This window comes from Streptomyces polygonati (assembly GCF_042650325.1).
GTDB lineage: Bacteria > Actinomycetota > Actinomycetes > Streptomycetales > Streptomycetaceae > Actinacidiphila > Actinacidiphila polygonati.
This window is the reverse complement of sequence record NZ_JBHSBB010000013.1, coordinates 360091-417761: the sequence shown is the minus strand read 5'-3', so window position 1 is coordinate 417761 and position 57671 is coordinate 360091. Positions and strand designations below refer to the sequence as shown.

45 protein-coding genes, 1 tRNA gene and 4 pseudogenes (1 of these 50 running past the window's edge) are annotated in these 57671 nt (G+C 70.0%); 21 read left to right on the top strand and 29 right to left on the bottom strand.

The window, feature by feature from the left end; translation table 11 throughout:
• The 7 genes from ACFO3J_RS20045 to rsmI form a co-directional block, all read right to left on the bottom strand.
• A protein-coding gene (locus tag ACFO3J_RS20045; protein ID WP_386430834.1) for a helix-turn-helix transcriptional regulator crosses the window boundary here: on the bottom strand, positions 1-3 show its beginning. The gene continues 681 nt to the left of window position 1, outside the view; 3 of the gene's 684 nt are visible here — the first part of the coding sequence; the start codon lies at positions 1-3; the stop codon falls past the left edge of the window.
• Positions 4-288: 285 nt separating this feature from the next.
• Entirely contained in the window at positions 289-2079 is a 1791-nt protein-coding gene (locus ACFO3J_RS20040; protein WP_386430832.1) for an ABC-F family ATP-binding cassette domain-containing protein, read from the bottom strand.
• A gap of 102 nt (positions 2080-2181) precedes the next feature.
• Entirely contained in the window at positions 2182-3087 is a 906-nt protein-coding gene (locus tag ACFO3J_RS20035) for a 4-(cytidine 5'-diphospho)-2-C-methyl-D-erythritol kinase (RefSeq protein WP_386430830.1), read from the bottom strand.
• Between the two features lie 197 nt (positions 3088-3284).
• On the bottom strand, positions 3285-4148 hold the full coding sequence (gene rsmA / locus ACFO3J_RS20030) for a 16S rRNA (adenine(1518)-N(6)/adenine(1519)-N(6))-dimethyltransferase RsmA (protein ID WP_386430828.1): 864 nt from the start codon (positions 4146-4148) through the stop codon (positions 3285-3287).
• Between the two features lie 84 nt (positions 4149-4232).
• Positions 4233-5213, bottom strand: coding sequence for a TatD family hydrolase (locus ACFO3J_RS20025; protein ID WP_386430826.1), 981 nt, complete (start codon positions 5211-5213; stop codon positions 4233-4235).
• Positions 5214-5285: 72 nt separating this feature from the next.
• Entirely contained in the window at positions 5286-5627 is a 342-nt protein-coding gene (locus ACFO3J_RS20020) for a hypothetical protein (RefSeq protein WP_386430824.1), read from the bottom strand.
• Between the two features lie 190 nt (positions 5628-5817).
• The gene (gene rsmI, locus ACFO3J_RS20015; RefSeq protein WP_386430822.1) at positions 5818-6729 is read right to left on the bottom strand and encodes a 16S rRNA (cytidine(1402)-2'-O)-methyltransferase; all 912 of its coding nucleotides are present in this window, start codon (positions 6727-6729) and stop codon (positions 5818-5820) included.
• Positions 6730-6892: 163 nt separating this feature from the next.
• Between rsmI and ACFO3J_RS20010 the strand changes: the two genes are divergently transcribed.
• The 4 genes from ACFO3J_RS20010 (at position 6893) to ACFO3J_RS19995 (ending at position 11119) form a co-directional block, all read left to right on the top strand.
• A complete protein-coding gene (locus ACFO3J_RS20010; protein ID WP_386430820.1) occupies positions 6893-8617 on the top strand; it encodes a dolichyl-phosphate-mannose--protein mannosyltransferase in 1725 nt (574 codons plus the stop codon).
• 252 nt (positions 8618-8869) lie between these two features.
• Complete coding sequence (locus tag ACFO3J_RS20005) at positions 8870-9862, top strand: hypothetical protein (protein ID WP_386430819.1); 993 nt, start codon at positions 8870-8872, stop codon at positions 9860-9862.
• A 33-nt stretch (positions 9863-9895) separates the two neighbouring features.
• Entirely contained in the window at positions 9896-10249 is a 354-nt protein-coding gene (locus ACFO3J_RS20000) for a mCpol domain-containing protein (protein ID WP_386430818.1), read from the top strand.
• Positions 10250-10330: 81 nt separating this feature from the next.
• Complete coding sequence (locus ACFO3J_RS19995) at positions 10331-11119, top strand: GntR family transcriptional regulator (RefSeq protein WP_386430817.1); 789 nt, start codon at positions 10331-10333, stop codon at positions 11117-11119.
• Here ACFO3J_RS19995 and ACFO3J_RS19990 read toward each other — a convergent pair.
• Positions 11103-12144: pseudogene (locus tag ACFO3J_RS19990) on the bottom strand (XRE family transcriptional regulator). The gene ACFO3J_RS19995 and the pseudogene ACFO3J_RS19990 sit on opposite strands and share 17 nt — an antisense overlap.
• 526 nt (positions 12145-12670) lie before the next feature.
• Between ACFO3J_RS19990 and ACFO3J_RS19985 the strand changes: the two are divergent.
• The 5 genes and pseudogenes from ACFO3J_RS19985 (at position 12671) to ACFO3J_RS19965 (ending at position 16931) form a co-directional block, all read left to right on the top strand.
• Positions 12671-13551: pseudogene (locus ACFO3J_RS19985) on the top strand (bifunctional DNA primase/polymerase).
• Positions 13548-14216, top strand: coding sequence for a DUF3987 domain-containing protein (locus ACFO3J_RS19980; protein WP_386430816.1), 669 nt, complete (start codon positions 13548-13550; stop codon positions 14214-14216). The pseudogene ACFO3J_RS19985 and the gene ACFO3J_RS19980 overlap by 4 nt, the downstream one beginning before the upstream one ends.
• Positions 14201-15251 (top strand): annotated as a pseudogene (locus ACFO3J_RS19975) (DUF3987 domain-containing protein); the annotation flags it as partial. The gene ACFO3J_RS19980 and the pseudogene ACFO3J_RS19975, both read left to right, overlap by 16 nt.
• Before the next feature lie 109 nt (positions 15252-15360).
• The gene (locus ACFO3J_RS19970; RefSeq protein WP_386431053.1) at positions 15361-15624 is read left to right on the top strand and encodes a helix-turn-helix domain-containing protein; all 264 of its coding nucleotides are present in this window, start codon (positions 15361-15363) and stop codon (positions 15622-15624) included.
• A 79-nt stretch (positions 15625-15703) separates the two neighbouring features.
• Positions 15704-16931 (top strand): annotated as a pseudogene (locus tag ACFO3J_RS19965) (tyrosine-type recombinase/integrase).
• Between the two features lie 13 nt (positions 16932-16944).
• Here the strand turns inward: ACFO3J_RS19965 and ACFO3J_RS19960 are convergent.
• Positions 16945-18108: a DUF4238 domain-containing protein gene (locus ACFO3J_RS19960; RefSeq protein ID WP_386430815.1), complete on the bottom strand. Its 1164-nt coding sequence runs from the start codon at positions 18106-18108 to the stop codon at positions 16945-16947.
• A gap of 388 nt (positions 18109-18496) precedes the next feature.
• Between ACFO3J_RS19960 and ACFO3J_RS19955 the strand changes: the two genes are divergently transcribed.
• Both ACFO3J_RS19955 and ACFO3J_RS19950 read left to right on the top strand, forming a co-directional pair.
• Positions 18497-19039 carry a DinB family protein gene (locus ACFO3J_RS19955; RefSeq protein ID WP_386430814.1) on the top strand — a complete coding sequence of 181 codons (543 nt, stop codon included), beginning with the start codon at positions 18497-18499 and terminating at the stop codon, positions 19037-19039.
• 185 nt (positions 19040-19224) lie between these two features.
• Positions 19225-20862 carry a penicillin-binding transpeptidase domain-containing protein gene (locus ACFO3J_RS19950; protein WP_386430813.1) on the top strand — a complete coding sequence of 546 codons (1638 nt, stop codon included), beginning with the start codon at positions 19225-19227 and terminating at the stop codon, positions 20860-20862.
• An 85-nt stretch (positions 20863-20947) separates the two neighbouring features.
• Here ACFO3J_RS19950 and ACFO3J_RS19945 read toward each other — a convergent pair whose 3' ends face one another.
• The 4 genes from ACFO3J_RS19945 to ACFO3J_RS19930 all read right to left on the bottom strand — a co-directional run bounded on the left by ACFO3J_RS19945 (position 20948) and on the right by ACFO3J_RS19930 (position 26982).
• Positions 20948-21736 carry an SDR family NAD(P)-dependent oxidoreductase gene (locus tag ACFO3J_RS19945; RefSeq protein ID WP_386430812.1) on the bottom strand — a complete coding sequence of 263 codons (789 nt, stop codon included), beginning with the start codon at positions 21734-21736 and terminating at the stop codon, positions 20948-20950.
• 4 nt (positions 21737-21740) lie between these two features.
• Positions 21741-22961: a serine hydrolase domain-containing protein gene (locus ACFO3J_RS19940; protein WP_386430811.1), complete on the bottom strand. Its 1221-nt coding sequence runs from the start codon at positions 22959-22961 to the stop codon at positions 21741-21743.
• A 270-nt stretch (positions 22962-23231) separates the two neighbouring features.
• Positions 23232-25046, bottom strand: a complete 1815-nt coding sequence (locus ACFO3J_RS19935) for a glycoside hydrolase family 6 protein (protein WP_386430810.1) — start codon at positions 25044-25046, stop codon at positions 23232-23234.
• A 262-nt stretch (positions 25047-25308) separates the two neighbouring features.
• On the bottom strand, positions 25309-26982 hold the full coding sequence (locus tag ACFO3J_RS19930) for an FAD-binding dehydrogenase (RefSeq protein WP_386430809.1): 1674 nt from the start codon (positions 26980-26982) through the stop codon (positions 25309-25311).
• 384 nt (positions 26983-27366) lie between these two features.
• Between ACFO3J_RS19930 and ACFO3J_RS19925 the strand changes: the two genes are divergently transcribed.
• The gene (locus tag ACFO3J_RS19925) at positions 27367-31107 is read left to right on the top strand and encodes a S41 family peptidase (RefSeq protein WP_386430808.1); all 3741 of its coding nucleotides are present in this window, start codon (positions 27367-27369) and stop codon (positions 31105-31107) included.
• 121 nt (positions 31108-31228) lie between these two features.
• On the opposite strand, the gene ACFO3J_RS19920 is transcribed toward ACFO3J_RS19925, so the two are convergent.
• The 4 genes from ACFO3J_RS19920 to ACFO3J_RS19905 all read right to left on the bottom strand — a co-directional run bounded on the left by ACFO3J_RS19920 (position 31229) and on the right by ACFO3J_RS19905 (position 34942).
• Complete coding sequence (locus ACFO3J_RS19920; RefSeq protein WP_386430807.1) at positions 31229-31447, bottom strand: hypothetical protein; 219 nt, start codon at positions 31445-31447, stop codon at positions 31229-31231.
• A 104-nt stretch (positions 31448-31551) separates the two neighbouring features.
• Complete coding sequence (locus ACFO3J_RS19915) at positions 31552-32460, bottom strand: SDR family oxidoreductase (RefSeq protein ID WP_386430806.1); 909 nt, start codon at positions 32458-32460, stop codon at positions 31552-31554.
• A complete protein-coding gene (locus ACFO3J_RS19910; RefSeq protein WP_386430805.1) occupies positions 32457-33440 on the bottom strand; it encodes an alpha/beta fold hydrolase in 984 nt (327 codons plus the stop codon). Before ACFO3J_RS19910 ends, ACFO3J_RS19915 begins: the two co-directional genes overlap by 4 nt.
• On the bottom strand, positions 33437-34942 hold the full coding sequence (locus ACFO3J_RS19905) for a flavin-containing monooxygenase (protein ID WP_386430804.1): 1506 nt from the start codon (positions 34940-34942) through the stop codon (positions 33437-33439). The genes ACFO3J_RS19910 and ACFO3J_RS19905 overlap by 4 nt, the downstream gene beginning before the upstream one ends.
• A gap of 480 nt (positions 34943-35422) precedes the next feature.
• Here ACFO3J_RS19905 and ACFO3J_RS19900 point away from each other — a divergent pair, with 480 nt between their 5' ends.
• The 5 genes from ACFO3J_RS19900 to ACFO3J_RS19880 all read left to right on the top strand — a co-directional run bounded on the left by ACFO3J_RS19900 (position 35423) and on the right by ACFO3J_RS19880 (position 39171).
• A complete protein-coding gene (locus tag ACFO3J_RS19900; protein ID WP_386431051.1) occupies positions 35423-36289 on the top strand; it encodes a MerR family transcriptional regulator in 867 nt (288 codons plus the stop codon).
• A gap of 96 nt (positions 36290-36385) precedes the next feature.
• Positions 36386-36652 (top strand): DUF2630 family protein, encoded by a 267-nt coding sequence (locus tag ACFO3J_RS19895; RefSeq protein WP_386430803.1) that lies wholly within the window; start codon positions 36386-36388, stop codon positions 36650-36652.
• Positions 36653-36705: 53 nt separating this feature from the next.
• Positions 36706-37011, top strand: coding sequence for a GNAT family N-acetyltransferase (locus ACFO3J_RS19890; protein WP_386431049.1), 306 nt, complete (start codon positions 36706-36708; stop codon positions 37009-37011).
• Between the two features lie 127 nt (positions 37012-37138).
• Positions 37139-38665, top strand: a complete 1527-nt coding sequence (locus ACFO3J_RS19885) for an AlkA N-terminal domain-containing protein (protein ID WP_386430802.1) — start codon at positions 37139-37141, stop codon at positions 38663-38665.
• Positions 38662-39171, top strand: coding sequence for a methylated-DNA--[protein]-cysteine S-methyltransferase (locus ACFO3J_RS19880; protein WP_386430801.1), 510 nt, complete (start codon positions 38662-38664; stop codon positions 39169-39171). The genes ACFO3J_RS19885 and ACFO3J_RS19880 overlap by 4 nt, the downstream gene beginning before the upstream one ends.
• 53 nt (positions 39172-39224) lie before the next feature.
• Here ACFO3J_RS19880 and ACFO3J_RS19875 read toward each other — a convergent pair whose 3' ends face one another.
• The 10 genes from ACFO3J_RS19875 to galU all read right to left on the bottom strand — a co-directional run bounded on the left by ACFO3J_RS19875 (position 39225) and on the right by galU (position 49749).
• The gene (locus ACFO3J_RS19875) at positions 39225-41891 is read right to left on the bottom strand and encodes a YfhO family protein (RefSeq protein WP_386430800.1); all 2667 of its coding nucleotides are present in this window, start codon (positions 41889-41891) and stop codon (positions 39225-39227) included.
• Positions 41892-42120: 229 nt separating this feature from the next.
• A complete protein-coding gene (locus ACFO3J_RS19870) occupies positions 42121-42717 on the bottom strand; it encodes a TetR/AcrR family transcriptional regulator (protein WP_386430799.1) in 597 nt (198 codons plus the stop codon).
• Between the two features lie 229 nt (positions 42718-42946).
• Complete coding sequence (locus ACFO3J_RS19865) at positions 42947-43579, bottom strand: GTP cyclohydrolase II (protein WP_386430798.1); 633 nt, start codon at positions 43577-43579, stop codon at positions 42947-42949.
• An 810-nt stretch (positions 43580-44389) separates the two neighbouring features.
• Positions 44390-44463 (bottom strand) — tRNA-Ala (locus tag ACFO3J_RS19860).
• A gap of 88 nt (positions 44464-44551) precedes the next feature.
• On the bottom strand, positions 44552-45607 hold the full coding sequence (gene sepX, locus ACFO3J_RS19855) for a divisome protein SepX/GlpR (RefSeq protein ID WP_386430797.1): 1056 nt from the start codon (positions 45605-45607) through the stop codon (positions 44552-44554).
• Positions 45608-45724: 117 nt separating this feature from the next.
• Positions 45725-46345 (bottom strand): GNAT family N-acetyltransferase, encoded by a 621-nt coding sequence (locus ACFO3J_RS19850; protein WP_386431047.1) that lies wholly within the window; start codon positions 46343-46345, stop codon positions 45725-45727.
• Positions 46342-46965, bottom strand: coding sequence for a MogA/MoaB family molybdenum cofactor biosynthesis protein (locus tag ACFO3J_RS19845; protein ID WP_386431045.1), 624 nt, complete (start codon positions 46963-46965; stop codon positions 46342-46344). Before ACFO3J_RS19845 ends, ACFO3J_RS19850 begins: the two co-directional genes overlap by 4 nt.
• Positions 46950-47432: a cyclic pyranopterin monophosphate synthase MoaC gene (moaC, locus tag ACFO3J_RS19840; RefSeq protein ID WP_386430796.1), complete on the bottom strand. Its 483-nt coding sequence runs from the start codon at positions 47430-47432 to the stop codon at positions 46950-46952. Before moaC ends, ACFO3J_RS19845 begins: the two co-directional genes overlap by 16 nt.
• Positions 47433-47521: 89 nt before the next feature.
• Positions 47522-48844 (bottom strand): molybdotransferase-like divisome protein Glp, encoded by a 1323-nt coding sequence (gene glp, locus ACFO3J_RS19835; RefSeq protein WP_386430795.1) that lies wholly within the window; start codon positions 48842-48844, stop codon positions 47522-47524.
• Positions 48841-49749: a UTP--glucose-1-phosphate uridylyltransferase GalU gene (galU, locus tag ACFO3J_RS19830; protein ID WP_386430794.1), complete on the bottom strand. Its 909-nt coding sequence runs from the start codon at positions 49747-49749 to the stop codon at positions 48841-48843. Before galU ends, glp begins: the two co-directional genes overlap by 4 nt.
• An 81-nt stretch (positions 49750-49830) precedes the next feature.
• On the opposite strand from galU, the gene ACFO3J_RS19825 reads away from it, so the two are divergent.
• Positions 49831-50424 carry a 5-formyltetrahydrofolate cyclo-ligase gene (locus ACFO3J_RS19825; protein WP_386431043.1) on the top strand — a complete coding sequence of 198 codons (594 nt, stop codon included), beginning with the start codon at positions 49831-49833 and terminating at the stop codon, positions 50422-50424.
• Positions 50425-50476: 52 nt separating this feature from the next.
• On the opposite strand, the gene ACFO3J_RS19820 is transcribed toward ACFO3J_RS19825, so the two are convergent.
• Complete coding sequence (locus tag ACFO3J_RS19820; protein ID WP_386430793.1) at positions 50477-53197, bottom strand: penicillin acylase family protein; 2721 nt, start codon at positions 53195-53197, stop codon at positions 50477-50479.
• A 169-nt stretch (positions 53198-53366) separates the two neighbouring features.
• Between ACFO3J_RS19820 and ACFO3J_RS19815 the strand changes: the two genes are divergently transcribed.
• The 3 genes from ACFO3J_RS19815 to ACFO3J_RS19805 all read left to right on the top strand — a co-directional run bounded on the left by ACFO3J_RS19815 (position 53367) and on the right by ACFO3J_RS19805 (position 56338).
• Positions 53367-54893: a potassium/proton antiporter gene (locus ACFO3J_RS19815; protein ID WP_386431041.1), complete on the top strand. Its 1527-nt coding sequence runs from the start codon at positions 53367-53369 to the stop codon at positions 54891-54893.
• Positions 54894-55030: 137 nt separating this feature from the next.
• A complete protein-coding gene (locus ACFO3J_RS19810; RefSeq protein WP_386430792.1) occupies positions 55031-55375 on the top strand; it encodes an FmdB family zinc ribbon protein in 345 nt (114 codons plus the stop codon).
• Positions 55376-55480: 105 nt separating this feature from the next.
• Positions 55481-56338, top strand: a complete 858-nt coding sequence (locus ACFO3J_RS19805; protein WP_386430791.1) for an S-methyl-5'-thioadenosine phosphorylase — start codon at positions 55481-55483, stop codon at positions 56336-56338.
• 1096 nt (positions 56339-57434) lie between these two features.
• Here the strand turns inward: ACFO3J_RS19805 and ACFO3J_RS19800 are convergent.
• On the bottom strand, positions 57435-57614 hold the full coding sequence (locus ACFO3J_RS19800; protein WP_386430790.1) for a hypothetical protein: 180 nt from the start codon (positions 57612-57614) through the stop codon (positions 57435-57437).
• Positions 57615-57671: the final 57 nt, after the last annotated feature.

The window sequence follows — 57671 nt, the reverse complement described above, 5'->3', positions numbered from 1 at the left end:
CATGTCGGGTATCCCCAATCCCCCCAGGGGCCAGGACCGCCGCCGGTCCCCGTGCCCGTGCATACCGCCAACAGGAAGGTCCCGACCCCGCCCCGTTCTGCGGGGACCTGTCCTATTGGCCGCGAAGCTACACGCTCACCGGACCGCGTGCGCCCTCATCGGGACAGAAGCTTCCGGCAATTGCGTTCGGCCCGTCAGCAGGTCGGGGACGGGCCGCGGCGGCCGGCGGGGATCCGGAACCGGCGGCCGACCGGGTGGCCGGGCCGGCGGCCCGCCCGGTGGAGACGATCACGCGTCCTCGGCCAGCTCCAGCCAGCGCATCTCCAGCTCGTCGCGCTCCTCGCGCAGCGACCGCAGCTCGGCGTCGAGCTCGGCGACCTTCTCGAAGTTCGTCGCCTGCTCGGCGATCTGGCTGTGCAGCCTGCTCTCGCGGTCGCCCATCTTGCTCAGCTGCCGCTCGATGCGCTGCAGTTCCTTCTTGGCGGCGCGGGTGTCGCCGGCCGGCTTCTCCTTGACCGGCGGCGGCGGGGGCGCGGCGGCCTCCACCATCCGGCGGCGGCGCTCCAGATACTCCTCGACCCCGCGCGGCAGCATCCGCAGCGAGGCGTCGCCGAGCAGCGCGAACACCTGGTCGGTGGTGCGCTCCAGGAAGAAGCGGTCGTGGCTGATCACCAGCATCGAGCCGGGCCAGCCGTCGAGCAGGTCCTCCAGCTGGGTCAGGGTCTCGATGTCCAGGTCGTTGGTCGGCTCGTCCAGGAACAGCACGTTCGGCTCGTCCATCAGCAGCCGCAGCAGCTGGAGCCGGCGCCGCTCACCACCGGACAGGTCGCCGACCGGCGTCCACTGCTTCTCCTTGGTGAAGCCGAACTTCTCGCAGAGCTGACCGGCCGTCATCTCCCGGCCCTTGCCGAGGTCCACCCGCTGGCGAACCGACTCCACCGCCTGGAGCACGCGCTGGGTCGGCTCCAACTCGCTGACCTCCTGGGAGAGATACGCGAGCTTCACGGTCCTGCCCACCACGACCCGGCCGCGGGCCGGCTGCTGATCGCCGTCGGTCTTCCAGGCGTTGGCCAGCGCCCGCAGGAACGACGTCTTGCCCGAGCCGTTCACCCCGACCAGACCGATCCGGTCGCCGGGACCGAGCTGCCAGGTGATGTGCTGGAGCAACTCCCGCGGCCCCGCCGCGACCGTCACGTCCTCCAGCTCGAACACGGTCTTGCCCAGGCGGGAGTTGGCGAACTTCATCAGTTCGGCGGTGTCCCGCGGCGGCGGTACGTCCTCGATCAGCGCGTTGGCCGCCTCGATCCGGTAGCGCGGCTTCGACGTACGCGCCGGCGCGCCGCGCCGCAGCCAGGCCAGCTCCTTGCGCATCAGGTTCTGCCGCTTGCCCTCCTCGGTGGCCGCGATCCGCTCCCGCTCGGCGCGGGCGAAGACGTAGTCGCTGTAGCCGCCCTCGTACTCGTAGACGGTGCCGCGCTGCACGTCCCACATCTGGGTGCACACCTGGTCCAGGAACCAGCGGTCGTGGGTGACGCACACCAGCGCGGAGCGGCGCGTGCGCAGATGCCCGGCGAGCCAGGCGATGCCCTCCACGTCGAGGTGGTTGGTCGGCTCGTCCAGCACCAGCAGGTCCTGCTCGTCGATCAGCAGCTTCGCCAGCGCGATACGGCGGCGCTCGCCGCCGGACAGCGGGCCGATCACGGTGTCCAGTCCCAGGGCGAAGCCCGGCATGTCCAGCGCGCCGAACAGCCCGGTCAGCACGTCCCGGATCCTGGCGTCCCCGGCCCAGTCGTGGTCGGGCCGGTCGCCGATGATCTCGTGCCGGATGGTGGCCGCCGGGTCCAGCGCGTCGTGCTGCGTCAGCACGCCCAGCCGCAGACCGCTCTGGTGCGTGACCCGGCCGGTGTCCGGCTCCTCCAGCTTGGCCAGCATCCGGATCAGTGTCGTCTTCCCGTCACCGTTCCGCCCGACGACGCCGATCCGGTCGCCCTCGGAGACCCCGAGGCTCAGCGCCTCCAGCAGGGTGCGCGTGCCGTATGTCTTGCCGACGGCTTCGACGTTGACGAGGTTCACGGCCACGTGCGTGTTTCTCCAGGGTCAGCTAGGGGGTGCGGCCCTCCAGCCTAGTCGGCCCTCCGGCGGTCCTCGGCGCCGCGGCCGTACGGGCCCCGGGGGCGGGGCTCACGGCAGGACGGTCGCTCCCGGGGCCGGGGAGGCGGCGACCCTGGCCGCGGGGCCCAGTTCCGCCGCGATCCGGGTGGCCGCGGCGGCGTCCGGGGCAAGGAAGGCGCAGGTGGGCCCGGAGCCGGAGACCAGGGCGGCCAGCGCGCCGGCCGCGGTGCCGGCCGCGAGGGTGTCGCGCAGCTCGGGTCGCAGGGACAGGGCGGCGGGCTGCAGATCGTTGGCCAGCGCGGCGCCCAGCGCCACCGCGGCGCCCTCTCGCAGGGCCGCCAGCAGCGCGGGGTCGGCGGCCGGCGCCGGTACCTCGGCGACGGTGTCCCCGGCCCCCTCCTCCCGGCGCAGCCGGTCGCACTCCCGGTAGACGGCCGGCGTGGACAGGCCGCCCGGCGCCGCCGCGAACACCCAGTGGAAGGTCCCGCCCACCGCGAGCGGCGTCAGCAGCTCGCCCCGCCCCACGCCGAGCGCGGCCCCGCCGACGAAGGAGAACGGCACGTCGCTGCCCAGCTCGGCGCACAGCGACAGCAGCTCGTCGTGCGGCGTCCCGAGCCCCCACAGCGTGTCGCACGCCAGCAGCGCGCCCGCCGCGTCCGCGCTGCCGCCGGCCATGCCGCCGGCCACCGGGATGTCCTTGTCGATGTGCAGCCGCACCCGGGGCTCGACGCCGTGCAGCTTGGCCAGCGCGATCGCCGCCCTGGCGGCCAGATTGGTCGCGTCGAGCGGCACCGAGGCCACATCCCGCCCGGCCGCGGTGATCAGCAGCTCGTCGGCGGGCTCGGCGGTGACCAGGTCGTGGAGCCCGACGGCGAGGAAGACGTTGGCCAGGTCGTGGAACCCGTCCGGCCGGCGCCCGCCCACGGCGAGCTGGACATTGACCTTGGCGGGCACGCGTACGGTGACGGCGGTCACGAGCGGGGGCTCCTCGGAAGTGGGTGCGGGGGGTGGGTCCGGCCCGGCGGCTCGACGGGGCCGGACGGGGGCTGGACGGGGCTGGACGGGGCTGGACGGGGCTGGACGGGGCTGGACGGATCGAAACTACCTGGCCCGTACGGCCGGCCGTGCCGGGGGACGGGACCGTGTCATGGGCCGGGCCCGGTGCCCTGCCGCTACGGGCCGGGCTTGTGCTCGGCGATCGCCGCGAACTCCTCCACGGTCAGCGCCTCGCCGCGTGCCTGCGGCGACACCCCGGCGGCGAGCAGTGCGGCCTCCGCGGCGGCGGCGGACCCGGCCCAGCCCGCCAGCGCGGCCCGCAGCGTCTTGCGGCGCTGGGCGAAGGCCGCGTCCACGGCGGCGAACACCTCGCCGCGCGACGCCGAGGTGCGCGGCGGGTCGCGGCGTATCAGCGAGACCAGCCCGGAGTCCACATTGGGCGCGGGCCAGAAGACATTGCGGCCGATGGACCCGGCCCGCTTCACCTCCGCGTACCAGTTCGCCTTCACCGACGGCACTCCGTAGACCTTGCTGCCGGGCCCGGCGGCGAGCCGGTCGGCGACCTCGGCCTGCACCATCACCAGGGTCCGCTCGATGCCCGGAAAGGTCGCGAGCATGTGCAGCAGCACCGGCACGGCCACGTTGTACGGCAGGTTCGCCACCAGCGCGGTCGGCGGCGGCCCGGGCAGCTCCGTGACCCGCATCGCGTCGTCGTGCACCAGCGCGAAGCGCCCGGCCCGCTCCGGCAGCCGGGCCGCCACGGTCGCGGGCAGCGCCCCGGCCAGGACGTCGTCGATCTCGATCGCGGTGACCCGGTCCGCCACCTCCAGCAGCGCCAGGGTGAGCGATCCGAGCCCCGGCCCGACCTCGACCACCGTGTCCCGCGGTCCCACCCCGGCGGCGCGCACGATCCGCCGTACGGTGTTCGCGTCGATGACGAAGTTCTGGCCGCGCTGCTTGGTCGGCCGCACGCCCAGCGCGGCGGCCAGCTCGCGGATGTCGGCCGGTCCCAGCAGGGCGCCGGGGTCTGTCGTACTCACACCCGCAAGGCTATCGGCCGGAGCGGCCCGCCCTTCCCGGCCGTCGCGGGACCGCCGGCACCTCCGGCTCGGCGCGTCCGGGGATCAGTAACCGAAGGCCCGCGCCGTATTGGCCGCGACCGCCGCCGCCAGCGTGTCCTCGTCGTCGCCGCGGGCCGCCGCCATCGCGCGCAGGGTGAGCGGGATGAGATAGGGCGCGTTGGGGCGGCCCCGGTGCGGGACGGGGGTCAGGAAGGGCGCGTCGGTCTCCACCAGCAGCCGGTCCAGCGGGGTGACGGCCACCGCGTCCCGCAGGTTCTGCGCGTTCTTGTAGGTGACGGTGCCGGCGAAGGAGAGGTAGTAGCCGCGCTCGGCGCACAGCCTGGCCATCGCGGCGTCGCCGGAGTAGCAGTGGAAGACCACGGTCTGCGGGGCGCCCTCCTCCAGCAGGATGCGCAGCACGTCGTCGTGCGCCTCGCGGTCGTGGATGACCAGCGCCTTCCCCTCCCGGTTGGCGATGGCGATGTGCCGGCGGAAGGAGTGCTGCTGGGCGGCCACCCCGTCGGCCCCGGTGCGGAAGTAGTCGAGGCCGGTCTCGCCGACGCCGCGCACCTGGGGCAGTGCGGCGAGTTCGGCGACGGCGTCGATCTGGGCGTCCAGCTCGGCCATCCCGCCCGCCGGGCGATCGCCCTGCCGGGACCAGCCGTCGGGGTCGCCGTTGACGATCCGGGGTGCCTCATTGGGGTGCAGAGCCACGGTGGCCCAGATGTTGTCGTGCCGGGCGGCCGTCTCGGCGGCCCAGCGGGAGCCCTTCAGATCGCAGCCGACCTGGATGAGGGTGTCGACGCCGACTGCGGCGGCCCGGGCGAGCGCGTCGGCGACCGTACCGGACTGCATGTCCAGGTGGGTGTGCGAGTCGGCGACCGCGACCCGCAGCGGTTCGGGCGCCGGCGGGGGCGTGTTCCGGTCGGCGTTCTTGCCGGACCCGCGGCCGGCGCTGCTGGCGGCGCTCCCGGCGCCGTCGCCTCCCGCGCGGGGCTCGGCGTTCTCGTCGGCGGCGCGGTCCTGGTCCTTCTTCGTCGGCATGGTCCGATCCTAGGGACGGGGACTGGTCCCTGGACCTCCGGACCCTTCCTTACGGGTCTGTCACCGCTGTCGTTACGCCGTTTCGGCCCCTCCTTGCCCGAGGTGGAGGAAGGCCAGGACCGAGCGGTGCCAGGGCCGCCGGGCGGCGGGCCGTTCCCCGCGGTGGCCGGCCCGCCGGGCTATCCCGGACACCTGGCCGGCCCGCATGATGCGCACCAGGTGGCCGTCGCAGTTCTGGCAGGTGGGGCGGGTCAGGGGCGACGGCACCTTGCGGCCGTCCACCAGGTACCTGACGAAGGGGTGCCCATGGGTGTCGGTGTGGTGCTCGATCTCGTAACTCTGCTCCCAGCCGTGACCGCAGTTGAGGCACGCGAAGGCGTACGCCTCGATGACGTTGGGTTCCCCTGTGCTCATGGCAGCTCCTGCGTGCCCTCCGGACGCCTTGCCCGGAGCGGGACTTCGCACCTTCAGCGAACGCCACCCGGCCCGGCCGCGCAGGAGGGGCGCCCGACTCTTGGGCAGGATTTGGGGCGTATGGGGAAGTTGGCCGCAATTGCTTTGCCAGGCCCCGGGTTTACCCTGGTCACCCAGCAGAATCGTATCGTCACACTGGGTCGTCGGCCGTCCGGTCACCAGCCGTACGCGTGGCTCTGCCGTCCCCCGCGCCGTGCTTGGCCGCGACCACCGCGTCGAACACCTCGCGCTTGGGCAGCCCGACCTCCACCGCGACCGCCGCGATGGCCTCCTTGCGCCGCTCCCCGGCCGCCTCGCGCACCGCCACCCGCGCCACCAGTTCGGCGGGCGTCAGCTCGGACGGGCCCGGTTCGGGGGCGCCCTGGACGACCACGGTGATCTCGCCGCGCACCCCTTCGGCGGCCCAGGCGGCCAGCTCCTTCAGCGGGCCGCGCCTGACCTCCTCGTACGTCTTGGTCAGCTCCCGGCAGACCGCGGCGCGCCGCTGCCCGCCGAAGACCTCGGCCATCGCGCCCAGCGTGTCGTCGATCCGGTGCGGCGCCTCGAAGTACACCAGCGTCCGCCGGTCCGCGGCCACCTCGCGCAGCCGGGCCAGCCGCTCCCCCGCCTTGCGCGGCAGGAAGCCCTCGAAGCAGAAACGGTCCACCGGCAGCCCCGACACCGCCAGCGCGGTGAGCACCGCGGACGGACCCGGTACGGCCGTCACCGTGATGCCGCGCTCCACGGCGGCGGCCACCAGCCGGTATCCGGGGTCGGACACCGAGGGCATCCCCGCGTCGGTCACCAGCACCACCCGGGCGCCGCCCACCAGCGCCTCGACCAGTTCCGGGGTGCGCCCGGCCTCGTTCCCCTCGAAGTAGGACACCACCCGCGCCGTGACCTCGATCCCGAGCGCCTGGGCCAGCCGCCGGAAGCGCCGGGTGTCCTCGGCGGCCACCAGGTCCGCGCCGGCCAGCTCCACCCCCAGCCGCGGCGGGGCGTCCGAGGGATCGCCGATCGGGGTTCCGGCCAGTACGAGGACGCCTGCGGCTGAGCTGGTCACCCGGCCAGTTTCCCACCCGCGGGCGCGCTCCCCCGCCTGCTCCCCGTGCCACCGGTCCTCCACCGGGCGGCCCACCCGCCCTCCCACCCGCAGAAACGGGACAAAAGCGGGCGGGGATCGACATGCACATCGCATTCTCAGGCCCTTTCCCTACGATGGCCCGGTGACGAGTGAGACCGCGACCCAGGATCGTGCCGACGAGGACGTTCCGGCAGAGGAAGAGCCGAGCGCTTGGGCACGGCGGCTACGCCGGTTCGGCTATGCCGAGCGGGAGGTCACCGACACCCGGGAGCGCCTGGTCCCGCCCTTCCCCGAGCCGGGAACCCGCCTGTGGGAGGTCTTCGGCCTGGGCCCGGCCGCCGCGCACCGGCTGGCGAAGTGGTCCGGCTGGATCGGGCCGGTCCTCGTCGCGACCTTCGCCGGCCTCATCCGCTTCTGGCACCTGGGCAACCCGCACGAGGTGGTCTTCGACGAGACGTACTACGCCAAGGACGCCTGGTCGCTGCTGAAGCTCGGCTACGAGGGCACCTGGCCCGACGGCAAGATCTCCAACCCCGACATCCTGGCCCACCCGCAGGTCATCCCGCTGTCCGACGCCCCCGGCTATGTCGTGCACCCGCCGATGGGCAAGTGGATGATCGCGGCCGGCGAGTGGCTCTTCGGCCTGAACCCGTTCGGCTGGCGCTTCATGATGGCGCTGCTCGGCACCCTGTCGGTGCTGATGCTGTGCCGGATAGGGCGGCGGCTGTTCCGCTCCAACGCGCTGGGCTGCCTGGCCGGGCTGCTGATGTCGGTCGACGGCCTGCACTACGTGATGAGCCGGATCGCGCTGCTCGACCTCGTCATCATGTTCTTCGCGCTGGCCGCGTTCGGCTGCCTGCTGGTGGACCGCGACTGGTCCAGGGCCCGGCTGGCCCGCGCGCTCCCGGTGGACGCGGACGGCTTCGCCGGGCCCGATCCGCACACCGGCGGCCGGGTCGGCATGGGCTGGCGGCCCTGGCGGATCGGGGCCGGCTTCTTCCTCGGGCTGGCGGCGGCGAGCAAGTGGAACGGCCTGTACTTCCTGGCCTTCTTCATGATCCTCACCGTGCTGTGGGACGTCGGCGCCCGACGCCTGGCCGGCGCCCGCCGCCCCCGGCTCGCCGTGCTGCGCAAGGACCTGGTCTGGTCGGTGCTGTCGGTCATCGGCGTGGCCCTGGTGACCTATCTCATCACCTGGTCCGGCTGGTTCGCCTCCAAGAACGCCTACAACCGGCACTGGGCGGACGGCCGCGGCGGCACCTGGTCCTGGATCCCGGCGCCGATCCGCAGCCTGTGGCACTACGAGTACCAGGTCTACCAATTCAACGTGGGCCTCCACACGCCCCACCCGTACCAGTCCAACCCGTGGAGCTGGCTGGTCCTGGGCCGCCCGGTCTCGTACTACTTCCAGTCCCCCAAGCTCGGCCAGGACGGCTGCCACGCCACCGCCGGCTGCTCCCGCGAGATCCTCGCCCTCGGCACCCCGCTCCTGTGGTGGTCCGCCTGCTTCGCCCTGGTCTACCTGCTCTACCGCTGGGCCCTGCGCCGCGACTGGCGCGCCGGCGCCATCCTCTGCGCCGCGGGCGCCGGTTACCTCCCCTGGTTCCACTACCAGGACCGCACCATCTTCTACTTCTACGCCGTCGCCTTCGTCCCCTACCTGGCTCTGGCGGTGACGATGATGATCGGCGCCTTCCTGGGCCCGCCCTCGGCCACCGAAAGCCGCCGCATGTGGGGCGCGGTGGGCGCGGGCACCCTCGTGCTGCTCATCATCTGGAACTTCATCTACTTCTTCCCGATCTACACCGGTATGACGATCCCCTATTCGTCCTGGCAGGCCCGGATGTGGTTCGACTCCTGGATCTGACCTGGTCAGCAGCAGGACGAGGGGCCCCGCGCCGAGAGATCGGGGGCCGGGCCTCTCGGTCGTTGCCGGTCGTCGTTGGTCGCCCTGGGCCGTCCTCGCACGGCCCACAGACGGCCCCAGCCCGCAACGCTCGGACGTGGGAACGGCGCAGGATATAGGTTGGCCTTCCTGGTTTTAGGAGGGAACTTGATGGCGGGGCGCCTGAGGCGGATTTACCGACGAGTCAGCGAAGACAGCGCAGTTCTACCTGCCTTGATCGCAGCGATCGGCACGGCACTCGTGACATCAATCATGCCCGAGTTCCTCGACATGATCCCCGGAGGCAATGGGACGAAAATCGGGATCACCGCCTTCGGAACCATGATGCTTGCGGGAAGCTGGCTCTCCATCTACGGCAAGACAGGCGTTGGAGTGGCAGTATTTCTAAAGCCAAACCCAAATTCCGCATGGCTGGACACCAGACTGCTCGAATACTCACGCGAAGCCAGAAGCCAACACGTTAGTTCCTTCTATGTCAACGTGGACGAGCTAAGCCCCGGGGCAAGTACAGATAGAGTTGGAATCACTCAGCGAGTGATCGAAGCCCGACTCCGCGAAGAGAACCCAAAGAGATCCACTGGAATCTCCTTCTACCTGACGTGCGGACTTGCAAATTCGTACAACCTAGGTAGCCAACTATTCAACAGCACCCAGGGATCTCAGTTGCGCGTGCGCGACTTCAGAGAGATTTCCGTTTTCAATATCCCACCTTCCGGCACCGCAGCTCCATTGCCCCCGCTGCGGCTACTTGGCGCACCTAACGGACCGCAGACTCTACAAGGCAATTATTCGCTCACTTCACTAATTCAAATCACCACTCAACAACTGAACGGCCCCGCGTCAGCAGATAATAGGCATGCACTTATCATCCATATCGCCAGCGGTTCGCCCAATATGGTCACCGACGCCATGGACGCGGCTCGTCACGGCTCACACGCAAGATACCAAGTAGCAGCGAACGACACATGCGAGACGGCGCTTATCTTTGCTCGCCATGTCGCGTCGTTCCCAGATGACAGCAAGGCTTACAACGCTGTACTCAAGGAAGTGGTGCAAAGGTGGAGTGCACACCTCGCCGCACACAGTGGCGCTAACGGATTGCCCGCAGAGGGTCGACTCTTTATTTCTGCACCCACTTCGCTTGCGTTTGCCTTGGGGGCACTCATTCCAGCCGCAGGGCCGACCAAGGTGATCGACTACCTCTAGAAAAACTTGCACTTAGACCAACCAGGAGAATATGTGCCATACGCTATCATTGATGGCGATGACGTGGGGGTGAAGATCGAGGCGCACATCCTAGCCAACGATGTGGAGTCCTTCAAAAAAACGTCCGCGCTAATTACGCAGTCGATAGAGTCTTTGGTGAGCGAATTGGAGATTACACCGGGAATCGATGTCATCTCTCATGGAGGCGACAGCATCCTGGCTCGGGTCGAATCATCACAGACAGCGACCATCTCAGAAATTTTGTCAGCGAAGCAGAAACCTGGCCAATTCACTTTTTCGGTCGGCATCGGTGAAGATCTGCGCCAGAGTTTTATAGCGCTACGGATGGCGAAATCGTCCGGTAAAAGGAAAGTGGTCGTATATTAGATGCCGCTGCGGTGCGATCAAGACACTGGAAAAAGGCGACAGCTAGACGAATGCAATTCACTCAAAGGAGCAATCCTCCGAATGGGCCCCAAGACGAGACAGGTGTATGAGACGATCCGATCATGGATCGTTGACGGCGAACTCCACGAAGGGGACAGACTCCCCTCCGAACGAGCTCTAGTCGCACAGTTGGAAGTCGGCCGCACCGCGCTCCGACAAGTGCTCGCCAGGCTCGTTACAGAAGGCGTGCTAGAGGTACACGGACGGAGTTCGTATCGCGTGCCTGGAGGTGCGCTGACCGAGACGCCCGGGGGGCTGGAGCGTTGGCAGCTTCACGGCAAGCGGGAGCTGTACGACAACCGGTGGGTGAAGCTGGAGCTGTGGGATGTGGAGCCGCCCGGGGTGGAGCGGTTTGAGCATCACGTGGTGACGTTGCAGCGGGTGTCGATCGCGGCCGTGCTGGACGATCAGGACCGGGTGTTGATGCTGTGGCGGTACCGGTTCGTGGCGGATCAGTTCGGGTGGGAGTTGCCCGGCGGGATCGTGGACGCCGGCGAGGACGGGTTGGCCACCGCGCTGCGGGAGGTCGAGGAGGAGACCGGGTGGCGGCCGGCTGGGCTTGAGCACGTCGTGACGTTCCAACCGATGATCGGCATGGTGGACTCGCCGCATGAGATCTTCTTCGGGCGCGGAGTTGAGAAGGTGGGCGAGCCGACCGACCTGGAGGAAGCTGGGCACGTGCAGTGGGTGCCGTTGGCGGACATCCCCGGGCTGATGGCCAAGGGTGGCCTCATGGGTTCCGGCACGCTGGTGGCGTTGCTGCACATCCTCGCCAACCGGGCCAGGTACACCGCTACAGGAGCGAGCTGAGTATGTCGATTGGCCGCAGTTGACGTACCGAGCCGGTGCGGTTGGCCAGCGGTCGGGCCTGCCGCAGGTGGTCGCTGGCCTGGTCGTACTCGCCGCGTGGCAGGTGCGCGTGCGCCAGGTCGTACCGCACGCCGGCCTGCGCCCGTACGAACGTCGGGTCCAGGGACTCAAGTCCCGCGTACAGCCGTCCCACCGCTTCGTCATCGCCGAGCATCGCCAAACCCGTTGCCCTGCCACCGCGCCAGGTGCGCGCCGTTGAGGAAGATGCTCAGCATGTCCGGGTCGCGGTCCGCCGGCCCGTCCGGAGTGGCCGCGGTCGCCGCGTCCAGTGCCCGCCGGCAGTCGTCCGGCAGCCCGGCCTGCGCGCACAACTCCGCCTCGGCCGCCCACAACCACGCCGTCAGCCGGGCCGCGACCGCACGCCGCGCGTCCCGCACCAACTCGGCGCCCAGCGCAAGCCGTCCGGCCTCGCCCAGCACGTACGCCTGTCAGCCATAGCGTGCGCCAGGTACATGGGCGCGTTGGCATCCTGCGCCGCCCGCTTGGCCAGCTCGTAGTGTCGCCATGCCCGTTCGACCGCTCCCGTGTCGAGTGCCTGCCACGCGGCCAGCGTGGAGGCGCCAGCGCGACCGGCTGCCGCGTACCGGGCAGCACCGCGAAGTTGAGGCGTCTTCCAGTGCCGCCAGGTGGCCCGTCACCTGGTCGACCAGACCCGCAGCGCCCATTTGCCGGTCGAACGTCCGCAGCGGTTCCGTCTGTTCGTCGAAGGTCTTCACCATCGAGTCGCTGGCGCTGCTGGCCTTGTCGATCCGGGCCAGCAGATCGGCATAGCCGTCCGCGGCTGGCGGTGCCTCGCGGTGGTCGGCGCCCCGTAGTTCTGCGTCCGTCACTCCGAGCAGGCCACGCAGGATGGCCGCGTAACGGTCGGAAATTGGGCGTCGGCCGTTCTCCCACTCCGAGACGTAGACGCGCAGGCTCGGCCGCGACGCCACATCCGCAAGGTGGCATCGCGCGTACAACTCGATCTCGGCAATGAGCCGTTCCTGAGACCATCCGCGCGCCCGTCGCGCATCCCTTAAGCCTTCGCATGACGGTTGGCACCACCAAGCATGCCTCACATCGCCGCAGCTCAACAGGGTTTAACCCCCAGCCTTAACCGCCTCGATCATGAGGGGTTGTTGGCTACCGGTTCGCCCTTCCGCGCGGTGTTCTGGAGATGCGCCGGAGACGGCGGGGCCGCACATCGGGTCCCACTGCTTGACTCTGCTGCGCACCAGATGTCAGTCTTCTGGTGCGCACCAGTTGGGCGGCGTGCACCTCCGCCCGAAGGGCACGGTGACACGTGCCTGAAGGAAGCGACCGCACGTTGACAACTGAATGGGGATCACGCCGCCTCTTCTCGGCCAAGTAGGCGGCCACGCGGGTCCGACACCCGCGTGAGGTACAGCGCCACCCGACGTCGCACGCCGGGGGCGGTCGCCCGATCTCGCCAAAGACACGCGGCCACCCCGGTTCCCTCGCTGTTCCCGAAGGAACAAGAGTACCCCTAGCATGACGCAACAGACTTGCGGTGCGCTGCTGCCCACTGCGCTCGAACTGGCATCGGCCGGCGTGCCGGTGCTGCCGCTCCGGCAGGGCAAGGTGCCGTTCGGCAACTGCCGGGCCTGCGCCGGCGGCGCCTGCGGCGGACGCCCGAATATGAAGACCGCCGGGCCCTGCCGCTGCCCGTCCGTCTGCCACGCATGGGCAGCCGCCACCACCGACCCCGACGTGATCGCCTCCCCGGAGTGGGCACTGGCATGGCGTGAGGCTGTGGCCCTTGCGTACCACCCAGGCGGCGTGGGTCTGACCGTGGTCGACCTCGACAACCACGCCGGCGTCGCGTGGGCGCACCGGCACCTGCCCGCCACACGAACCGTACGGACGACGCGCGGCGAGCACTGGGTCTACCGCGGCGTCATGCGGTCGTCCAACGCCGTGCGACCGGGCGTCGACATCAAGTCCGACATGGCGTACGCCCGATGGCTCGGCCCCGGCACCCGGCACATGTCGGACCTGCCGCCAGCCGTCCGCGCGCTGGTGGTGAGGGAAGACACCACCCCCGCCCGCGCAGGGGTGGTGTCTTCCACTCCCGAGCCACGTGGGACCAGGCCGTCGCCACCGGCTGCCACCACACCGCAGCGTATGTCCGCACTGGCCTTGACCGTGGCCTCGCCCGCGTCTGCGCGCACCGCGAAACCGGCGCGGCGTCACAGGCGTTCGGCACGGCGCCCTTCTTCGCCGCGCAGCACGCGCAGTGCCCCGGCCCGTGCGGGCTGGACGCCATCGGCGACGAGATCGTGGCCGCCGCCGTGTCCGTGGGCGTCCCCGAGCCGTACGCCCGTCGCGCGGTCACCAACGGCCTCCGCACGGCCCCCGAGCAAACACCATGAACAAAGGTCATCTACTACCCCCACAAAAAGCCCGCAGAGCGCCGTACAGCGCCCGCCATGGCGGACCGCAGGCGCGCCGAAAGTCGCCGCCCAAAGGGCGTCGCTTCTGCCTGTCCGCTCTGACCCCGCGCGACCGCCCACGCCCGCCAGGGAGGTGGCACGTCATGACCGCAACGCCCGACAGCGACATGTGGGCCGCGTTCCCCGCCGAGGACGCCGCCCCGACCGTGCTGCCGTGGGACGACCCGGTACCGCTCAAGCAGCGCCGCGAGCTGCCCCCGTTCCCGGTGGACGCCTTTCCCAAGTGGCTGCGGGACTTCACCACCGCCCTCGCAGAGGAGACACAGACGCCGGTGGACCTGGGTGGGTGCGTCGCCCTCGCCGTGCTGGCCACCGCCGCCGGCGGACGCGCCGTCGTCCACGTGCGGGGCCGGTGGCGCGAGCCCACCAACCCGTTCACGGTGTGCGCGCTGCCCCCGGGAAACCGCAAGTCCGCGGTGTTCACCGCCATGACCGATCCGCTCTACGACGCTGAGAAGCTGCTCAAGGAACGCGCCCTGCCCGCCATCATCGAGGCCGGGCTGACCCCAAACTCGCCCGGGAGGCGGCCGACAAAGCACCGCACAAGGCGTCCGCCGCCACCGGGGACGGGCGGGACGCGCTGATCTCCGAAGCGGTCGGCATGGCGCAGCAGGCCGAAGCGCTCACCGTTCCGCCCGAGCCGCAGTTGCTCGCCGACGACGCCACACCGGAGACCATCACGTCTCTCATGGCAGAGCAGGGAGGGCGCATCGCGGTCATGACATGGGCCCGTTCCTCAAGGGCCACGCGGGGAACCGGTTGCGGGTGGACCGGCAGACGCGCAAGGAGTACGTCGACCACCCCGCCCTCACCATGGGACTGTCCGTCCAACCCGCCGTCCTCGACGGCATGGCGCGGATCAAGGGAGCCAAGGCCGTGGGCTACTGGGCAGGTTCCTGTACTCCCTGCCCGAATCCCTGCTCGGCCGCCGCAAGACGCTCCCCGACCCCGTACCGGAAGCCGTCGCCGAGACATACGGGCGCAACGTCGTCGCGCTCACCCTCGCCCTCGCGGACTGGACCGACCCCGCCGTCATCCAACTCTCGCCCGAGGCGGACACCGCCTTACAACGCTTCCAGGAACGCCTGGAACCCAAGCTCGCCGCACGCGGCGGATCCATGGGCCACGTCTCCGACTGGGCATCCGAGCTTCCCGGCGTCGCCGTTCGCATCGCCGGACTGCTGCACCTGGCCGAACACCTCGACTGCGGCCACGCCCGCCCCGTCACCGCCGAGACCATGCGCGCCGCGCTCACCCTCGCCGACGACTTCGCTGGCCACGCCCTCGCCGTCTTCGACCGCATGGGCGCCAACGACACCGCCGAACGCGCCCGCGCCGTCCTCAACGTGCTCAAGACGAACCAGTGGGCGGAGGTCAGCAAGCGCGACGTGTTCGCCAAGGTCGGCCGCGCCGAGTTCCCCACCGTCGCAGAACTCGACAGCGCGCTGAACCTCCTGGAGGACCACGGGTACGTGCGCGCCCTGCCCACGGCGCGCACCGGCGCCCACGGCCGGCCGCCCTCGCCCCGCTACCTCATCCACCCCGACCTGAGGCCCCCGACGCCTGACCCGCTCCGCAGAAACCGCCCAATCCGCAGAAACCCTCTGGCCTACTGCTGACCTGCGCAGACGCCTGCACTCCCCCGTCGCCGCAGAAACCCGTGCTACCTCCGCACAAATACCGCCCCGCCCGTCCGGCACTCGGCCGACCGCCATTTGTGCGGAACCTCTGCGGGTTTCTGCGGCCCCACTCCATGAGGAGACCCCCGTACCAGTTCAGCACACGGACCCGCGGGCAACGCTCCGCTCGGGTCTGCCCGATCCCTACCTGACTCCGGATGACCTGTCCGCCCTGCTCTCCGTCCCCGTCGAAACGCTCTACCAGTGGCACAAGAAGCGAACCGGTCCGCCCGGCTTCCGAGTCGGCAAGCACCTCCGCTACGACCCCCGCGCCGCTCACGCCCGGATCAGCGAGCAGAGCACAGCCGCCTGATCGCTCTCTGACTTCCCTCCCCGCGGCCGGTGGCGGACCAACTGCCGCTGGCCGCTTCTCCCTGTCCGAAAAGCACCGCATGGCAGGCCACATCCAAGACCGCTGGTACAAGGCCATTCCAGGGCCGCACGGGAAACCCTTCAAGGTGAAAAGCGAGCGCTATGGCACCGGACTTCGGTACCGCGCCCGGTAGATCGGCCCGGACGGAACCGAGAAGTCCAAGAGCTTTCCTGACCGGCAAAAGCGCCTCGCCGAAGCATGGCTCGCCAAGGTCCGGGCTGACATGGAAGGCGGTCAGTACATCGACCCGAAGACCGCGCGCACGACGTTTCAGCAGTACACGGAGCGTTGGGCGACGAAGGCCGCGAGGGATATCACCGGGCGTGACGCCATCGAGCGGCACCTACGACTGCACGCCTATCCGCTGATCGGCTCCCGACCCATGGTGGCATTCCAGCCTGCGCGCGTAAATGACTTCCTGGAGGAGTTGAAGGGCTCCGCGCCCAGCGAGTCATACCGGCGCCTCATCTTCGGAACCGCGGTGTTCGGCGCGGCCGTCGATGATCTGCTGATCGCCCGCAACCCCTGCGAGGCCAAGTCAGTCACGGCCCCGCAGTCCAGTCCGGCGAGAGTTGAGCCGTGGTCGGCGGAGCAGGTGTTCGCCGTCCGTACCGCTCTACCCGCGCGGTTCCACGCGGTTCCACGCCATGGTGGACGTGGACGGCGGATGCGGACTGCGACAGGGCGAGATCTTCGGTCTGTCCGTGGATGAGGTGGACTTCGAGAACGAGTGGGTGGCAGTGTGCCACCAGGTGAAGCGCATACGCGGGACGCTGGTCTTCGCCCCGCCGAAGCGCGGCAAGCTGCGTGACGTACCGCTCCCGGGCTCCGTCGCGACCTCCCTCCGCGCCCACGCGAAGCGATTTCCCTCCGTCCGCATCAGGCTCCCGTGGAAGACGCCCACCGGTCCGGCGGTGACGAAAGAGCTGTACTTCACGGACAACACCAACGACGTGGGACGAGCGAGCTACTTCGATGACTTCATGTGGAAGCCCGCCCTTGCTGCCGCCGGGCTGATCGAGCAGCCGCCCCGCGGCCAGCGCTACCCAGCCGCCCGCGAGCACGGCATGCACGCCCTGCGTCACTTCTACGCCTCGGTCCTCCTGGACGCCGGCGAGACCATCAAGGCCCTGAGCACCTACCTCGGCCACAGCAACCCCGGCTTCACCCTGCGCGTTTACACCCACCTGCTCCCCAGCAGCGAGGGTCGCACTCGCAAGGCCGTGGACACCGTGTTCCAGGGCTAGTCCGGGGCTGCGACTAACGACTCGACTGTGCTGTCCGCAACACGGGCCTTTCCCACCAACGCGCTACCGGCCAGGGAGGTGCTAGACCTTTCTGCCAGCGCGTGGGACTGTACGTCCGGAAAATCGCTTTCCTACCGTCGCCGTCCGACCAATAGGGACCATCCCTCACGACCATAGGACTCGGAACGGGCGGCACTCTTAGTCTCTCCGTCACGTGTTTCACTGGACGCTCAAATGCCCAGCGAGAAGCCGCTGATATTATTTCTCGATTGACCTCGACGGTTTCCTCTCGACTCAATCTAGAGTCGACCATCGGAGTCAAGTCCTCGCGGAACATGACCAGTAGCTTACTCGGAGAGAGCGGAAAGATCACAGCGCCCGCAGCTTGATATCCGACCCACTCCTCACGTGAAGCCCCGGGTCCCCCGATCGGAACAACGGGCTCATCGCAGGTGACAAGGTTCGGGATCGAATCATAGACCTGCCAATTCCGCCCTACGAGATGTTCGCCGATGACCAAGGCCATCTCACCCGACGAAGCAACAATGGCCACATCTTGAGGCGAGACGAAGATCTCCCCATCACGCAATTGCCTAGACGCTTCTACAGCCTCCTCTACTGCCGAATCGGTGACGGCAAGTTTTCGCTCCTTGAGCAAATGACGTGCGCCCTCGGGGGTCAGATCTCCGTATTGAAGAACCATGAGATCATTCGCCATCTCTCGCTGTCGAACACGAAACCTGTGGCCACGGGTGACCTGAAAGGCCAGAAACCATGCCAGCTCAACGCGTTCTCGCATGGAGATGGAAGCCAAGCCAGACGAGATGATTTTATCAATCACGGCTTTAGCCCACTGCTCCACCTCACCCAACATGACCTCAAAAAGCAGGGGCGGAACTGTCTCGGGATCCACGTCTGGAGACGCAAGGAGGTAGTAATCTGTTTCCCGGGCAGCATTCTCCGGCGAGTTGAGGTAACTACGTCCTTCATCTACCCACGTCACGCGGATATTTCTACCCTCCTGCCAGCGACGCAGGTATGAGGCTGGGATCAGATGGTGCTTCTTAGGAGCGGACTTCAAGGCTGCTTTCCGAGCCTGCTCCAAGAGAGAGCGCAACAGCCGATCACTGCCAGCAGCGTCCCCACGACTGGCCTTCGGCACCCTACGCTTGGTCATTCACCAGACGCTAGCGCGCGCCCGTCCAACGCGGCCAGTGACTTGTTAACCCGCACGCCATCGTCGTAAGACGGCCAGTGCCACCAACGACATCCCTGCCACACCGGATACGTCTCACCCGGCCACCGCAACCCCCCACCCGCCCACGAGCACAGCCCACAGACGGCCCACGACGCTTGAACGGCCGCTAGCCGAGGCTAACGCCCAGGTCAGGGGTGCTCCCGGCCAGCGCGCCGGAACTTCATCTACTTCTTCCCGATCTACACGGGAATGACGATCCCCTATTCGTCCTGGCAGGCCCGGATGTGGTTCGACTCCTGGATCTGAGCAGGCCGGGGGTCCCCTTCCCCGGGACCGGGCGGCGGGCGGGCCGATAAGCTCACCGCCCATGACCCAACTGGACCAGCAGGGGCGCCCGGAGCCCCCCTTCGCCGCCGACGAGACAGCGACGCTGCTGGGCTTCCTGGACTACCAGCGCGCGACCCTGGCGTGGAAGTGCGCCGGGCTGGACGCGGCCGGCCTCAGCGCGACGGCCGGCGTCTCGTCGATGACGCTCGGCGGGATGCTCAAGCACCTGGCCTTCGTCGAGGACATATGGTGCTCGGTGCGCCTGCGCGGCCGGGCCCCGCACCCGCCGTGGGACACCGTCGACTGGGACGCCGACCCCGACTGGGACTGGCACTCGGCCGCCGAGGACACCCCCGAGCGGCTCCACGCGCTCTGGCAGGACGCGGTGGCCCGCTCCCGCTCCCTGGTCGCGGAGTTCCTGGCGGCCGGCGGCCTCGACGGTCTGGCCGCCGGATACCCGGCCTCCCGCGGCGCGCCGCCCAGCCTGCGCTGGATCCTCTTCCACCTGATCGAGGAGTACGCCCGGCACAACGGCCACGCCGACCTGCTGCGCGAGTCGGTGGACGGCCTCACCGGGGAGTAGGCGGCGCTCGGCGGCGAGCGTGCTCCGGGGCGCTGACGGAGATTCGGCCGTAAGCGTTCCACTTAAGGCCGAGTCCGTACAAAGCCGTGCCCCGTTCGAGACCTCGGCTGACAGGGCCGTCCCGTAGAGTCCCGGAAGCGCGTTCATTGAACGTGTTCAAGGGGAGGGGAGCGGGTTCAGTGCCCATGGCACGGGGAGTCAAGATCGCGATCGTCTCGACGGTGGTCGCCGGCATGTTCGGCGTCGCCGGGTACGGCGCGTACAACATCTATACGGGGCTGGACAGCGGCAGCGGGGGCGGCGGCGGGAATGCCACCCGCGCCGAGGCGGCGCCGGTCAACACCGCGCCGCCGAGTCCGCAGGAGGTCTCCGCCACCGCGGACGACTTCCTGACCGCCTGGTCGTCGGGGGACACCGCGGGGGCGGCGAAGCTGACCGACTCGGTGATGACGGCGACGGCCGCGCTCACCGCCTACAAGACCGCGGCCCATGTGACCTCGGTGAACATCGTGCCGCGACCGGCGGTCGGCACCCGGGTGCCCTTCACCGTGACGGCGACCGTGGACTACCCGGGCATCGGACCCCGGCCGTGGACGTACAGCTCGTCGCTCGCCGTCGGCCGCAACCCGCTGGGCAAGCCCGCGGTGACATGGGCGCCCTCGGTGCTGCACCCGGATCTGGTGGCGGGCGACACACTGGTCACCGGCCCGGCCGAAGCGCCCGACGTGGACGTCGTGGACCGCGACGGCAAAGTGCTGGACGCGGTGAAGTACCCGTCGCTCACCCAGATCCTCAAGCAGCTGACGTCCCGTTACGCCGGGTCGCTGCACGCCGGGACACCCGGCATCGAGACGTACATCAAGGGCCCGGACGGCGCCGAGGGCAAGACCCTGGACATCCTGCGCAAGGGCACCGCCGCCAAGCTGAGGACGACGCTGGACGCCGGTATGCAGGCCGCCGCCGAGAAGGCGGTGCAGAAGGCCACCGGCGCCGCCGGGGTCACCGCCCTCGACACCGAGACCGGCGGCATCCTCGCGGTCGCCTTCAACCCGCCGACCGGCACCGACCACGCGCTCCAGGACCCGCAGGCGCCCGGCTCCACCTTCAAGATCGTCACCTCCACCGCGCTGCTCAACGCGGGCCTCACCCCGAGCAGCCCGTCCCCCTGCCACAGCGGTGACAACGTCGACAACGGCAAGCCGTACACCAACGTCAGCCGGGACAACCCCGCCGCGACCCTGCAATGGGACTTCGAGCAGTCCTGCAACACCGGCTTCATCCGGCAGGTGAAATACATCGGGCCGACGTCCCTGACTACCACCGGGGCGAACTACTTCGGACTCGGCCCCGCCTGGTACGTGGGCACCTCCACCGACGACGCCAGCATCCCCGGCGGCACCGGCGACGAGCTGACCTCCGAGATGATCGGCCAGGGCCAGGTCCTGATGACGCCGCTCAACATGGCGTCGGTCGCGGCGACCGTGCGCGAAGGCGTCTTCCACCAGCCGACGATCCTCCAGGACTCGAGCCTCATCGAGCAGCGGACGCACATCAGCACCACCCCGCTGCCGCCCGGCGTCAAGCAGTCCCTCCAGCAGATGATGCACGGCACGGTCACCGAGGGCACCGCCCAGCCGGCGATGAGCGGCCTGTCCGGCAAGCTCGGCGCCAAGACGGGCTCCGCGGAGGCCGGCAACGTCCAGCCCAACGGCTGGTTCACCGCCTACCGCGACCATGTCTCGGCGGCCGGGATCGTTCTGGAGGGCGGTCACGGGGTCGATTCGGCCGGGCCGATCGTGGCGGCCGTGCTGGCCGCGTCGTAAGGCTTACGGACGCGGGGATCGTACGGACGCGGGGGGGTCGTACGGCCGCGACCGGCCGCAGGCCCCGCCACCGGAGCGCCCGGCGCTACTCCGCCTCCAGCGCTTCCATGAAGCCGCCGTTGCTGGGCAGGATGCCGCCCTCGACCGGCAGGGTCACCCCGGTGATCCAGGACGCGTCCGAAGAGGCCAGGAAGGTGACGGCCGCCGCGATGTCGGAGGGCTCCCCGATCCGGCCCAACGGGTAGGCGTGGGCGACGCGTTCGAGGACGGCCTCGCGGCCGGCCCACGACGGGGTGCGGATCGTGCCGGGCGCCACCAGATTGACGCGGACTCCCGTCGGGGCGGCCTGGACGGCGAGGGTGCGGGTCAGCGAGACCAGGCCCGCCTTGGCCGCGCTGTAGGCGTGGTTGCCGAAGGAGGAAAGGCCGTTGACGGAGCCGATGTTGACGATCGCGCCGCGCCGGGAGGGGGCGGCGGCCAGGAAGGGGAGCGCGGCGCGGGAGCAGCGCATCGCGCCGGTCAGGCAGATGTCCAGGTCGAGCCGCCAGTCCTCGTCGGACTCCTGGGTGAAGTCCATCCGGTGCGGGCTGCACGAATAGGCGTTGTTGACCAGGACGTCCAGGCCGCCGAAGGCGGCGGCCGCGTGGGCGATCGCCGCGTCGACCGCCGCGGTGTCGGCCACGTCGCAGGCGTAGCCCTCGGCCCGGCCGCCGTCGGCGCGGACGGCGGCGGCGGTCTTCTCGGCGGCCTCGCCGTCGATGTCGGCGAGCAGCACCGCCGCGCCTTCCGAGGCGAATCTGCGGGCGGTCGCCTCGCCGATCCCTCGGGCCGCGCCGGTCACCACTACGCCGTAGGTGTCGAACCGTCCGCTCATCGGGTCAGCGTAGGCACTCCCGGACCGCCCTGACCAGTGCCTGGGCGCGGGGATCGGCGGTGACGTTCTGCTGCAGGCCGTTGGTGACGTAGCCGAAGCCGATGCCGGCCGCCGGGTCGGCGAAGGCCAGCGAACCGCCCCGCCCCGGGTGGCCGAACGCGCCCGCCCCGAGCAGCGGGGAGGCCGGGCCGTGCAGCATGTACCCCAGGCCGAAGCGGGTGTTGATCACCAGCACCCGGTCCGGGCCCTCGGATTCCACCGTACGGGCCGCGGTGAGCGTGGCCGGTACGAACAGCCGCCGTCCGCCGTCCACTTCGCCGATCAGCGCGGCGTAGAAGCGGGCCAGTGAGCGGGCGGTTGCCATCGCGTTGGAGGCGGCCAACTCCCCGGCCCGGTAGGCGGGATCGTTCTCGTCGGGCATCGGTGTGATCGCGGCGAAGGCGCGGCGGGTGAGCGAGCCGGGGTCGGCGTAGGCGTCGTGCACCGACCGCTTGGGACGGGCCCGCAGACCACCGGAGGCCAGCGGCGCGGGAGTGGTGATGTCGCCGATCCGGCCCACCCGGGCCGCCTGCTCGGCAGGCAGCCCGATCCACAGGTCGAGGCCGAGCGGGCGGGCGATCTCCTCGGCGACGAAACGCCCGACGCTGCGCCCTGAGGCCCGGAGCACCAGCTCGCCGAGCAGCCAGCTGTACGTCTGCGCGTGGTAGCCGTGGGCCTCGCCCGGCGGGAAGAGCGGCGCCTGGGCGGCCACCGCGGCCGGCCCGGACACCCCGTCCAGTGCCTGCTCGGGGGTGAGCGGGACATCGAGCGCCGGCACGCCCGCCCGGTGCGCAAGCAGCTGCCGTACGGTCACCCGCTCCTTGCCGCGGGCCTTGAACTCGGTCCAGTAGGCGCCGACCGGCGCGTCCAGGTCCAGCTGGCCGCGCTGGTGGAGCAGCAGCAGGCAGGCCGCGGCCACGCCCTTGCCGGCCGAGCGGACGGTGTGCACGGAGTCCTCGGCCCAGGGCGCCGCGCCGCTGCTGTCGCCGCCGCCGTCGCCCCCGTCGCCGCCATCGAAGTCGGCCGTTCCCGCCCACAGGTCCACGGTCTTGTGCCCGCGGTGGTAGACCGCGACGGCCGCCCCCCGGTCGCCCCGGCGGGAGAAGTTGGACGCGAAGGCGGCGCGGACCGGCTCCCAGCCGTCCTGCGCGGTCCCGTGGACCCGTACGTCCCCGTTGTCGTCCATCTGTGGTGCCTCCTGCCGCGCGGACTCTCCCGCGTCCATGGTGCACGACGCGACGGGCGGCCCGCGCCCGCCCCCGTTCCGGCGGCGGGAGGGGGTCCGGCGGGAAAACGCGGCGCGAACCCGCGACGGGACCGCGGACCAGGTCTGGTCGACCTGGGCGCGGCCCCGTCACGGGCCCGGTGGGGGGATCCGCTGTCAGTGCCTGCCGGAGCTACGTACCGGACCGCGCTGAACTGCCGGCCGGTCCGGGCCGGAGCTGCCCGGCGGACGCTACGACAGCGGCGGGTACGCGTTCTGGATCAGCTGGTGGAACTGAGCCGAGAACCAGGTGCCCGCGAGGGGCGAGTTGGCCAGCGCGCCGGTCGGGTTGTTGCCGTTGCGCGCGTTGCCGGTGTAGGTCGGGTCGCACATCCGGTCGAAGCCCTTGCCCTGGTCGTTGGCGATCGCGGTGCTCGAACCGTCGGACTCCCCCGGCGGCTTGATCCAGGCGTAGGCGTCGATGCCCGGCTGGGGAGCCGCGGTGGGCCGCTCACCGATGCCGGCTCCGGACTGGTTGCACCAGTTGCCGGCGTGGATGCGGCGGTCGATCCGGCCGCCGTTGACGTAGGTGTCCACATCCGTCTTGGCACCCGCGGCGGTGGGACGCGCGCTGCCGCCCCAGCCGTTGCGCGAGGTGTCGATCAGCATGCCGATGCCGGAGTTGAAGCCGATCGAGACCAACTCGCTGCGCAGTGCCTGCGCGTAGGAGAGCTCGTCCACGTAGTTGTTCCAGTCGACCCACTTGGACTGCCGCACCGTGGTGCCGTTCACGCTGTCGGTGACCTTGAAGAACGGCTCGGTCAGGGCGCTGTAGTTGGCCGTGTTGGTGATGAACCCCTGCACGTTGTTCACCGTCGCGCCGCTGGTCGTGGCCGCCTTGAGGAACTCCTGCGCGACGGGGACGAAGTTGGAGTCCCAGCCGAGCCAGGCGTGGTGCCCGGCGTCGATGTAGTTGTACGTGTTCGGCAGCGCGCCCAGCTTGTTCAGCGCGTAGCCGACGCCCTTCTCGTAGTTGCCGTTCGCCTTCATCGTCGTGCAGGCGTCCGTCGAACCCGCGGTACCGCCCGCGTTGGTGGTGAGGTTCGGCAGCGAGTCCGGCTCGATGATATTGACGATCCGCAGCCCGGCGTACTTCGTGTCGGACATGATCGACGCGATCGGGTCGATGTACTCGGTCTCGTAGCGGCCGAGGTCCGTCGGGCCCAGTTCGCCGTTGGAGGCCAGCGCGGCGCAGTCGCGGCCGGGCAGATCGTAGATGACGAACTCCACGGTCAGCGGCTGCCCGGCCGCCTGCTGGACCGCGGCGTCGAGGTGGGCCTTGAGACCCATGCCGCCGTTCACGCCCTGGATGGCGGCGATCCGGTCCAGCCACACGGCGGTGGACTGGTGGGATATCGACGAACCACCGTCGGCCGCGGCCTTGGCGGACCACTCCGGGTTCACATAGCCCTTGGCTCCCGCGTACGGGTTGTCGACCCGCTGTCCGGGCGGCGGGGTGGTCGTGGGAGGCGGCGTCGTCGTGGGCGGCGGCGTCGTCGTGGGCGGCGGGGTGGTCGTGGGCGGGGGGGTGGTCGTGGGAGGCGGTGTCGTCGTGGGCGGCGGGGTGGTGCCGGTGCCGCCGCCGGAGCAGGTGACGCCGTTCAGGGTGAAGGACGTCGGCGAGGCGTTCGTACCGCTGTACGAGGCGTTGAAGCCGAAGTTGGTGGAACCGCCGGTCGCCAGGGCCCCGTTGTAGGACAGGCTGGCCGCGGTGACGGCCTTGCCGGACTGGCTGATCTGGGCGTTCCAGCCCTGTGTTACCTGCTGGTTGCCGGCGAAGGACCAGCCGACGTTCCAACTCGTCACCGGGTTGCCGGTGTTGGTGACCGTCACCGAGGCGGTGAAGCCGGCGTTCCACTGGGTCTGGACGGCGTACTGCACCGTGCAGCCGGCCGTCGCCGCCGAGGCGGAGGTGGTACTCATCGCGGCCACCACACCGCCGGAGGCGACCACGAGGGCGCCTGCGGCCAGTACGGCGGTTCTGCGTCGGATATTCGTGACTGCCATGTGCGGACGACCTCCATGGGGGGGATGGACCCCGGCCGGCGGCGCCGGTTGAGCTCCGATGGCGCCGGACGTGGTCGTGGGAGGTGGTGCGATGGTTCACGGGCGGGTTACACACTCTTAATGTGGGAGCGCTCCCATAGTGGGCAGGCGTCCAGATCCTGTCAATGCTTGAAGCAGGACAACGGCTGAAGGAGCCACATCCGGTGGGTAGTTGGCGGCCGTTGACGACCCGCCCCCGGCGCCCGGTGCGGCCCCCGCGGGGTCAGGCGGTGGCGCGCGCCGCCGCCCGGCCCGCCGTGCGGCCGGAGAACAGGCAGCCGCCCAGGAACGTGCCTTCGAGGGACCGGTAGCCGTGCATCCCGCCGCCGCCGAAACCGGCCGCCTCCCCGGCCGCGTACAGGCCCGGCAGCGGCTCGCCGCGCGCATCGCCCCGGCCCGGGGCGAGTACGCGCCCGTCGAGGTCGGTCTCCAGCCCGCCCAGCGACTTGCGGGTCAGGACGTGCAGCCGGACCGCGATCAGCGGACCCGCCTTCGGGTCCAGCAGGCGGTGCGGGGACGCGGTACGGACCAGCTTGTCCCCGAGGTAGTTGCGGGCGCCCCGGATCGCGGTGATCTGGAGGTCCTTGCTGTACGCGTTGGCGACCTCCCGGTCGCGCGCCTCGATCTCGCGCCGCAACTCGGCCTCGTCGATGAGCCCTTCACCCGTTACCGCGTTCATTCCCTTGACGAGCGCGCCGAGTTCGCGCTCGACCACGAAGTCCACGCCGTGCTCCTTGAACGCCTCGACCGGCCCGGGGGCGCCCGGCAGCGCCCGCTTCAGCACCTCGCGGACGCTCCTGCCGGTGAGATCGGGGTTCTGCTCGGAGCCCGACAGCGCGAACTCCTTCTCGATGATCCTCTGGGTGAGGACGAACCATGTGTACTCGTGGCCGGTGCGCATGATGTGTTCGAGGGTGCCGAGCGTGTCGAAGCCCGGGAAGTAGGGCACCGGCAGCCGGCGGCCCGTCGCGTCCAGCCAGAGCGAGGACGGACCGGGCAGGATGCGGATGCCGTGGCGGGCCCAGACCGGGTTCCAGTTCTCGATGCCCTCGGTGTAGTGCCACATCCGGTCGCCGTTGATCCCGGAGGCGCCGGCCGACTCGGCTATGCCCAGCATCAGGCCGTCCACATGCGCGGGGACGCCCGACAGCAGCCGGGCCGGCGGCGTGCCAAGGCGCGGCGGCCAGGCGGCGCGCACCAGCTCGTGGTTGCCGCCGATGCCTCCGCTGGTGACGATCACCGCCTGCGCCCTGAGGGCGAACTCCCCCGCCGTCTCCCGGGAACTGGCCTGCCCGCGCTCGATACCGGAGGGCACCAGCACCTCACCGCTCACTCCGTCGATCGCGCCGGCCGTCTTCGTCAGCCCGGTCACCCGGTGCCGGAAGCGCAGCTCGACCCGGCCCGCCGCGACCGCGTCCCGGACCCGCCGTGCGAACGGGGCGACGACGCCGGGACCGGTCCCCCAGGTGATGTGGAAGCGCGGCACGCTGTTGCCCGGACCTGTCGCCAGCAGGCCGCCGCGCTCCGCCCAGCCGACCACGGGGAAGAGCTTCACGTCCCGCTCGCGCAGCCAGGCCCGCTTCTCGCCGGCGGCGAAGTGGACGTAAGCCTCGGCCCAGCGGCGCGGCCAGTGGTCCTCGGGGCGGTCGAAGCCGGCGGTGCCCAGCCAGTCCTGGAGGGCCAGTTCCGTACTGTCCTTGATCCGCATCCGGCGCTGCTCGGGCGAGTCCACCAGGAACAGTCCGCCGAACGACCAGAACGCCTGCCCGCCGAGCGAGACCTCCGGCTCCTGGTCGACCAGGATCACCTTCCGCCCGGCCTCGGCCAGCTCGGCGGTGGCGACCAGCCCGGCCAGTCCCGCGCCCACCACCACGACGTCCGCGTCCTGCGCTGCCATCGGCTCGCCCCTCCCGGTGCCTGCCTACCCGTCGGTAGCACGTTAGCGGAGCGGGCGCGGCGGGTCAGGGGGTTCGTCGGGGTGGGTTCTGCGGTTCTTCGGGTGGGCGGGCTTTCAGGTGGGCGGGCTTTCAGGTGGGCGGGCTTTCAGGTGGGCCGGTTTTCGGGTGGGCCGGTTTTCGGGTGGGCCGGTTTTCGGGTGGGCGGTCGGGGCGCGGGGCACGGCCGGGGGGTCGGGCGGCGGGGAGCCCCGGCCGGGGCGCGGCCGGGAGTGAGGGTCGGGGACATCAGCGGCGGGGCGCACGGGCAGCGGACCGGTGCGCCGCGGGGGCGCAAAGGCGGGCAAAAGTTGCTGTGCGGGCGGGTGGCCCGAACCATGGGGGAGATGAGCGATGCCGCGTATCTCCGGTTCCCGCACCTGCACGGCGACCTGCTCTGCTTCGCCGCCGAGGACGACATCTGGGTGGCCCCGCTCGGGGCGCCCGGCGGGTCACCCGGACGGGCCTGGCGGGTGACGGCGGACCGTACCCGGGTGGGGATGCCGCGCTTCTCACCCGACGGTACGACCATCGCATTCACCACCTGGCGCAGCCTGGACCCCGAGGTGTACCTCGTTCCGGTGGACGGCGGCACCCCGCGCCGCCTCACCTACTGGGGCAGCTCCGACACCCGGGTGTGTTCGTGGTCGCCGGACGGTGATGTGCTGGCCGTATCGTCACACGGTCAACCGTTCGCATATCACACCTGGGCGCACAGCGTGCCCCGGCACACCGAGTGCGGGCCCGGCGGGCCCCTCCCCTGGGGTCCCGTCTCCGACATCGCCGTGCACGACTGCGACGACGGCGAACGCCGCACCCTGCTGCTCACCGGCACCCCGCCGCACGAACCGCACGCCTGGAAGCGCTACCGGGGCGGCGCCACCGGCCGGCTGTGGCTGCACGGCGAGCGCCTGGTCCCCGATCTGGCCGGCCATCTCGCCTCCCCGATGTTCGTCGCCGACCGGATCGCCTTCCTCTCCGACCACGAGGGCGTCGGCAACCTCTACTCCTGCCTCCACGACGGCACGGACCTGCGGCGGCACACCGACCACGCCGACTTCTACGCCCGCAGCGCCGCCACCGACGGCCGGCGGGTGGTCTACCAGTGCGCGGGCGAACTGTGGCTGGTCGAGAGCCTGGCGCCGGACGCCCGTCCACGCCGCCTGGACCTCCGGCTCGGCGGTCCCCGCAGCGGCCGCCGCCCCTACCAGGTGCCCGCCGCCGCGAACCTGGACAGCCTGGCCATCGACCGCACCGGCCGGGCGAGCGCGGTATGCGTCCGCGGCAGCCTCTACTGGCTCACCCACCGCGACGGCCCCGCCCGCACCATCTCCGACGTACCCGGCTCCCGGGTGCGGCTGCCGGTGATGCTGGGCGACACGGGCCTGGTCGCCTACGTCACGGACGCGGGCGGCGAGGACGGGATAGAGCTGGCGCAACTGCCGGGGCGGGCGTCCCGGGCACTGACCCGCGAGCCGGCCTCACTCGACGAGGTGACGGCCGACCTGGCCACGACTCCGGCCGGTGTGGGGGCGTCCTCCCGGGACGCCGCGCGCACCGGCTCACGTAACGGCTCGCGTACCGGCTCCACCCGGTGGGGCGACGGGCAGCAGGAGGACACCGGCAACGGCACGCCTCCCACCGCCGACTCCCCCGCCCTGCTCGCCGTCGGCCGCCTTGGCCGGGTGCAGGAACTGGTCTCCTCCCCCGACGGGGCCACCCTCGCCGTGGCCTCGAACGACGGCCGCCTGCTGCTCGTCACCACCGGTGCGGGTGACGGGTCGGCATCGGAAGGATCGTCGTACGAAAGCTTGTCGGACAACGGGGCGTCCTCCAACGGATCGTCGTACAGCAGCTCTTCGTACGACCGGTCGTCGTACAACGGGTCGTCGAACGGGTCCTCCGACAACGGGTCTTCCGGCAGTGGGTCGTCCGGCAGTGGGTCGTCCGACCGGAACCCGGCGGAAGGTACGGCCGGGGGCGACGGCGGCAGCAGCGCGGATGGCGACGCCCGACGTGGCAGTGACCGGGCCGGTGAGGCGACGGCGACGACACCGGCCGCCGGTCCTACCAGCGGATCATCGCCCGACGAGGTGGTGGAACTGATCCGTTCCACCAACGGCCCGGTCCGCGACCTGGCCTTCTCCCCCGACTCGGCCTGGCTCACCTGGTCGCACCCGGGCGTCGGCCGCTCGCTGCGCTCCATCAAGATCGCCCGACTCGCCGACCATACGATCATCGACGTCACCAACGGCCGCTTTGAGGATGAACAGCCTGTCTTCACCCGCGACGGCTGCTATCTCGCGTTCCTGTCCTGGCGCGGCTTCGATCCGGTGTACGACGTTCACACCGGCGACTTGTCGTTCCCGCTGGGTTCGCGCCCCTACCTCGTACCGCTGAACTCCGCGACGGCCTCCCCCTTCGCGCTCCGTGTGGAAGGCAGCCCGGTCGGTACCGGCCTGGACCCGATCGAGAGCGGCGGCGACGGCCCGGTGGTCGTGGAGGCGGAAGGACTGCCCGACCGGGTCACGCCCTTCCCCGTCCCCGCGTCGAAGTACTCGTCGCTGGAACCGGTGCAGGGCGGCCTGGTCTGGCTGCGCTGGCCGATCTCCGGCGCCCTCGGCGAGACCTTCGTCAACCCGAGCGACCCGTCCTCCCGCCCCACCCTGGAGTTCTTCAGCCTCGCCAAGTCCAAGCGGACCGAACTCGTTCGCCATATGGACTGGTTCGCCGTCAGCGGCGACGGCCGGCGGCTGGCCGTCTTCGACGAGGGCGAACTCGGCGTGATCCCCGCCACCGAGCGCGGCGACGACGACTCCACCGTCTATGTCGACATGCGCCGCATCCTGCACGAGGTCGAGCCGGCCGCCGAGTGGCGCCAGTCCTACGCCGAGGCCGGCCGCCTGATCCGCGACTACTTCTGGGCGCCCGACATGTGCGGCGTGGACTGGCCCGCCATCCTCGACCAGTACCGGCCGCTGGTCGAACACGTGGCCACCCCCGACGAGTTCGCCGACCTGCTGCGCGAAGTCCTGGGCGAGCTCGGCACCTCGCACGCCTATGTCCAGCCCGCCCGCCGCAACGAGGGCCCGCCCCACTACCAGCGCCCCATCGGCCTGCTCGGCGCGGACTTCCAGCACCACAAGGACGGCACGTGGACGGTCGCGCGCATCCTGCCCGGCGAATCCTCGGACTCCAAGGCCCGCTCGCCGCTGGCCGGCACGGGCATCCGCGAGGGCGCGGTCCTCACCCACGTCGACGGCCGGCCGGTCGACCCGCACACGGGCCCGTACCCGCTGCTGGCCGGAGCGGGCGGCACCACCGTCGAGCTGACCTTCATCCCGCCGGACGGCCGCGGCCCGGCCCGCCGGGTGGCCGTCGTCCCGCTGGTGAACGAGCGCACCCTGCGGTATCAGCACTGGGTCTCGCGCCGCCGCGCCGTCGTGCGCCAGCTCAGCGGCGGGCGCTGCGGCTATCTGCACATCCCGGACCTGGGCGGCTCCGGCTGGGCGCAGTTCAACCGCGACCTGCGCAAGGAGGTCGCCTACGAGGCCCTGCTCGTCGACGTCCGCGGCAACGCCGGCGGCAACATCAGCGAGCTGGTCATCGAAAAGCTCACCCGCACGGTCCTCGGCTGGGACCTCACCCGCAACGCGCAGCCGGTCTCCTACGCCGGCAGCGCCCCGCGCGGCCCCATCGTCGCCATCGCCGACGAAGCCACCTCCTCCGACGGCGACATGATCACCGCCGCCTTCCAACTCCTCGACATCGGGCCGGTGGTGGGCCAGCGCACCTGGGGAGGCGTGGTCGGCATCACCGGCCGCCACCGCCTCGGCGACAGGACCGTCATCACCGTCCCGATGAACGCCGCCTGGTTCGAGGCCTACGGGTGGTCCGTCGAGAACCACGGAGTCGCCCCGGACATCGAGAGCCTGCGGACCCCTCTGGACTGGGCCGAGGGCCGTCAGGGCCAACTCGAAGTGGCGGTCCGCACGGCCCTGTCCCTGCTGGACGACCATCCCGCCGCCGTTCCCCCCGACCTCTCCGACCGCCCCAACCGGGCCCGCCCCCAACTCCCCCCGCGCTGAGGGCCTCAGCCGCGCGGTACGAAGAAGGGGCACCCCAGCTGGGGTGCCCCTTCCCGGGTCACGGTGTTCGCCCGGCATCCGCGTCAACGACACATCACAGCGGCGACCGTTCAGGACGGCGTCAGACCAGGTCGCCCTGCTCGTCCGACTCGGCGCCCATCCGCTCGCGCGGGTCGTCCTGGACCCCGGTACGACGCTGCTGCCCGTCCTGCCGCTGCCCGCGCTCCATCTGCCCGGGGTTGTCCACGCCGGCCGCCTTGTTGCGCCTGTTGCCGGCCGGAGTCCTGCGCTTGTCGGCGGACTCGTCGGCCTGGTCCTTGAACTGGTCGAAAGCACCCATGGTGACTCCTCCTGGAGTTTCTTTGGGGGGTTGGGGCCTCGACAAGATTTACATGATGGGATGACCCTCGCATCTTGGGAGAATAACCCCAGGTCAGCGAGTGATTACTGTGACTGTGTGTGATGGTCGGACGATCTGGCCGTCTCATCGGCGGCCCCTCCGCTGCCCACCAGACCCCGTCGCACTCCCGCACGCCGGGCCAGCGCCGGTTGCGCGCGGCGCATTTCGCGCTGGCCCAGCGCCCCGCCGATGACGGACGGCAGAAGGCCGCGCACCGGCTGCATTCCGCGCAGCCACCACTGCGCGTACACATGAGGTGATCGTCTTACGATGCCGGCCGCAATCCGCTCCACGGCCGGCCCCAGCGGATAGGTCCGGCCGGCGGGCCCAGGCAACTTGGCGCGCATCTCGCGCAGCGCCTCGTCCTCGTCCGCGCCACGCACCATGTCCGTGTCGGTCCAGCTGAGATAGCCGACGCCGACTTTGACGCCCAGATAGCCGACTTCGGCGCGCAGGCTGTGCGCGAACGCCTCCACCCCCGACTTGCTGGCGCAATAGGCGGCCATCATGGGCGAGGGGGTGAGCGCGGCGAGCGATGCGATCTGCAGAAGATAGCCCCGCGAGGCGATCAGCGCGGGCAGAAAGGCCCGGGCGGTGGCGATACTGCCCAGCAGGTTGACCTGTATCACCCGGTCGAAGGCGTCGGGGTCGGAGTCGAGGAACGGACCTCCCATGGCGACACCGGCGTTGGCGACCACCACGTCGACCCGCCCGAAGTGCGCGACGACCTCCTCGGCGACCGCCGCCATCCTCACCCGATCGGTGACGTCCGCGGTCCAGTGGGCGGCGTCCCGGCCAAGTGCCTCGGCCACGTTCTTCAGCTCATCGGGTTCGAGTCCCACCAAAGCCAGGCGGGCGCCCCGCGCGGCCAGTTCGCCGGCCAGCGCGGCGCCCACCCCCCGGGCCGCGCCGGTGACCACCACGACCTGGCCGTCCAAAGATGATCCACTCATGCGTTTGTCTCCTCCGCGGCGGTCGTGGGCGCGTGCACGGACGCGGCTCGCACCGGACCGCCCGTAGCCTCCTCCGACAAACCGGCCGTCAGATGAGCAGCGACCAGTTCCCGTATCACCCGCTCGACAGCCGGCGGGTCTTCTATGGGTGTCATATGACCCAGACCCGGGAGTTCGGTGAGCCCGGCGGGTCGCGGCAGCGCGGCGGCCATCCCGCGCGCGTGCACCCGGGGGGTGAGCTTGTCGGCGGTGCCGACCAGGATCGCGGTCGGCGCGGTGACCTCCGCCAGCTCCGCGTCCAGGTCGAGCACGGCGAGCACCTGCCCCCACGCCGAACGGTGCCGCGCCCGGCAGGCATGCACGATCCGCGCGGTGAAGTCGACCTGCTCGGGCGTCGCGTCCGGGTTCAGCACCCCGTACTTCAGCGCCGCCTTCGACAGCGGCGTCACCCGTCCGAGTGGCATGCGCGAAATGAGCAACTGCCGGTGAAAGAACCGCCGCAGCCACCGCGAACTCACCCGTGGGGGCAGTACTTCGGTGGACCTCAGCAGCCGGCTGCTGCCGGTGCTGGCGAGCAGGACGGCGGCCGTACGCTCGCGCACGGCGCGCCGTCCGGACGCCGCCATGATCGTCATACCGCCCATCGAGTGCCCGGCCAATACCGCACGTTCGCCTTTCGGGACGACCGCCTCCAGTACGGCTTGCAGATCATCGGCCAGGACCCTGGTCCCGTAACCCCTGGGGTCGACCGGCGCGGCGCTGCGACCGTGCCCGCGCTGGTCGTAGGCGACAACCCGGTGATCATCCGCCAACAGCCGCACGACCGGCGCCCAGAAAAGGGTCGAGCAGGTCCAGCCGTGCGACAGGATGACGGTGGGACCATCGGCCGGTCCGTACTCCTCGACATGGATCCGGGTCCCGTCAGCGGAGACCGCGGTCAGTTCACGACGGGCCGGCACCGCCTCGTACGGCTGACTCATGACATCGCCTCCACGGCGGGCGCGGCAGCGTCGACCGGCGCCAGCACCTCGTACTCCGACAAATCCAACTGCCGCGTCGCCCGGCGGAACTCCGCGGTGGTGCCCGGCCAGGCCGTCGTGTTCCGCCCGCTGGCGTCCAGATACCAGCTCCGGCAGCCGCCGGTGTTCCAGACGGTCCGGGCGGCCCGCCGCTGAATCTCCATGTTCCACGCCTTCACCGCGGCCGGCTTGGCGTCGAGCGCCGCGCCACCCGAACGCAACAGCGTACGCAGATAATCAGCGACGTAGTTGAGTGATGATTCGATCATCAGGATCATCGAGCTGTTCCCGAGGCCGGTGTTGGGTCCGACGATGAACAGGAAATTGGGAAACCCGTCGACCGTGCAACCGCGCAGCGCCGCCATGCCGTTCTTCCAGTGCTCGCTGAGCGTGTGTCCGTCCGCACCGATGACCCGATCACCGATCGGCATATCTGTCACATGAAAGCCGGTTCCGAAGATGATCGCATCGACTTCCCGCTCGCTGCCGTCCGCCGTCACCACCGACGACCCCCGCACCTCCACCAGTCCGGACGTGATGACCTCGGTGTTCGGCCGGGCGAGCGCCGGATAATAGTCGTTGGACAGCAGGATGCGCTTGCAGCCGATCGTGTAGTCGGGAGTGAGCCGGGCCCGCAGCGCCGGGTCCTTCACCGACCGCCGCAGATGGCCGCGGGCGATCCCCTCCGCCGCCTTCATCAGCTTCGGCCGCTTCACGAAGGCGCCGACCTGGAACTCCCGGATCAGCCACAACAGCCCGCGCCGCACCTTCGCCGACCCCGGCACCGCGCCGTGCAGCCGCCGCTCGACCGCGCCGATCGGCCGGTCCATCCGCGGCATCACCCAGGGCGGGGTCCGCTGGATGACGATCAGCCGCCCGACCTCCGGCTGGATCGCCGGCACGATCTGGATCGCCGAGGCACCCGTGCCGACCATCGCCACCCGTTTGCCCGCCAGGTCGTAGTCGTGCTCCCAGCGCGAGGAGTGGAAGACCCGCCCCGGGAAGTCCTCGATCCCCGGGATGTCCGGGATCTTCGGGTCGGACAGCGCCCCCGTTGCCGAGACCACCACATCGGCGGTCAACTCGCCGGCGGCCGTCACCAGGTGCCAGCGCTGGGCATCTCCGTCCCAGCGGGCCTGCCGCACCTCCGCGCCGAACCGCAGATGCGGCCGCAGCCCAAAGGTGTCAGTCACCCTTTCGAGGTAGGCGCGTATGTGTTCCTGCCCGGAGAAGGTGCGCGGCCAGTCGGGCTCGGGGGCGAAGGAGAACGAGTAGAGGTGGGAGGGGACGTCGCAGGCGCAGCCCGGGTAGCTGTTGTCGCGCCAGGTGCCGCCCACCGCGTCCGCCCGCTCCAGGATCACGAAGTCGGTGACGCCTTCCCTCCGGAGCCGCACCCCGGCCCCCAGCCCGCCGAAGCCGGATCCGATCACCGCCACCCGCACGTGTTCGAGGTCGCCGTGCATGGCACCGCCCTTCGTTGCGTCCCTGCGTCCGTGTGACCTGTTGCTTCCACCGCGTCCGGACCATCCGCTCATCGGATCAGCCATCGGCCCGAGCCAGCCGTCCGTCCGATCAACCGCGCCAGTAATCACTGGCGCAGTCATACAGGAGGACTGTAGGCCGCGAGGGTTACCGGCGGTAGAGGGGCGACCGAAGTTATTACCGTTCAGTAGGAGCAACTCGGCGCAACCTGCTCGCCCGACCAGCCGATGAGCCGATGAGCCGACCGACCGATCAGCCGACCGGGAGCGCGTGCGACGAAGAGGAACCGTTTCCGCACCCCATAGGCTGGTCAGGTGGACGACAACGGCACGGACGCACGGGCCGACGGCAGCGGCGGCAACCCCGCCGCCATCCCCACCGCCACGTCGGATCAGTCGGACAATCGGCCCACAGAAGCCCTCGCCGATCACCCCCGCACCGCCGCACCGCGCGAATACCGCGTGCAAGAGCTCGCCGAAGTCGCCGGCATCCCGGTCCGCACCCTCCGCTTCTACCGCGAGCGCCGCCTGCTGCCACCCCCGCGCCGGGCCGGTCGTATCGCCTGGTATTCCGAGGATCACCTCGCCCGACTGCGCACCATCGCGGCCTTGCTGGAGCGCGGCCACACCCTGGGCGGCATCGCCGAACTCATCGGGGCCTGGGAGACCGGCCGTACCCTCGACGGCGTGGCCGAGCTCCTCGGCCTGGAGGGCGCCCTCGCCACCCCCTGGTCCGACGAGACCCCGGTAAGGCTCACGCCCCAGGAGCTCGCCACTTACTTCGGCGCGCACGTCAGCCCGGACAACCTCGCCGCCGCCCTGAAGATCGGCTATATCGCGGTCGACGGTGAGAACGTCGTGCACATCAGCCGCCGCCTGCTGGACGCCTCGGCCGCCCTGGTGCGCGAGGGGGTCCCGCTGGCCGCCGTGCTGGCGGCCGGCCGCGACGTACGCGACCACGTGGACGCGCTCGCGGAGCTGTTCACGCAGGTCATCAAGGAGCACGTACTCGGCCCGCTGGACCGTATGCCGCCCGGGGAGGCCCACCGCATCTCCGAGTCGCTGCAGAGGCTGCGCCCGCTGGCCAAGAACATCGTCGACGCCGAGATGTCGCTGGCGATGGACCGCCGGGTGCGGGCCGAGATCGCCACCTGGATGCGCGAGCGCGCGCAGCCGACCGGGACCGATGCCCCCGAGGGCGCGGTCGGAAGCCGCGAGCCGGGCGCCGGACACGGCGTGTCGCGCCGCGACGACGGCCTCGGACCCGGCGAGAAGGAGGACAAGAGGGACGAGGCGGCCAGCGGCGAGCGCGGCGACGCCCAGGAATAGCCCCCACCCCGCGCATTCCACCGCCCGACCTGCAAGAGTGGGAGGGGGCGGCACCACGACAGCGCAACGCCGTCCTTCATCGACCCGGAGGTTCCCGTGCAAGAGCCCAACGACGCCGGCGCCGAACACGCCATCCTCGGCCGGATCAGCAAGATGGTCGCCGACGAGAAGATTCTGCGGGACCTGCTGACCGACGGTGGTATAGACGGTGAGACCGAGAAGGAGCGCCTGGCCGCCATCGAACGCGAACTCGATCAGTGCTGGGACCTGCTGCGTCAGCGTCGCGCCCTGACCGAGGCGGGCGAGGACCCGGGCAGCGCCCGCGTACGCCCCGCGTCGACCGTCGAGAACTACCGCTCGTGAGCGGGGACGGAGGCCAGGGCGCTCCCGAGGCCCCCGGCAGCACCCGCAGCACGATCGGCGAGGTCACCGTCACCGACGCCCCGCAGGAGCAGCGCTACGAAGGCACGATCGGCGACCACCTCGCCGGATTCGCCGCCTATCTGCGCACTCCCGAGGTGATCGCCTTCATCCACACCGAGGTGGAGGACGCCTACGAAGGCCACGGCGTCGGCTCCAGCCTCGCCCGCGGCGCCCTGGACGACGCCCGCGCCCAGGGCCTGCGCGTGGTCGCGGTCTGCCCGTTCTTCACGGGCTGGATCGAGCGGCACCCCGACTATCAGGACCTCACCTACGAGCCCACCAGCCGGGTGAAGGACTAGACGACACGTAGGAGACAAGGTCGCGCGGGAGGGCGCGAGTGGCCGTCGGCGCGCCAAGCCTTCACCCCGCACCTCCATGTCGGATTTCCGCTAGCACACCCCCCTGACGACGCGCGATGCTGGTGGGGTGCCTACGGACTTCGACGCCTGCGTCCGCGCCGTCCAGTCGAAGGACGCCCGTTTCGACGGGTGGTTCTTCACGGCGGTGCTGACCACCCGCATCTACTGCCGCCCCAGCTGCCCGGTCGTGCCGCCGAAGGCCGAGAACATGACCTTCTACCCCAGCGCCGCGGCGGCCCAGCAGGCCGGCTTTCGCGCCTGCAAGCGCTGTCGCCCGGACGCGAGCCCCGGCTCACCGCAATGGAACGAACGCGCCGACCTGGTGGCCCGCGCCATGCGGCTGATCGCCGACGGCGTGGTGGACCGCGACGGCGTTCCGGGCCTGGCCACCCGCCTCGGCTACAGCGAGCGCCAGATCGAGCGCCAGCTGCTGGCCGAACTCGGCGCGGGGCCGCTCGCGCTCGCCCGCTCGCAGCGCGCGCAGACCGCCCGGCTGCTGATCGAGACCACCACGATGCCCATGGGCGATGTCGCCTTCGCGGCCGGCTTCGCCAGCATCCGCACCTTCAACGACACCGTGCGCGCGGTATTCGCGCTGTCCCCGGGCGAGTTGCGCGCCCGCCTCGCCAAGGGCCGCCCCTCCGCCACCGCCGGCATGATCGCGCTGCGGCTGCCGTTCCGCCGACCGCTCACGCCTGACAACCTGTTCGGCCACCTCGCCGCCACCGCGGTCCCGGGGGTGGAGGAATGGCGAGCCGGCGCGTACCGCCGCACGCTGCGGCTGCCGAACGGCCCCGGCATCGTGGCTCTGCGGCCCCAACCCAAGCACATCGCCTGCCAGTTGTGGCTCACCGACTGGCGAGACCTGGCGCAGGCGATCAGCCGCTGCCGCCGGATGCTGGACCTGGACGCGGACCCGTCGGCCATCGACGCCTCGCTGTCGGCCGACCCGCTGCTGGCGCCGCTGGTCGCCAAGGCGCCGGGACGGCGGGTGCCGCGGGTCACGGACGGCCCGGAATTCGCGGTTCGGGCCGTGCTCGGCCAGCAGATCTCCGTCGCCGCGGCCCGCACGCACGCCGCCCGGCTGGTGGCCGCCTACGGCGAACCGATCGCGGACCCGGCGGGCGGCCTCACCCACTTGTTCCCCTCGCCCGCCGCCCTCGCCGACCACGACCCGGCCGAGTTGGCGATGCCGCAGACCCGCAAGGCGACCCTGTCCGCGCTCCTACGGGCCCTGGTGGACGACGAGTTGGACCTCGATGTCGGCAGCGACTGGCAGCGCGCCCGGGCTCGGCTCTCCGCCCTGCCCGGTTTCGGCCCATGGACGGTGGAGACGATCGCGATGCGCGCGCTCGGCGACCCGGACGCCTTCCTGGCCACCGATCTCGGAGTACGGTACGCCGCCCGCGATCTCGGCCTCCCCACCACGCCCGCCGCGCTGCTCCGGCACTCCGCCGCCTGGCAGCCGTGGCGCGCCTACGCCACGCAGTACCTGTGGGCGACGAGCGACCATCCGATCAACATCCTGCCGCCGTCCGGGCCGGAAGCTCCCCCGGCGGCCAAATCCCCTACGAAGAAAGGTGCTTCCCGATGACGACGACCGTCCAGACATCACTGGACAGTCCCTGCGGCCCCCTCACCCTCGTGGCCAGGGACGGCGCCCTCGCCGGCCTCTACATGACCGACCACCGCCACCGCCCGGACCTGGAGACCTTCGGGCCGTATGTCGCACCCGGCGAACTCCCGCTGTTCGCCGACGTGTCGGAACAACTGGCGGCCTACTTCGCCGGCGACCGCACCACCTTCGACCTCCGACTCACCTTCGCCGGGACGCCGTTCCAGCAGCGCGTCTGGTCGGCGCTGTCGGACATCCCCTACGGCGAGACCGTCTCGTACGGCGAACTCGCCCAGATCCTCGGGCAGCCCGGCGCGTCGCGTGCGGTCGGCCTGGCCAACGGCAAGAACCCGATCAGCATCATCGTGCCGTGCCACCGGGTGATCGGGGCGAACGGCAGTCTGACGGGTTACGGCGGCGGCCTCCACCGGAAGGAATGGCTGCTGGGCTTCGAACGGGGAAGCACACAGCCCACGTTGGTGTGAGCGGGCTCACAGGAGGGGCGCCGACCCGGCTGCCCGCTCGGTGCCGGCCGGAGTCAGGGCGTGGCCGGCACCGCCGTCTCGGCTCGTGGCCGGTCCGGCAGGCTCCCGCCGTCCGCGCCCCGCCGCCTTCGCCACCAGCCGTAGCCGGCCAGCGCGCCCACTCCCAGCAACGACGCGCCGCCCACCGCCTCGCCGATCCTCAGCCCGGGCGGAGTGAAGGAGCAGGAGACGCTGTTCGTACGTCCGTCCAGCGGCACCGCGAGCAGTCCGAGGTACGACGACGCCGGGCGCGACGTACCGCCGTCCGTCGAGCAGCTCCAGCCGGCGATGTCCGGCGCGGCCACCACCGCGTAGCCCCGTGCGCCGGAGGGGAGTTGGGCCCGTATGCCGTCGGAGGTGACATCCACCCGGGTGGCGGCGGTCGCGGCGAGGCGCTGCTCGGCCGCCGTCAGACGTGCCTGGTCGAGGCAGCCGACACCGTCCCTCTCAAGGATGCCGGGGCCCAGCGCGGGGCGCAGCGCCAGGGTGAAGTTCCCACCGCCCGGGGTGACCCCGACCCGCTGAACGGGCGCGCGGTGACCGCTCGTACGGCCGGAGTACGCGACGGGCGCACCTCCCGGGGCCTGTACGGACCCGGTGAAGTCCGGTGCCCAGACGTACAGTTGGCTCCCCGCAGGGCAGGACGAGGCCAGCTGGTAGGTGCGCCGCGGGCCGCCCTGGACGCGGTAGCGGCCGTCCGCCCCGGGACGCACCGCGTGCCCGTCGCCGTCGGTCAGCCGTACGGGCCGGCCGGTGGTGTAGACGCGGCTGCCGAGCAGCAACTCCTCGTTCCGGTACGGCGATCTGCCGTATCCGGCGGTCGGCGCCGTCGCGCGTACGGTCACCAGCGGCGGCACCGCCTGCCGGGTGACGGGCGGCGGCGCGGACTGCGGGGGTCCGCCGTGGTGCGGGTCGACGGGTGAGTGCACCCGGGCGCCGACGGAGAAGATCACGTCGGTGACGGGGTTGTCGAAGCTCTGCGGAGAGCGGCCGTGCGAGGTCCAACCGCCGCCCAGCGCTTCGAGGGTGCTCACCCACACGGCCGAGGTGAGGCTGCTGTAGTACTGCGCACCCTGGCCGCCGACCGCCAACGGGTCGTTGCCGACGGTCTGTTCGCGCCCGGGATCGGTGCGGTAGCGCGGCCACGCGTCGGAGGTCGCGATCGCCTCACGCTGGAGGTTCTGCCGGGTCCCCCACGTCGCGTAGTCGTCCATCAGACCGGGCCGTTTGTGGTCGATCCAGGCGTTGCCCACCGCGGACTGCCCCAACTGGGTTGCCAGCAGCACCCCGACGGCCAGCATCGCGGGCGCGCTGCCCCGTACCGAGACGATCCCCTTGTCGGCCAGCCGCCGCAGCAGAAGCAGTGAACCGACCGCGGCGACCAGGCCCACCGCGAGCAGCGGATACGTCGCCGGGCTGGTCAGACCATGATCCGCGTCAACCGCCACCAACGCGGTCATCAGTCCCATCAGCCCGGCCCCGTAGGCCAGTTGGCGCGGCCCTGGCAGCCGGTGGGCGACCGAGTGCCAGGCGGCGATCACCATGATCCCGCTGAGCACGAAGGTCTGCCGGTACGGACTTCCGTTCGGCGTGGTGAAGGCGTGCCACATCAGGTGCGTCGGCCGCCAGTCGAAGGACGCGGCGACCACGACCACCAGCACCGGCCACACGATCCGGGTCCGGCGCGGCACCGCGGGATGGAACGGCAGCACGAAGGCGAGCAGCAGCGCGGCGGTGTCCACGTAAGTGGAGGGCGTGGAGAAGCCGTACGTCCCCGGGAGCAGCCGCATCAGCAGGTCGGAGACGGGCATCTGCCGGAAGCCGACCGGCGAGATGGGGGAGGCGAGTTTCGTGCCCTTGACGATGGTGAGCAGCACGGGCGCGGTCAGACCCACGCCCAGGAGTGTGGTGAGGGCGGCGCGGCCGAAAGTGAGCGCGGCGTGGCGGCCCGGGGTGAGCGGGCGCCTGCCGGACGGCGATGTCGATGCCGACGCAAGTGCCGGCGTCGGCGCGGGTGTCGGTTCGGTGAGCAGGCGGGCTGCGAGGAAGAGTGCGGCACCGATGGTCACCATGTACGCGGTGTAGAAGTTCGCGGCCCAGGCCAGAGCGACCACGAGCACGCCGGCGATCGGACGCCGCCCGGTCCGCGCCCACTCCCCGACCATGCACAGCAGCGGGAAGGCGATCAGTCCGTCGAGCCACATCGGGTCGTAGGACGCCAGCATCAGCGTCCAGCCGCACAGCGCGTACGACGCGCCGAGCATCCCGGCCGCCCACCGCGGGCCCGGGCGCAGCATGAGCAGCAGCACCGCCATCGCCGCTGCCGCCGACCCCAGCTTGAGCACGCTGATGACGTAGACGGCCAGGTCGATCCGGTCCCGGGGGAACAGCGCGACCAGCGGCGCGAACGGGCTCGCCAGATAGGTGCCGAAATCCGGCAGGAAGCTGCTGCCGTAACCGGACTGCCAGTTCAGCAGCCAGCCGCCGTCCGCCTTGCCGTGCAGCAGATCCCAGAAGTGGGCGTGGAAGGGGATGTACTGGTTGCCGAGGTCGCTCACATCACGGGTCCGCGGTCCGAACGGATACTGCCGCGCCGCCGCGTCACCGGCACAGAACGCGACCATCGTCAGGCTCGCGGCGATCAGCGCCGCCCGCAGCCGGCCGATGTGCTCGGATGTCATCGAGTCTCCCGTCACGGATGAGCCGCCTCACTGTCACCGGAGGTTAGGCCGTCCCGTACGACGGAATGATGTATGACGACCATTTGTGAGGTGAACGTGACGTCCCCGCCCGGTAGTTGACCTGGACCGGAGACAACCTTTACATACTCTCAACGCCGCAGGTGACGCGGTCCTCCACCGGTCGCCCCCATGGCAATGTCGGCTCATACGATCCGACTGGCTTACCGGCCTATGACAGACCCAGCGCCGGGACGACCACGGCGTCGATGAAGCGGTGGCTGTACTCCGGATCGGGGTCGATGCCCTCGATGATCGGACGCGCCAGCGCACCGCCGAAGAGCATGTGCGGGAGAAACCCTCGGGCCGGGCTGTCGGCGGCCAGCTCGCCCCGGTCCACGGCGCGCTGCACCAGATCCCGGAAACTGGCCAGTTCCGGCTCGATGAGCAGCTCGCGCAGTGCCCGGAACAAGTCCTCGTTCTGGAACGCGGCGTGGGCGAGCCCTCGCATCAGCTCCTGGTCCCGCTTGACCTCGCCCTCGTCATGACACCTGACGAGTTCGTGCAGATCGCCGGGCAGCGACCCGGTGTCGATGTCGGCGGGCGACACCGGCTTGAGATGACGCAGCGCGGTGGCGACGAGTTCGGGCTTGCCCTTCCACTGGCGGTAGAGGGTGGCCTTGCTGGCACGGGTCCGGGCCGCGACGGCGTCCATCGTCAAGGCCTCGTAGCCGACCTCGCGCAGCAGCCCGACGACGGCCTCGTAGAGTTCGCGCTCACGCTCGGGCGTCAGGCGGCTACGGCGCGCGGCGTTTGCCTCCGGCGACATGTCCTGCCCTCCTACCTGCGGCGATCAAGCGCCCCGGGCGCCTATTGGCACCTGCGAGCGCTGCTCCGTTCGCCGGCCGCGTACAGCCGCCGACGCCCGGTCGAAACGGTGTCGTACACCTGAAGGGTAGACGGCCCGCGATCGAAACGCCACCGTTTCGATCGTGGGTCGCATCACCCCCGCACCGCCATGAAGCGATGCCGACCCACCCATAAGCCGCAACACGGACTCAGGCGGGAAGCGCCAGCGTGTGCCCGGTGTGCTCGACCTTCGCCCGCAGGTAATGGACATTGGACGGCGATACGTGAACACCGGTCGGAACGCGCTCCACCACGGTCGTCCCCAGCGCCACAAGCTGCCGCGCTTTGTCGGGGTTGTTGCTCAGCAGCCGGATCCGGTCGACCCCGAGCGCGGTGAGCATCTGGGCGGCAGCGGCGTAGTCCCGCTCGTCCTCGCCGCGGCCGAGCGCACGATTCGCCTCAAAGGTGTCCAGGCCCCGGTCCTGCAGCGCGTAGGCGTCGAGCTTGGCGTAAAGGCCGATGCCGCGACCCTCCTGCCGCAGATACAGCAGATAGCCACCGGCCTCGGCGATACGTTCCACCGCCTCGCGCAGCTGCGGCCCGCAGTCGCACCGCTCGGAGCCGAACACATCACCCGTCAGGCACTCCGAATGCGGCCGCACCAGCGGCACCCGCGCCGTCGCGTACTCCCCCAGCCCGAGCGCCAGGTGCTCCTTCCCGTCCGCCAGGTCGGTGAAGGTGAACACATCGGCCGTCGTCGCCCACCCGTCCGGGAAGCGGAGGGGAACGCGAACTTTGGTGCGGACCTGGGCGGTTGGCAGCAGATGGGTGTCAGCGGACATGGACGGCTCCTCGTAAGATCTTGAAACCTCAAGCTCTCCCGACCATCCGATTATTTCCATCGCCTTCAGTTGTGACGCGCCTCACATCGCGCACACCAATCGATAACCAGCGAGAGTCGAGATCAATCGGCAACCGGTTGCACTGTCTGTGGCCATGGGAATTTCGTCTCCGTCAGCGCCACCATTTTCCATACGAGCTGATATCCGCATTCGCTATCATCAGCGGAGAGCAGCCGGGCATGTTGCGATAATCGCGGCAGCGTAATACCTGATGTGAGCATAAGGATAGGGACGGATTGTCAGACCTCTGTCACGTCCGCGTCCAGGATCGGTGGGATCCGGGAGCGACATGCTCGGATCGCGGCGCACGCGCCGACAGCCGGCGGCCTTCCGCACCCCCGGGGACGGCAGTTGGCAACCCAGGTGCCGCCCCGGAAGGTAGGACACCTCGTGCCGCATCGCCGATGACCGAGCCGCGAGCACAGGGCGGTTGATGACGATGCGCCGCCGAAATGGTCAGGTACGGGCGGCCCGGGTGGCGGGCTACTACTCAACGGGTGCGGTGTGCGGGCCTGCGTGTCCGTCAGCGACCGCGGGCTCCCAACCGGGGCTTTGCGCGCTTCCGACCCAGGAATTGGTGAGCTTCGTTGATTACCTGACGTACCCGACTTCCCGTTCTCCAGAGCGGACAAGGCACAGCACTCCGCCAACGCAAGATCGCCGCCCCCACGATGGGTAACGGCGATCTTCGAAGCACTTGGCCAACCGACTCCAGCCCCTGGATTCAGGTTCGGAGTACGACAGTCAAAGTGGACCTGAGGGGATTCGAACCCCTGACCCCCTCGATGCGAACGAGGTGCGCTACCGGACTGCGCCACAGGCCCTTGTGACGAGGAAAACTCTAGCATCCCCGCGAGGGTGATCGTGAACGCGATATCGCCAGGTCCACGCGGGCCGCTCGGCCCAGCACGATCACTCGTTGGCGGCGCGCGGGCGGTCACCCTCGGCGTACTGGTCGAAGAGGGGGGTGCGTCCGCCGCGCGGGCGGCGTGCGGGGGGCGGCTGCTGGTCACGGTCGCGCTCGCGGGCCGGCCGGGGCTCACGGGGTTCGCGGGAAGTGGCGGGATCGGTCGGCGTCGTCCCGGAGCGGGCGGAACTCCAGGTGTCCGCCGCGCCGAGGTCGCCACCGCCCGGAGTGCGGGGGGCGACCGGGGCCGTGACATAGGTGGGGAGCGGCACCGGTACGGGGTCCCAGCCGTCGTCCCCGGTCTGCTGGGCGCGCTGCTGGTCGACCCACTCGGCGTGGTCGGTCTGCTCGACCAGGGCGCGCCGGTCGGCGGTACGCGGCGAGGGTGTGCGGACGACTGCGGCGGGCGGGGCCGGGGGCGCGGCGGGCCGCTCGGCCTGGGGGGCGGCGGCGGGGGCCTCGGACCGAGCCCTCAAGCGGCGTGCGGCCTCGACCGCGCCCCGCTGGTCGAGCCGTACCTCGTAGCGACGGCGCTCCTGACGGCGCATCTGCCCGATGTAGAAGGTGAGCAGCACGGCGGGGATCGCGGGCACCCAGAGCAGCGCGACACCGCCGACGGCCGCCACGATGGCTCCGATGGTGAAGATGAAGAACAGCATCGTGGTGGTACGGCGCCGGCGCGCCAGCACCTTCGCGCGCGGGCTCCCGGGCGCGGGGACGACCGAGGAACCCGACGCCGACGCGGACGCTGCCGCCGGGCGGGCCGCAGGCCGGCGTACTTCGGTCGCGGGCACAGCGAGGCCCCGGACGTCCACCGGACCCACGGGGTCGGTGTCGTCGTCGCGTTCCTGCTCGTCGGCCGTGGGATCGACGCCCTCACCTCGCGCCTTCGCGACCCGCCGCTCCATCGCCGCCCGCCCGGACAGAAGCCGGATGGCGGTGCTGAAGCGTTCGGTCGGACGCGCTTCGTTGAGCTCGTCCTGCCTACGGAGCCACATCGGCACCAAATAGGCAGCCCAGGCCCCGACGATGACTGCGTAGATGAGGCCGCTACTGCTCACGCCTTACACGGTAGGGGTGATCGCGACACGCCATACGCAATTCGGCCCGGTGTGTCGCGCGATCCGGCTCATATGCCGAGATTTTCTTCGGACTGACGCTAATATCGAACAATTGTTTTATTTCTGCGAGGCGCCGGGCCTTGCCTGCCGCCACCGCTGCAGCAACCCCTCGGGCACTTCCTCGGCGGTCAGCGCGAAGACAAGATGATCACGCCATCCTCCGTCGATATGGAGATACCGCGGACGCAGCCCCTCTTCCCGGAAGCCGAGCTTTTCCGCCACCCGTCGGCTCGGTCCGTTCTCGGGACGAATGCACACCTCGATCCGGTGCAGGCCGACACGGCGGAAGCAGTGATCGACGGCGAGCGCCACCGAGGTGGGCATCACCCCGCGGCCGGCCACCGCCTCGTCGACCCAGTAACCGATGTGCGCCGAGCACATCGAACCCCAGGTGATCCCCGCCACGGTGAGCTGGCCGGCCAGCCGCCCCTGGTACTCGATGACGAACGGCAGCATGCGCCCCGCGTGCGCCTCGCTGCGCAGATGGCGGACCATCTGACGATATGTCGGTCGTTGCGCGATGTGCCCGGGCGGGGCGGGTGGCACGGTGGCCTCCCACGGCCGCAACCATTCACGGTTGCGGCGGTTGACCTCGCGCCAGGCGCGTTGGTCACGCATCCGGATCGGGCGGAGGGTGATGTCACCGTCCACCAACTCAGCCGGCCAGGACCCGTTCAGCTCGGTCTCCCAGTGACAGAACTCGGATGATCATTCTTCCGGTCATGCGATCGGTCCTCGGGCTGCCCACCATGGGGTGATTCGCCCGCTTCCGCGGCCGTACGGTCATCCCGTTCGCTGTTCGGATGATCGCCGCCCCGAATCTGGTCAACCGCATGTACGACCAACGGCGCGAGCACCGCCAGGCCGTCCTTCACCCCACCCGTGGAACCGGGAAGGTTCACCACAAGAGTGCGTCCACCGACCCCTGCTACGCCACGGGACAGCACCGCGGTGGGCACCTTCTCCCGGCCTGCGGCCCGGATCGCCTCCGCGATGCCGGGAACCTCGTAGTCCAGGACCTCGCGGGTGACCTCCGGCGTGCGGTCCGTCGGCGAGATGCCCGTACCACCGGTGGTGACCACCAAGTGGTAGTCGTCCGCCACCGCCTCCCGAAGCACCTGCCCCACCGGCTCACCGTCGGGCACGACCCGGGGGCCGTCGACGGCGAAACCCAGTTCCTCCAGCGCCGCGACGATCAACGGCCCACCGCGGTCCTCGTACACCCCCGCGGCGGCCCGGTTGGAAGCGGTGACGGCGAGCGCCCGCGGCGCGGCGGCGCCGGTCACGGCCGGTACCAGTCGCCGGACTTCCCACCGGTCTTCTCCTCGACGCGCACGTCGGTGATGACAGCGCCCTTGTCGACGGCCTTGACCATGTCCACCAGAGCCAGCGCGGCGACGCTGACAGCGGTCAGCGCCTCCATCTCGACACCCGTACGGTCGGTGGTCTTCACCGTCGCGGTGATCTCGACCGCGTCGTCCGCGACCACAAGGTCGACGGTCACCCCCGACAGGGCCAGCGGGTGGCAGAGCGGAATCAGGTCGGGAGTGCGCTTGGCGCCCATGATGCCGGCGATCCGGGCGGTCGCGAGGGCGTCTCCCTTGGGTACGCCCCCGCTCCGCAGCAGTTCGACGACACGCGGGGCGACGAGGACGCGCCCGGTCGCTCGCGCCGTGCGCGCGGTCACGTCCTTGGCGGAGACGTCGACCATGCGGGCCGCGCCCGCCTCGTCGAGGTGGGTGAGGTGCTGGTGGGCGCTGCTCATCATTCTCCCGGTGCGGTCTCTAGGGCAGCCACCGTACCGGCACCCACCCGGGTTCGGACCGCGGGCCCGCAGGCCGGAAACGCCGTCGCCTAGTCCAGCAGAACCACGTCGACTTCCTGGCCGGCCTCAACCGAAGTGACCGCCTCCGGTACGACAATCAGCGCGTCGGCGTAAGCGAGCGCCTTGACCAGGTGAGAGCCGGCCCCACCCACAGGAGTGACCGTGCCGGTCATACGGTCGTAATGTCCGCGCAGGAACTGACGTCTTCCTTCGGGTGACCTGTCGATCGCCGCGACACACACCGCCTGTACGACTTCCCGATGAACGTCGTCCAGCCCCATGAGGGTGCGGATCACGGGACGTACGAACAACTCGAAGGACACGTACGCGCTCACCGGATTCCCGGGCAGCGCCAGCAGCGGCGTGCGGGCGGGACCGATCCGGCCGAAGCCCTGCGGCTTACCGGGCTGCATGGCCAGCTTGCGGAATTCGACGTGTCCCCCGGCACTCCGCGCATCGCCCCCGAAGGAGTCGCCGAGCGACGACAGCGCCTCCTTGACGACGTCGTACGCGCCCACGCTGACGCCCCCGCTGGTGACGATGACATCGGCGCGGATCAACTGGTCCTCGATGGTGGCCCGCAGCGTCTCGGCCTCGTCGGTGACCGCGCCGACCCGATAGGCGATCGCGCCGGCCGCACGCGCGGCGGCCGTGAGAGCGAAGCTGTTGGAATCGTGGATACGGCCGGGCGCGAGCGGTTCGCCGGGCTGGACGAGTTCACTGCCTGTGGACAACACCACCACCCGGGGCCGCGGCCGTACGGTGACCGTCCCGCGGCCGATCGCCGCGAGCAGGCCGATCTGCGGCGGCCCGAGCACCGTACCGGCGGGCAGCGCCAGTTCCCCGGCCGCGGCGTCGCTTCCCCGGGCTCGGACGAACAGCCGGTCCTTCGCGGGCCGGTGCACCCGCACCTCGCCGGCCGCGCCCGAGGGATCGACGCTGTGCGCGGTCATCCTGGTCGCGGCACCGCCGCCGCTGCCGCCGTCCGTCCACTCGACGGGAACGACGGCCTCGGCGCCGGGCGGGATCGGCGCGCCCGTCATGATCCTGGCGGCCTGGCCGGGACCCACGGTGGGCAGCTTCCCGCCTCCGGCCGCCACGTCGCCGATCACATTGAGCACGGCGGGGTGTTCGGCCGTCGCGACCCGGGTGTCGGCGACCCGAACCGCGTAGCCGTCCATCGAGCTGTTCTCGAACGGGGGCAGGGCGACCGGCACCGTCACGTCCTCGACCAGTACGCATCCCTGGGCGTCGAGCAGCTGCAACTCGATCGGGTCCAGCGGAGCGAGCCTGCCCAGGATGCTTTCCAGATGTTCGGTGACAGACCACAGACGGTCGGCTCCGTGACTCACTCGTGCATCTCCTCGGTGACGTAGTCGCGCAGCCAGGTACGGAAGTCCGGGCCCAGGTCCTCACGCTCGCACGCCAGGCGGACGATCGCCCGCAGATAGTCGCCCCGGTCGCCGGTGTCGTAGCGGCGGCCGGTGAACACCACCCCGTGCACCGGTCCACCCTCGTCGTCCCGCTCGGCCAGCACGCGCAGCGCGTCGGTCAGCTGGATCTCCCCGCCCCGGCCCGGCCCGGTCTTCCGCAGCACCTCGAAGACACCCGGGTCCAGCACATACCTGCCGATCACCGCGAACGACGACGGCGCCGAAGCCGGATCGGGCTTCTCCACCAGACCCGTCACCTTTACCACATCGTCCTCATCCGTAGGCATTATGGCCGCCGACCCGTAGAGGTGAATCTGCTCGCGGCCCACTTCCATCAAGGCGATCACACTGCCCCCGTACTGCTCCTGTACCGCCGTCATACGCGCCAGCAGTGGATCGCGCGGATCGATCAGGTCATCACCCAAAAGCACCGCGAACGGCTGATCCCCGACATGCGGCGCGGCACACAGCACCGCGTGCCCCAGACCCTTCGGCGACCCCTGCCGCACGTAGTGCATCGTCGCCAGGTCACTCGACTCCCGCACCCGTGCCAGTCGCGAGGCGTCACCCTTGCGGGTCAGCGCCTCCTCCAGCTCGTAGTTGCGGTCGAAATGGTCCTCCAGCGGCCGCTTGTTCCGCCCGGTGATCATCAGAACGTCCGACAGTCCTGCCGCTACCGCCTCCTCCACCACATACTGGATGGCCGGCTTGTCCACCACCGGCAGCATCTCCTTCGGCGTCGCCTTCGTCGCCGGCAAGAACCGGGTCCCCAGACCCGCCGCAGGAATGACAGCCTTGGTGATCCCGGTGTGCGTGTGTGTCATGCCGTGCACCATAGCGGGCCCGAATGTGCGGAAGATGAAGAATCGGCTGATTGCGGTTGACAGGTGGCGTTTGTGGATAGTTTGAGCAAGATCCGCGCGGCTAAGGCCGAACTGCGGGCGCGTCTGCTGCGGACGCGGCGCGGCCTGACCTCCGATGAACTCCGGGCGGCGGGCGCGGCGCTGGCGACGAGCGTACGTGAGCTGCCGTCACTGGCCGCTGCCACCACGGTGGCCGCCTATGTGTCGACAGGCACCGAGCCCGATACCCACCCGATGATCGACGCCCTGCGGGAATCCGGCACCCGGGTGCTGCTGCCCGTCCTGCTGCCGGACAACGACCTGGACTGGGCCGAATACGACGGCCGGGCGGCCCTGGAAGCCACCCCACGGGGCCTGCTGGAACCCGCCGGGGCCCATCTCGGTCCGCTCGCCGTGGCCGAAGCACAGGCCGTCCTGCTGCCCGGCCTCGCCGTGGACCGGCAGGGCGTACGGCTGGGTCGCGGCGGAGGCTCGTACGACCGCGTCCTCGCACGCCTCGCGGCGACCGGGACGCACCCGGCACTCGTCGTGGTCCTGTACGCACACGAGGTGGTCGAAACGGTCCCGAAGGAACCGCACGACCACCTCGTGGATGCCGCGATGACTCCGAATGGCGTACAGCACTTCATCAGGTGACCGCGGCCCGGTACCAGGGCGCACGACCTGATACGCCCTGACCGCCGGCGGTCTAACGGGTGAGCACCATCTTCGCCTTCGCCGCCTTGTCGACCGCGCCCTCGGAGAAGTACCAGGGCAGCAGTTCCCCGGCGGCCCATTTGTCGGTCTGGTCCGTGTAGTGGGCGTCGTAGGCGTGTCCTGAGGCGCCGGTGAGATTGATCCATCGGGACTTGTCGAAGTCCTGGAGGTTGACGATCATCCGCATCGACGGCACCCAGTCGACGTCGTACCCGCCGGCGGCGTTCCAACCAGTGGCGTCGACGGCCGCCTCACCGCCGCCGAGCTGCCAGGGGCCGCGGTTGAACACCCACTTGACGACGCCGGGGCCATCGGTGCCGAGGGTCTGGTTCTTCAGCTCCAGTTTGTGGAGCCGCCCCCAACTCCAGGTGTCTATGTCCTTGCCGAGCTTGGCGGTCAGCTCGTAGCGGGCGTCCTTCATGGCCTGCGCGAGAAGCTGATCGCGGCTGCTGTGGTGGGAAGGGTCGGGGTCGGAGCTGAAGAAGGCCGTCGTCGACATCGTCCACCAAGGGCTCTTGGGGTCCTTGAGGATGTCGCTGACCACCTCGAACCACCGATCACCGCCGTCCGGCTGCGCTTCGGCGGGATCGCGCTCTCCGCACTCCTCGACGGTGGGACTCTTGCCGTCCAGATTGTCGATCGGGCCGGTCTGCCCGACGGGCAGCACCCTCAGGCACTGGCCTTTGGGACGGAGCTCCTTGGGCAGCTTGTTGCCGAACGCCAACTTGAGGACATTGCGCCACACCGCGTTGAAGTACGCGGCTGCCGCCGAGTCGGAGTCCTGGTTGTAGTCCCATCCGTCGAGCAGTTGTTGTGCCTGACGGACGTAACCGCCCTTGTCATTCTTTATGTCGATGTTCTGAAGGTATGGGACGAGGGTCCGGGCGATCTCGCTGCTGTCGTCGTTCTGCATCGACTGCATGTCGTCCATGGAGATCTTCCCGCCCTCCTTGATCTTGGACTCGATCAAGTTGTTGATCCGCTGGCTGCGGGTGCCGTAGTCCCAGTCCTCGGTCAGAAGATAGGGATACTTCTTCTGGTCGATGACGGCCTGGTTGGCGGTGACGATGTAGCCGCGCTTCGGGTTGAGCTCCCACGGCATCGACTGCTGCGGGATGTAGTCGCCGGTCCACGTGTAGTGCGAGTCCCAGCCGGGCTCGGGGTATGTACCGTCGTCGCCCTTCTGCCGGATGGGGATCTGGCCGGGGGCCTGGTAGCCGATGTTTCCCTTGGTGTCGGCGTAGATCAGGTTCTGCGACGGTACGGCGAAGTCCTGGGCAGCCGCTTGGAAGGACTTGAAGTTCGTTGCCTTGTCCAGTTCGAAGACGGCCTCCATCGTCTTCGAAGGAGTGAGCGCCGTCCACTTCAGGGCGACCGCGTAGCCGCTGTTCACCCCGCCCGGCGGATCATTGACCGGCGCTGTTTGCCCGACCTTGCTGAGTTCGTCGCTGCGGTCGGAGATGATCGGACCGTCGTCCTTGGTCTCTCGGACGGTGATCGTACGATCACTCCCGCCCGCGACCTTGATCGTCTCCTTGCGCGTCGTGAAGGGCACCTGCTTGCCGTCGTACAAATACGTGTTGGCGGTGACCTTCTCCAGGTACAGGTCGGTGACGTCGGCGCCGAGATTTGTCATGCCCCAGGCGATGTTCTGGTTGTGTCCGATAACGACACCCGGCATGCCGGAGAAGGTGTAGCCGGCGACGTCGAAGGGGCAGGCCGCACTGACCGTACGGCAGTGCAATCCCATCTGGTACCAGACGGACGGCACCTGCGGGGCCAAGTGCGGGTCGTTGGCGAGCAGCGGCTTGCCCGTCGTCGTGTACGCCCCGGACACCACCCACGAGTTGGAGCCGATACCGCTGCCGCTCGGCCCGAGCAGCGTCGGCATCTGGTCGATGATCTGACTGATCCCGGCAAGCTGGGAGTCCACCGTGCTGTTCAGGTCCTGCGGTTGACCGGGAGCCGCGGGTTTGTAATCTCCGGTGGTCGGATCGACCGAACCCGCGTCGACGATCGGAAGATTACGGTCATAGGGATACGCCGGGTACAGCTGCTTGATCTGCGCCTGGCTGAGGCGGCTGGTCATCAGGGCGCGGTCGATCTCGTCCTGCATGTTGCCGCGCAGATCCCAGGCCATCGCCTTGAGCCAGGCGACCGAGTCGATCGGGGACCACGGCTGCGGCTTGTAGTTGTTGCTGAGCGACAGCGCGGCGTACTCCAGCGAGATCGCCGCGCCGCTGTGGTCCTTCAGGTACTCGTTGACACCGTCGGTGTATGCCTGCAGGTACGCCTTGGTGGTGGAGTCAAGGGTCTTGTCCCACTCTTGCTGCGCGACGCCCTGCCAGTTGAGGGTACGCAGGAAGGCGTCGGTCTCGACCTGGCTCTTGCCGAACATCTCCGACAGCCGGCCGGAGGTGAGGTGGCGGCGGACATCCATCTCGTAGAAGCGGTCCTGGGCCTGCACATAGCCCTGGGCCCGGAAGAGGTCCTCAGAGGTGTCGGCGTAGATCTGCGGGATGCCATTGGCGTCGCGCTTGACGTCGACCGGCGCCGACAGGCCCTTGAGCTGCAGCGAACCCGTGGTCTGCGGGAAGGAGGCCCGTACGGTGCTGACGCTCCAGTACGACCCGTATCCGATACCCGCCACCAGCAGCAACGCGATCGCGATCACGATGAGGCGTACGCGGCGGGATTTCTTCCGTGCGGGCATCGCTGTCCTTCGAGGGGGCAGGGCGGAACGGTGATCAATGCTCGTTGTGCAAGGGCAACCATAGGCGCACGACCTGAGACTCCAGGACGCGGCATGTGGGTGACGGGCCGGTGGACGAGGAATAGTCAAGGGCAAGTAAAATGTTAGGTAAGGCAACGAAGTTGAAAGGATCAGGCCCCTGACTGTCCACCACCTCAACGAGATCCTCTTGATCGGCGCCGCGGTGCTCCTGGTCGCGGTGGTGGCCGTGCGCCTCGCCTCGCGCAGCGGCCTGCCGACCCTGCTCATCTACCTCGGCATCGGCGTCGCGATCGGGCAGGACGGCCTCTTCGGCTTCACCTTCGACGACGTGCAGCTCACCCAGGTGCTCGGCTATGCCGCCCTCGTGGTGATCCTCGCCGAGGGCGGACTCGGGACGAAGTGGCACGAGATCAAGCCCGTGCTGCCGGCCGCCTCGGTGCTGTCCACCTTCGGGCTGCTGATGAGCGTCTTCATCACCGCCGGCGCCGGGCACTACCTGGTGGGGCTCGGGTGGCGGCAGGCGCTGATCATCGGCGCGGTGGTGTCGTCCACGGACGCGGCCGCCGTGTTCTCCGTGCTGCGAAACGTTTCGCTGCCCAAGCGGGTGACCGGCGTACTGGAGGCCGAATCGGGATTCAACGACGCTCCCGTGGTGATCTTGGTGGCCGCGTTCTCGACCGCCAGGCCGGTCGAGCACTGGTACACGCTGCTCGGTGAGATCGCGCTGGAGCTGGCCATCGGGGCGGCCATCGGCATCGCCGTCGGCTGGATCGGCGCCTATGGGCTCAAGCGTGTCGCGCTGCCCGCCTCGGGCCTCTATCCGATCGCCGTCATGGCCATCGCCGTCGCCGCCTACGCGGCGGGCGCCATGGTGCACGGCTCAGGCTTCCTGGCCGTTTACATCGCGTCCCTGGTGCTGGGCAATGCCAAACTCCCGCACCGACCGGCCACGCGGGGCTTCGCCGAGGGACTCGGGTGGATCGCGCAGATCGGTCTGTTCGTACTACTGGGTCTGCTGGTCACACCGCATGAACTGGGTGACGACATCCTTCCCGCCATCATCATCGGACTTTTCCTCACCCTGGTCGCACGGCCGGCATCAGTGGTGGCGAGCCTGGTGCCGTTCCGTGTGCCCTGGCGGGAGCAGGCCCTGCTGTCCTGGGCGGGACTGCGGGGCGCAGTGCCGATCGTGCTCGCGACGATTCCCGTGGTGGCGGGAGTCCCCGACAGTAAGCGCATCTTCAATATTGTCTTCGTACTGGTGATCATCTACACCCTGGTGCAGGGGCCGACGCTGCCGTGGGTGGCGAGGTCGCTCAAACTGGCCGACGGCGACGAAACGGACGCGGACGACCTCGGCATCGAGTCGGCACCCCTGGAACGCCTGCAAGGCCACCTGCTCTCGGTGGCCATCCCGAAGGGCTCGCGTATGCACGGGGTGGAGGTCAACGAATTGCGGCTTCCCTCGGGGGCCGGTGTCACCCTGGTGGTCCGCGGCGGCACCAGTTTCGTACCGCTGCCGACGACGGTCCTTCGCCATGGCGACGAACTGCTCGTCGTAACAACGGACCCTGTACGTGACGCGGCCGAGGCCCGGCTGCGGGCGGTCGGGCGTGGCGGCAAGCTCGCCGGGTGGCTGGCGGAGCCGGAGGGCCGACACGCTCGCACCGACTGACACCCGCGGGACCTTCACCTCGGGCCGCCGATGGTGTGAGGAGTCACCGTTCGCAGGTCGTGGTGGACTGACGGCCGGAAATACTGCACTATTGAGCGTCGTTAGCACTCAATGAGTGAGAGTGCCAGGAGGAGCAAGTGCCGACGTACCAGTACCAGTGCACCGAGTGCGGCGAGGCCCTCGAGGCGGTGCAGAAGTTCACTGATGACGCACTGACCGAGTGCCCCAACTGCGCCGGTCGCCTGCGCAAGGTCTTCTCTGCGGTGGGCGTGGTCTTCAAGGGATCGGGTTTCTACCGGACCGACAGCCGCGGTTCATCCACGAGCACCGCGCCCGCGGTCAAGAGCAGCGCCGCCTCGGAGAGCAAGTCCTCCGACAGCGGCAGTTCGTCGTCGGGCGGCTCCTCGTCGACCGGTTCGCCGTCGAGCGGTTCCGGGTCGTCCGCGGCCTCCCCGTCGTCAAGCAGCACATCGGCGGCCTGAAACCCCGCTTCGCTACTCGCCCGGGGAGCCGAAGCACTTACGAACCTCCGCCGTGTCCACGGTGGGGGTTCGTAGTCGTTCCGTCTCCCCGTTAAGGTGGCCGTCATGGCGCAGAGCAATGGTGGGACGCAGACGCGGGCCGAGATCGGTGTCATCGGCGGGTCTGGGTTCTATTCTTTTCTCGATGATGTGATGGAAGTCACGGTCGATACCCCATATGGCGCGCCCAGCGACTCGCTCTTCATCGGTGAGGTCTCCGGGCGCCAGGTGGCCTTCCTGCCACGCCACGGGCGCAAACACCACTTGCCGCCTCACAAGATCAATTACCGGGCCAATCTGTGGGCACTTGCCTCTGTCGGCGCCCGACAGGTGCTCGGCCCCTGTGCCGTCGGCGGCCTGCGGGCGGAGCACGGGCCCGGCACCCTGCTCGTACCGGACCAGCTGGTGGACCGCACGAAATCGCGCGCCCAGTCGTACTTCGACGGCGAGGCGCGCTCCGATGGTCAAGTGCCGAATGTCGTCCATGTGACGTTCGCCGACCCGTACTGCCCTGTGGGGCGCCATGCAGCCGTCGCCACGGCACGAGCCGACGACTGGGAAGCCGTGGACGGCGGCACACTCGTCGTGGTCGAAGGCCCGCGCTTCTCCACACGGGCCGAGTCGCTGTGGCACGCGGCCCAGGGGTGGTCGGTCGTGGGGATGACCGGTCACCCCGAGGCCGTCCTCGCCCGCGAATTGGGGCTCTGCTACACATCGCTGGCGCTGGTCACGGATCTGGACGCGGGCGCGGACACCGGCGAAGGCGTCTCCCACGAGGAGGTCCTGGAAGTCTTCGCGGCGAATGTGGGCAGGATGCGCGATGTCCTTTTCGACGTCGTCCGCGCGCTGCCGGACAACCGTGAGCGGGATTGTCTCTGCATGAATCCGCTGGGCGGCCAGGAGCCGGGCATCGCGCTGCCCTAGCGGCGCTCCGGTTTGTGCCCTTGGATCCGGCAGGACCGCTTCGCATTCCCCTGGAAGCCGATAACCAACCGCCCGCCCACTCGTAGGAGTGGGCGGGTTTTCCACAACTGCCTGGTTATCCACAGGGCTTCCGCGCGACCTCAGCGGAATGCGCGATGGTGGGTGCGTCGACCGATCAGCGGTCCGACTCCCCTCCACCTCAGGCGGTGCTTCATCGTGTTTTCGACTCCCGTTCGGTCTGCCCTCCCAGTAATGGCGCCCTCGCCGGAGGCCGCCGCCGCATCCGGTGCGCCCGGAGTACCGGAGCCCTACACACCGCCCAGATGTGCGGTGCCCGTTTTCCCGCCCATCCATGCGGGCGGCGGTGGCAGACGCCTGCTGCGCCGAGCGGTACGGCGCAGGCGCAAACCTCTCGCCGTTTGCCTCGTCGTGACCGCGGCCGCGCTCGCCGCATCCGGAGCCCACGGCGCCGCACCGCGGCCATTGCCGGCCGCACCCAGGCCGACGCCAGCGCTGTCCCACCCGGCGCCTCACGAAGCTCTCGTACGTGCCCCGGTGCGGATCGCCGATGCCGCCGTAGCAGCGCTTCTGCATCCTGGCGACCGAGTGGATGTCCTGGCCGGCGCCCGAGTCGTGGCAGCTCGCGTCACTGTGGTCGCGGTGCCGGACATCGCCGACAAGGCGACGACCACCGCTGGGGCACCGGATGGCACGGGGCCGGGTGGGGCGCTCATTGTCCTCGCCGTGCGGCGCTCTACCGCGGCCGCTCTCTCCGGGGCTGCCACGTCGTCACCCTTGGCGGTGACATTGTGCTGAATGACCTGCTGGCGGAAGGCACTCGGTGGCCCCGAACGCCTGCTGCCCCGGACAGCGAGACCCGGCACTCGTTCGCCCAGCCACCGGGCGAGCGGTATACCGGAGATCGCGGAGCCCGTCGACGCTGTGTCCACCGGTCTGACGAACCCCGTGACCAACGGGACAGGAAATCCCCTCTCCGGCGCATCCGGTACGAAGGGCCCCACTGGGTATTCGACGTGTCGGTGACCGGCAACACCACGGGCACGACGTCCCGGACCCGGCAGGAGGCCGAGCGGCTTCAGAGATGGTGGGGCGGCTTCTCGTTGAGGAAGCGTGCGAAGTCGTCTTCCGCGCCGCCGGAGAAAGAATCGCCCCAGCCGCCGTCCGTGTCGTCGGGAGCGGGGCGGTCGAGCGGGTCGTCGAAGATCAGTTGCCCGGAGCCGGCGGCTCCGGAAGGGGAAGCGGCTGCGGCGGCCAACGGCACTGCACCTCCCGGTGCGCCCTCTCCGGGCGGCGTGCCTTCTCCGGGCCCGGT

What these genes read in the sequence shown, in the direction of transcription:
- ACFO3J_RS19870 (WP_386430799.1), bottom strand. Translation starts at nt 42,717, where the DNA reads ATGTCGCCGGAGGCAAACGCCGCGCGCCGTAGCCGCCTGACGCCCGAG.
- ACFO3J_RS19995 (WP_386430817.1), top strand. Translation starts at nt 10,331, where the DNA reads ATGGGCCCCAAGACGAGACAGGTGTATGAGACGATCCGATCATGGATC.
- ACFO3J_RS19880 (WP_386430801.1), top strand. Translation starts at nt 38,662, where the DNA reads ATGACGACGACCGTCCAGACATCACTGGACAGTCCCTGCGGCCCCCTC.
- ACFO3J_RS20025 (WP_386430826.1), bottom strand. Translation starts at nt 5,213, where the DNA reads ATGCCGACGAAGAAGGACCAGGACCGCGCCGCCGACGAGAACGCCGAG.
- ACFO3J_RS19930 (WP_386430809.1), bottom strand. Translation starts at nt 26,982, where the DNA reads ATGGCAGCGCAGGACGCGGACGTCGTGGTGGTGGGCGCGGGACTGGCC.
- ACFO3J_RS19960 (WP_386430815.1), bottom strand. Translation starts at nt 18,108, where the DNA reads ATGACCAAGCGTAGGGTGCCGAAGGCCAGTCGTGGGGACGCTGCTGGC.
- moaC (WP_386430796.1), bottom strand. Translation starts at nt 47,432, where the DNA reads ATGAGCAGCGCCCACCAGCACCTCACCCACCTCGACGAGGCGGGCGCG.
- ACFO3J_RS20020 (WP_386430824.1), bottom strand. Translation starts at nt 5,627, where the DNA reads ATGAGCACAGGGGAACCCAACGTCATCGAGGCGTACGCCTTCGCGTGC.
- ACFO3J_RS19805 (WP_386430791.1), top strand. Translation starts at nt 55,481, where the DNA reads ATGGCGCAGAGCAATGGTGGGACGCAGACGCGGGCCGAGATCGGTGTC.
- ACFO3J_RS19865 (WP_386430798.1), bottom strand. Translation starts at nt 43,579, where the DNA reads ATGTCCGCTGACACCCATCTGCTGCCAACCGCCCAGGTCCGCACCAAA.
- ACFO3J_RS19955 (WP_386430814.1), top strand. Translation starts at nt 18,497, where the DNA reads ATGACCCAACTGGACCAGCAGGGGCGCCCGGAGCCCCCCTTCGCCGCC.
- ACFO3J_RS19980 (WP_386430816.1), top strand. Translation starts at nt 13,548, where the DNA reads ATGAACAAAGGTCATCTACTACCCCCACAAAAAGCCCGCAGAGCGCCG.
- ACFO3J_RS19915 (WP_386430806.1), bottom strand. Translation starts at nt 32,460, where the DNA reads ATGAGTGGATCATCTTTGGACGGCCAGGTCGTGGTGGTCACCGGCGCG.
- ACFO3J_RS19950 (WP_386430813.1), top strand. Translation starts at nt 19,225, where the DNA reads ATGGCACGGGGAGTCAAGATCGCGATCGTCTCGACGGTGGTCGCCGGC.
- ACFO3J_RS19875 (WP_386430800.1), bottom strand. Translation starts at nt 41,891, where the DNA reads ATGACATCCGAGCACATCGGCCGGCTGCGGGCGGCGCTGATCGCCGCG.
- ACFO3J_RS19940 (WP_386430811.1), bottom strand. Translation starts at nt 22,961, where the DNA reads ATGGACGACAACGGGGACGTACGGGTCCACGGGACCGCGCAGGACGGC.
- galU (WP_386430794.1), bottom strand. Translation starts at nt 49,749, where the DNA reads ATGACACACACGCACACCGGGATCACCAAGGCTGTCATTCCTGCGGCG.
- ACFO3J_RS19935 (WP_386430810.1), bottom strand. Translation starts at nt 25,046, where the DNA reads ATGGCAGTCACGAATATCCGACGCAGAACCGCCGTACTGGCCGCAGGC.
- ACFO3J_RS19920 (WP_386430807.1), bottom strand. Translation starts at nt 31,447, where the DNA reads ATGGGTGCTTTCGACCAGTTCAAGGACCAGGCCGACGAGTCCGCCGAC.
- ACFO3J_RS19910 (WP_386430805.1), bottom strand. Translation starts at nt 33,440, where the DNA reads ATGAGTCAGCCGTACGAGGCGGTGCCGGCCCGTCGTGAACTGACCGCG.
- ACFO3J_RS19925 (WP_386430808.1), top strand. Translation starts at nt 27,367, where the DNA reads ATGAGCGATGCCGCGTATCTCCGGTTCCCGCACCTGCACGGCGACCTG.
- ACFO3J_RS19905 (WP_386430804.1), bottom strand. Translation starts at nt 34,942, where the DNA reads ATGCACGGCGACCTCGAACACGTGCGGGTGGCGGTGATCGGATCCGGC.
- ACFO3J_RS19820 (WP_386430793.1), bottom strand. Translation starts at nt 53,197, where the DNA reads ATGCCCGCACGGAAGAAATCCCGCCGCGTACGCCTCATCGTGATCGCG.
- ACFO3J_RS19945 (WP_386430812.1), bottom strand. Translation starts at nt 21,736, where the DNA reads ATGAGCGGACGGTTCGACACCTACGGCGTAGTGGTGACCGGCGCGGCC.